At 69.6% G+C, this 56,625-nt stretch carries 49 protein-coding genes (2 of these 49 only partly in view); 20 read left to right on the forward strand and 29 right to left on the reverse strand.

Annotated features, from left to right (window positions below; all coding sequences use genetic code 11):
• The 7 genes from JYJ93_RS05035 to JYJ93_RS05065 form a co-directional block, all read right to left on the reverse strand.
• Positions 1-787 carry the 5' portion of a trypsin-like peptidase domain-containing protein gene (locus JYJ93_RS05035; protein ID WP_206786935.1) on the reverse strand. It extends 128 nt beyond the left edge of the window, so 787 of the gene's 915 nt are visible here — the first part of the coding sequence; its start codon is at positions 785-787; the stop codon falls past the left edge of the window.
• Positions 788-799: 12 nt separating this feature from the next.
• The gene (locus JYJ93_RS05040; protein ID WP_206786936.1) at positions 800-1,690 is read right to left on the reverse strand and encodes a trypsin-like peptidase domain-containing protein; all 891 of its coding nucleotides are present in this window, start codon (positions 1,688-1,690) and stop codon (positions 800-802) included.
• A gap of 523 nt (positions 1,691-2,213) precedes the next feature.
• Positions 2,214-3,077 (reverse strand): ROK family protein, encoded by an 864-nt coding sequence (locus tag JYJ93_RS05045; RefSeq protein WP_206786937.1) that lies wholly within the window; start codon positions 3,075-3,077, stop codon positions 2,214-2,216.
• Positions 3,074-4,267: a nucleotide disphospho-sugar-binding domain-containing protein gene (locus JYJ93_RS05050; protein WP_206786938.1), complete on the reverse strand. Its 1,194-nt coding sequence runs from the start codon at positions 4,265-4,267 to the stop codon at positions 3,074-3,076. Before JYJ93_RS05050 ends, JYJ93_RS05045 begins: the two co-directional genes overlap by 4 nt.
• The gene (locus tag JYJ93_RS05055) at positions 4,268-5,683 is read right to left on the reverse strand and encodes an asparagine synthase C-terminal domain-containing protein (RefSeq protein ID WP_206786939.1); all 1,416 of its coding nucleotides are present in this window, start codon (positions 5,681-5,683) and stop codon (positions 4,268-4,270) included.
• A 121-nt stretch (positions 5,684-5,804) separates the two neighbouring features.
• Positions 5,805-6,380, reverse strand: coding sequence for a hypothetical protein (locus JYJ93_RS05060; protein WP_206786940.1), 576 nt, complete (start codon positions 6,378-6,380; stop codon positions 5,805-5,807).
• A gap of 42 nt (positions 6,381-6,422) precedes the next feature.
• A complete protein-coding gene (locus tag JYJ93_RS05065) occupies positions 6,423-7,025 on the reverse strand; it encodes a hypothetical protein (protein WP_206786942.1) in 603 nt (200 codons plus the stop codon).
• Positions 7,026-7,130: 105 nt separating this feature from the next.
• Between JYJ93_RS05065 and JYJ93_RS05070 the strand changes: the two genes are divergently transcribed.
• A complete protein-coding gene (locus tag JYJ93_RS05070) occupies positions 7,131-9,044 on the forward strand; it encodes an ATP-dependent DNA helicase RecQ (RefSeq protein ID WP_330166761.1) in 1,914 nt (637 codons plus the stop codon).
• Here JYJ93_RS05070 and JYJ93_RS05075 read toward each other — a convergent pair.
• The 3 genes from JYJ93_RS05075 to JYJ93_RS05085 form a co-directional block, all read right to left on the reverse strand.
• A complete protein-coding gene (locus JYJ93_RS05075) occupies positions 9,041-10,633 on the reverse strand; it encodes a S8 family serine peptidase (protein WP_206786945.1) in 1,593 nt (530 codons plus the stop codon). The genes JYJ93_RS05070 and JYJ93_RS05075 overlap by 4 nt on opposite strands.
• Positions 10,634-10,739: 106 nt before the next feature.
• Complete coding sequence (locus JYJ93_RS05080) at positions 10,740-11,555, reverse strand: hypothetical protein (protein WP_206786946.1); 816 nt, start codon at positions 11,553-11,555, stop codon at positions 10,740-10,742.
• Positions 11,552-12,919 carry an AAA family ATPase gene (locus tag JYJ93_RS05085; RefSeq protein WP_206786947.1) on the reverse strand — a complete coding sequence of 456 codons (1,368 nt, stop codon included), beginning with the start codon at positions 12,917-12,919 and terminating at the stop codon, positions 11,552-11,554. Before JYJ93_RS05085 ends, JYJ93_RS05080 begins: the two co-directional genes overlap by 4 nt.
• A 109-nt stretch (positions 12,920-13,028) precedes the next feature.
• Here JYJ93_RS05085 and JYJ93_RS05090 point away from each other — a divergent pair, with 109 nt between their 5' ends.
• Positions 13,029-14,816 (forward strand): 3'-5' exonuclease, encoded by a 1,788-nt coding sequence (locus JYJ93_RS05090; protein WP_206786948.1) that lies wholly within the window; start codon positions 13,029-13,031, stop codon positions 14,814-14,816.
• A gap of 52 nt (positions 14,817-14,868) precedes the next feature.
• Positions 14,869-15,663, forward strand: a complete 795-nt coding sequence (locus JYJ93_RS05095; RefSeq protein WP_206786949.1) for a radical SAM protein — start codon at positions 14,869-14,871, stop codon at positions 15,661-15,663.
• Here JYJ93_RS05095 and JYJ93_RS05100 read toward each other — a convergent pair whose 3' ends face one another.
• The 7 genes from JYJ93_RS05100 to JYJ93_RS05130 all read right to left on the reverse strand — a co-directional run bounded on the left by JYJ93_RS05100 (position 15,664) and on the right by JYJ93_RS05130 (position 24,885).
• Positions 15,664-17,817: an ATP-binding protein gene (locus JYJ93_RS05100; protein WP_206786950.1), complete on the reverse strand. Its 2,154-nt coding sequence runs from the start codon at positions 17,815-17,817 to the stop codon at positions 15,664-15,666.
• 34 nt (positions 17,818-17,851) lie between these two features.
• On the reverse strand, positions 17,852-18,862 hold the full coding sequence (locus tag JYJ93_RS05105; protein ID WP_206786951.1) for an aldo/keto reductase: 1,011 nt from the start codon (positions 18,860-18,862) through the stop codon (positions 17,852-17,854).
• 87 nt (positions 18,863-18,949) lie between these two features.
• Positions 18,950-20,248 carry an AMP-binding protein gene (locus JYJ93_RS05110; protein ID WP_206786953.1) on the reverse strand — a complete coding sequence of 433 codons (1,299 nt, stop codon included), beginning with the start codon at positions 20,246-20,248 and terminating at the stop codon, positions 18,950-18,952.
• Entirely contained in the window at positions 20,245-20,808 is a 564-nt protein-coding gene (locus JYJ93_RS05115; protein WP_206786954.1) for a hypothetical protein, read from the reverse strand. Before JYJ93_RS05115 ends, JYJ93_RS05110 begins: the two co-directional genes overlap by 4 nt.
• Positions 20,808-22,520 (reverse strand): M48 family metalloprotease, encoded by a 1,713-nt coding sequence (locus JYJ93_RS05120; RefSeq protein WP_206786956.1) that lies wholly within the window; start codon positions 22,518-22,520, stop codon positions 20,808-20,810. Before JYJ93_RS05120 ends, JYJ93_RS05115 begins: the two co-directional genes overlap by 1 nt.
• Positions 22,517-23,344, reverse strand: coding sequence for a hypothetical protein (locus tag JYJ93_RS05125; protein WP_206786958.1), 828 nt, complete (start codon positions 23,342-23,344; stop codon positions 22,517-22,519). Before JYJ93_RS05125 ends, JYJ93_RS05120 begins: the two co-directional genes overlap by 4 nt.
• A complete protein-coding gene (locus JYJ93_RS05130; protein ID WP_206786959.1) occupies positions 23,341-24,885 on the reverse strand; it encodes an AAA family ATPase in 1,545 nt (514 codons plus the stop codon). Before JYJ93_RS05130 ends, JYJ93_RS05125 begins: the two co-directional genes overlap by 4 nt.
• 118 nt (positions 24,886-25,003) lie before the next feature.
• Between JYJ93_RS05130 and JYJ93_RS05135 the strand changes: the two genes are divergently transcribed.
• From JYJ93_RS05135 to JYJ93_RS05165, 7 genes are all read left to right on the forward strand, one after another.
• Positions 25,004-26,296: an ATP-binding protein gene (locus JYJ93_RS05135; protein WP_206786960.1), complete on the forward strand. Its 1,293-nt coding sequence runs from the start codon at positions 25,004-25,006 to the stop codon at positions 26,294-26,296.
• A gap of 16 nt (positions 26,297-26,312) precedes the next feature.
• Positions 26,313-26,924, forward strand: coding sequence for a hypothetical protein (locus JYJ93_RS05140; protein ID WP_206786961.1), 612 nt, complete (start codon positions 26,313-26,315; stop codon positions 26,922-26,924).
• Positions 26,925-27,061: 137 nt separating this feature from the next.
• Positions 27,062-27,364, forward strand: coding sequence for a hypothetical protein (locus JYJ93_RS05145; protein WP_206786962.1), 303 nt, complete (start codon positions 27,062-27,064; stop codon positions 27,362-27,364).
• On the forward strand, positions 27,361-27,795 hold the full coding sequence (locus tag JYJ93_RS05150; protein WP_206786963.1) for a Fic family protein: 435 nt from the start codon (positions 27,361-27,363) through the stop codon (positions 27,793-27,795). The genes JYJ93_RS05145 and JYJ93_RS05150 overlap by 4 nt, the downstream gene beginning before the upstream one ends.
• Before the next feature lie 9 nt (positions 27,796-27,804).
• Positions 27,805-29,094, forward strand: coding sequence for a hypothetical protein (locus JYJ93_RS05155; RefSeq protein WP_206786964.1), 1,290 nt, complete (start codon positions 27,805-27,807; stop codon positions 29,092-29,094).
• A gap of 11 nt (positions 29,095-29,105) precedes the next feature.
• On the forward strand, positions 29,106-30,371 hold the full coding sequence (locus JYJ93_RS05160) for a hypothetical protein (protein ID WP_206786965.1): 1,266 nt from the start codon (positions 29,106-29,108) through the stop codon (positions 30,369-30,371).
• Between the two features lie 60 nt (positions 30,372-30,431).
• Complete coding sequence (locus JYJ93_RS05165) at positions 30,432-31,718, forward strand: hypothetical protein (RefSeq protein ID WP_206786966.1); 1,287 nt, start codon at positions 30,432-30,434, stop codon at positions 31,716-31,718.
• A 4-nt stretch (positions 31,719-31,722) separates the two neighbouring features.
• Here JYJ93_RS05165 and JYJ93_RS05170 read toward each other — a convergent pair whose 3' ends face one another.
• Both JYJ93_RS05170 and JYJ93_RS05175 read right to left on the reverse strand, forming a co-directional pair.
• On the reverse strand, positions 31,723-32,352 hold the full coding sequence (locus JYJ93_RS05170) for a response regulator transcription factor (protein ID WP_206786967.1): 630 nt from the start codon (positions 32,350-32,352) through the stop codon (positions 31,723-31,725).
• A gap of 128 nt (positions 32,353-32,480) precedes the next feature.
• Positions 32,481-33,551, reverse strand: coding sequence for a dipeptide epimerase (locus JYJ93_RS05175; RefSeq protein ID WP_206786969.1), 1,071 nt, complete (start codon positions 33,549-33,551; stop codon positions 32,481-32,483).
• Positions 33,552-33,747: 196 nt separating this feature from the next.
• Between JYJ93_RS05175 and JYJ93_RS05180 the strand changes: the two genes are divergently transcribed.
• Complete coding sequence (locus JYJ93_RS05180) at positions 33,748-35,733, forward strand: PAS domain-containing protein (protein ID WP_206786971.1); 1,986 nt, start codon at positions 33,748-33,750, stop codon at positions 35,731-35,733.
• Positions 35,734-35,756: 23 nt separating this feature from the next.
• On the opposite strand, the gene JYJ93_RS05185 is transcribed toward JYJ93_RS05180, so the two are convergent.
• The 3 genes from JYJ93_RS05185 to JYJ93_RS05195 all read right to left on the reverse strand — a co-directional run bounded on the left by JYJ93_RS05185 (position 35,757) and on the right by JYJ93_RS05195 (position 38,229).
• Positions 35,757-36,452 (reverse strand): suppressor of fused domain protein, encoded by a 696-nt coding sequence (locus tag JYJ93_RS05185; protein WP_206786973.1) that lies wholly within the window; start codon positions 36,450-36,452, stop codon positions 35,757-35,759.
• A gap of 95 nt (positions 36,453-36,547) precedes the next feature.
• Positions 36,548-37,735, reverse strand: a complete 1,188-nt coding sequence (locus tag JYJ93_RS05190) for a GNAT family N-acetyltransferase (RefSeq protein ID WP_206786975.1) — start codon at positions 37,733-37,735, stop codon at positions 36,548-36,550.
• 83 nt (positions 37,736-37,818) lie between these two features.
• On the reverse strand, positions 37,819-38,229 hold the full coding sequence (locus JYJ93_RS05195) for a helix-turn-helix domain-containing protein (protein WP_206786976.1): 411 nt from the start codon (positions 38,227-38,229) through the stop codon (positions 37,819-37,821).
• 107 nt (positions 38,230-38,336) lie between these two features.
• Here JYJ93_RS05195 and JYJ93_RS05200 point away from each other — a divergent pair, with 107 nt between their 5' ends.
• Positions 38,337-39,194: an SDR family oxidoreductase gene (locus JYJ93_RS05200; protein ID WP_206786979.1), complete on the forward strand. Its 858-nt coding sequence runs from the start codon at positions 38,337-38,339 to the stop codon at positions 39,192-39,194.
• A gap of 28 nt (positions 39,195-39,222) precedes the next feature.
• On the opposite strand, the gene JYJ93_RS05205 is transcribed toward JYJ93_RS05200, so the two are convergent.
• A complete protein-coding gene (locus JYJ93_RS05205; protein WP_206786981.1) occupies positions 39,223-39,678 on the reverse strand; it encodes an SMI1/KNR4 family protein in 456 nt (151 codons plus the stop codon).
• Positions 39,679-39,793: 115 nt separating this feature from the next.
• Between JYJ93_RS05205 and JYJ93_RS05210 the strand changes: the two genes are divergently transcribed.
• The 4 genes from JYJ93_RS05210 to JYJ93_RS05225 all read left to right on the forward strand — a co-directional run bounded on the left by JYJ93_RS05210 (position 39,794) and on the right by JYJ93_RS05225 (position 42,740).
• Positions 39,794-40,687: a DUF2381 family protein gene (locus JYJ93_RS05210; protein ID WP_242543675.1), complete on the forward strand. Its 894-nt coding sequence runs from the start codon at positions 39,794-39,796 to the stop codon at positions 40,685-40,687.
• Between the two features lie 10 nt (positions 40,688-40,697).
• Positions 40,698-41,198 (forward strand): serine/threonine protein kinase, encoded by a 501-nt coding sequence (locus tag JYJ93_RS05215; RefSeq protein ID WP_206786985.1) that lies wholly within the window; start codon positions 40,698-40,700, stop codon positions 41,196-41,198.
• Positions 41,199-41,208: 10 nt separating this feature from the next.
• Entirely contained in the window at positions 41,209-41,709 is a 501-nt protein-coding gene (locus tag JYJ93_RS05220) for a serine/threonine protein kinase (protein ID WP_206786986.1), read from the forward strand.
• A gap of 185 nt (positions 41,710-41,894) precedes the next feature.
• Positions 41,895-42,740 (forward strand): SDR family oxidoreductase, encoded by an 846-nt coding sequence (locus tag JYJ93_RS05225; RefSeq protein ID WP_206786987.1) that lies wholly within the window; start codon positions 41,895-41,897, stop codon positions 42,738-42,740.
• Positions 42,741-42,807: 67 nt separating this feature from the next.
• Here JYJ93_RS05225 and JYJ93_RS05230 read toward each other — a convergent pair whose 3' ends face one another.
• Entirely contained in the window at positions 42,808-43,605 is a 798-nt protein-coding gene (locus JYJ93_RS05230; protein ID WP_206786988.1) for an acyl-CoA desaturase, read from the reverse strand.
• 290 nt (positions 43,606-43,895) lie between these two features.
• On the opposite strand from JYJ93_RS05230, the gene bioA reads away from it, so the two are divergent.
• Together bioA and JYJ93_RS05240 are read left to right on the forward strand one after the other, a co-directional pair.
• On the forward strand, positions 43,896-45,227 hold the full coding sequence (bioA, locus tag JYJ93_RS05235) for an adenosylmethionine--8-amino-7-oxononanoate transaminase (RefSeq protein WP_206786989.1): 1,332 nt from the start codon (positions 43,896-43,898) through the stop codon (positions 45,225-45,227).
• A gap of 127 nt (positions 45,228-45,354) precedes the next feature.
• Positions 45,355-46,803, forward strand: a complete 1,449-nt coding sequence (locus tag JYJ93_RS05240) for an FAD-binding oxidoreductase (protein WP_206786990.1) — start codon at positions 45,355-45,357, stop codon at positions 46,801-46,803.
• Positions 46,804-46,814: 11 nt separating this feature from the next.
• Here the strand turns inward: JYJ93_RS05240 and JYJ93_RS05245 are convergent, their stop codons facing one another.
• From JYJ93_RS05245 to JYJ93_RS05255, 3 genes are all read right to left on the reverse strand, one after another.
• Positions 46,815-50,243, reverse strand: coding sequence for an ATP-binding protein (locus JYJ93_RS05245; RefSeq protein WP_206786991.1), 3,429 nt, complete (start codon positions 50,241-50,243; stop codon positions 46,815-46,817).
• A 137-nt stretch (positions 50,244-50,380) separates the two neighbouring features.
• A complete protein-coding gene (locus JYJ93_RS05250; RefSeq protein ID WP_206786992.1) occupies positions 50,381-50,995 on the reverse strand; it encodes a DedA family protein in 615 nt (204 codons plus the stop codon).
• A complete protein-coding gene (locus JYJ93_RS05255) occupies positions 50,992-52,077 on the reverse strand; it encodes an AI-2E family transporter (protein WP_206786994.1) in 1,086 nt (361 codons plus the stop codon). The genes JYJ93_RS05250 and JYJ93_RS05255 overlap by 4 nt, the downstream gene beginning before the upstream one ends.
• Before the next feature lie 416 nt (positions 52,078-52,493).
• On the opposite strand from JYJ93_RS05255, the gene JYJ93_RS05260 reads away from it, so the two are divergent.
• Both JYJ93_RS05260 and JYJ93_RS05265 read left to right on the forward strand, forming a co-directional pair.
• Positions 52,494-53,015: a hypothetical protein gene (locus JYJ93_RS05260; RefSeq protein ID WP_206786995.1), complete on the forward strand. Its 522-nt coding sequence runs from the start codon at positions 52,494-52,496 to the stop codon at positions 53,013-53,015.
• Between the two features lie 50 nt (positions 53,016-53,065).
• On the forward strand, positions 53,066-55,132 hold the full coding sequence (locus tag JYJ93_RS05265) for a S9 family peptidase (RefSeq protein WP_206786996.1): 2,067 nt from the start codon (positions 53,066-53,068) through the stop codon (positions 55,130-55,132).
• Between the two features lie 3 nt (positions 55,133-55,135).
• Here the strand turns inward: JYJ93_RS05265 and JYJ93_RS05270 are convergent, their stop codons facing one another.
• On the reverse strand, positions 55,136-55,903 hold the full coding sequence (locus JYJ93_RS05270) for a hypothetical protein (RefSeq protein WP_206786997.1): 768 nt from the start codon (positions 55,901-55,903) through the stop codon (positions 55,136-55,138).
• A protein-coding gene (locus tag JYJ93_RS05275; protein WP_206786998.1) for a hypothetical protein crosses the window boundary here: on the reverse strand, positions 55,903-56,625 show its 3' portion. 399 nt of this gene lie beyond the right edge of the window; 723 of the gene's 1,122 nt are visible here — the last part of the coding sequence; the start codon falls outside the window, past its right edge; its stop codon occupies positions 55,903-55,905. Before JYJ93_RS05275 ends, JYJ93_RS05270 begins: the two co-directional genes overlap by 1 nt.

The raw sequence follows: 56,625 nt of genomic DNA on the forward strand, positions 1-56,625 counted from the left end.
CGCTGTTGACCGGCCGGCTGTTGATGCCGAGCAGCAGGTCGTCTGGCTGGAGACCCGCGTCGTCCGCGGGCGTGCCCTCCTGCACCTTCAACACGCGCACGGCTCGCGGCTGGCCGGTGTCCTTCGCGAGCGCGGGCTCCAGGTTCACCGCCGTGGCGGCGATGCCCAGGAACTTCCGCTCCACCCGGCCTCGCTGGATGAGCAGGCTCGCGACCCAGGCCGCCGTGGTGGCGCTCACCGCGAAACCAATCCCCTGCGCGAACGGCAGCACCAACGTGTTCAGCCCCACCACGCGCCCTCGCGTGTCGAGCAACGGCCCGCCGGAGTTGCCCGGGTTGATGGCCGCGTCCGTCTGGAGCATCCCCTCCAGGATGACGCCGTCGGGCAGCGTGATGCTGCGGTTGATGGCGCTCACCACGCCCAGCGACACCGACTGCTCCAGGCGGAAGGGATTGCCAATGGCCATCACCAATTGCCCCACCCGCACCGTCTCCGGATCCGCGAGCGGCAGCGTGGGGAAGTCATCGCCCTCCGCGCGCACCACCGCGAGGTCCGTGGGGGCATCCGCGCCCACCAGCGTGGCCCGCCGCTCCTCGCCGTTGTGGAGCTGCACGGTGAGGCGCTTGGGCGTGCGCATCACCACGTGCCGGTTGGTGAGCACGTAGCCGTCCGGCGTGAGGAACAGGCCGGTGCCGTGGCCGCGCGCGTGCTCCACGCCCACCACGGCAGGAGCCGCGCCGGCCACCAGCCCTTCCAGGTCATCCGAGAGTTGCTGCAACAGTTTCATCGCCGGCTCCTTTCAAGAACGCTTGCCCACGGTGATGGGCACCTCGCGCAGTTCGCCCGCGCGCAACACCTTCGCCTGGATGGACGCGCCCACCTTCTCGTCGCCCAGGTAGCCCAGCAGGTCCTCCACGCCGTGCAGCGACTGGCCGCCCAGGCTCACCAGCACGTCGCCCAGCAGCAGCCCGGCCTTCTGCGCCGGACCCTCCGGATCCACGGAGAGCAGGATGAGGCCCGCCTTCGTGCCTTCGATTTCACGCGGCAGGCGCACCGGGTAGGCGCCCACGCCCAGGTAGCCGCGGCGGATGCCGCCGTGTTCACGCAGTGCGTTCACCACGCGGGTCAGCGTGCCGCCGGGAATCACGACCGCGGCGGTGCGGGAGAAGGCCGCGGTGGGGATGCCCAGGAAGCGGCCCTGCGCGTCCACCAGCGCGCCGCCGGAGAAGCCCGGAGGCAGGTCCGCGTCGGTCTCCAGGTAGCGGTCCACCTGGCCGCCCGCGTGCGTGCGCCAGTCGCCGCCGAACGCGCTGACGATGCCCAGCGTGGCCCGCGCCGTGCGCCCCGGCCGGCCAATGGCCAGCACGATGTGGCCCACCTTCACGTCATCGAGCGGCGCGGGCGCGAGCGCGGTCAATCCACTCGCATCGGCCTTGAGGAGCGCGAGGTCGGTGCTCGGGTCTCGGCCGACGAGCTCGGCGGACACCGAGCGGCCGTCCGCGAGGCCCACCTGGATGGAGCCCTCGTGTTCCACGGCGTGGCTGGTGGTGAGGATGTGACCGTCGGCGTCCCAGACGACGCCGCTGGCGCCCCGGCGACGGCGGGCCTCGACGCGGACGAGGGAGGGAGCGATGCGCTCGACGACGGTGGAGATGGACTGCGAGAGGGACTGGAGGGCGTCGGTGGACATGGCGTGTTCCTTTCGAGCCTGAAACTAAAGGGCTCGAAATCGCGCCACATCGGCGGACCGGGCAGGACGGCGACCTACCCATTCAGGCAGGACGCCCCTCCTTCCGGAGAGGGACCCGCCCGTTCATCCAGGCACTGCGACGAACAGGCTCCAACCGGAGCGGGGCTGCTCCGGCATTCAGCGCGTGAATGCCACCGGCATGACTCGGAGGTCTGAACGCATCTCCATCAGTCGACGCCTGGAGCGGTGCAAAAAGGTCCCGGCCCATCGGTAAAAGCTTCCCCGCCGCACTGCTCTCCGCTTGGGCAGTCCGAAGTCTCTTCGCACGCCCGCTGACAGGTACCTGAACCGGGTGTCAGCGACCAGAACATGCAATCCAGTTCCTCCCTACACTCGGCGCTGCTCTTGCAGTTCCCTCCCTCTTGAACATGAACCGGGGCCATCTTGGGACCACGGCTCACAGCACAGGAAGAGAGGAGAATCAGCAGCCCCAGCAAAGGCCATTCGGGTTTCATGTTCTGACCTATCGTCGACCCCTGTCGAGCAGGGCCCCACCCGGCCCGAAGCCCAGGGACAGGCACAGCACGCGGCGTCCCTTCACCTGCGGGGCTCGCCGCGCGGATTCGGCCGCCAGCTCCGCGTCGTTGAGCACGAGCACCGGGCCTCCCGTGTCCGGCAGGCCCGCTTGGGCGAGGATGTCCGGGACCAGGGAGGCCGTGCCCTCGAAGCCGTAGGTGCAGCCTCCGGGCATCAGGGCCTCATCCAGTGGACACGGCAATGCCAGACACAGCGCATCCGGCGGCTCGCGGCTGTCCTCCGCGAGGAACGTCCGCAGCGCTCCCGCGATGAACGCCACCGTGTCCCGGATGTGATGGCCGTCCGCTGGACGCGGCTGACCGATGAACAGCGGGGGCAGGGTGGAGAGGTTCCGTTCAACGACACGCGTGGCTCCGGCCCGCGCGAGCTTGATGCTCGTCTGGCCCACGTCCACGCAGAGCGGACTCCGCGCGCCCTGGGCTTCCAGCATGCGCAGCCCCGCGCGCACGGGGGCGAAGCGCGGTGACAACGCGATGTGCACCGGGCGGCGCAGCGATGCCGTGGCGTCCCTCAGCGCGGCGGGAAAGCCGTCCAGCTCCGCCAGGCCTCCACTCAGGTATGCCGCGTCCGGAGCGTGCTGCTTCACCAACAGCGCGAGCGCCTCCGCCAGCGGAAGCATCACGCGAGCCGCGAGCGTGGCTCCAGGCACTCCCGCGCGCCGGTCGTCCTCCACCCACGGGGAGCCCAGCAGCTCCCACAGCTCGCGGCCGAACACGGGCAGGTTCCACACCTCCAGCGGTGTGATGCCCTCCGGGTGATGCCGGCGAGGACTCCACCTGGAGCCGCTCATTCCACGAGCCCGGCGATGCGCTCCGCGGCGGTCCTCGCGCCGTCATGCGCACGATAGGAGCGGGAGATCTCCGCCACGCGGTCGCGCATCGGTGACTCCGGTGCGAGCAATCGCGCGATGGCCTCCCGGCACGACTCCACGGTGAGGGTCCTCGGGTCTCGCGCGAGCCCTGCTCCGGACTTCTCCAGGAAGTGTGCCTGCACGGGCTGGTCGTTGCACACCGGCAGCAGCAGCATCGGCACTCCCGCCGTCATCGCCTCCATCACGGAGTTGGCTCCGCCGTGGGAGATGAACGCCGCCGCGCGCTCCAGCACCTGTCGCTGCGGCGTGTAGCGCACCGCCACCACGTCACCGGGCAGCGTGCTCGGGAAGTCCGTGTCCGCCAGCTCGCCCGCGCACAACACCAGCGTCACGCCGAAGGGCTTCGCGGCCTCCGCGATGAGGCGGAACAGCTCCGGCTGATACGAAATCTGACTGCCGAAGGACACGTACAGCACCGGCTTCTCGCCCAGCCGCTCCCAGGGGAAGGGCACCTCGTCACCCCGGGGCTCCGGCGGAATGGAGGGTCCCGCGAGCAGCGTGTCCGCGGGCACTCCCGCGTCCGGGCCCAGGAAGGCCTCGGTGGCGAAGATGACGTTGAGCCGGGGCGACAGGCACTCGCAGGTGCGGAAGCGCGCGTCGAAGCCGTGACGGCGGAACAGCGCCTGACGGTCGTCCTTCAGCGCGCGCACGTTGCGCAGCAGGGGAATCTCCGGCCTCGGCTCCAGCAGCGTGAGCGCGGAGGACACGCCCGCCCACGGGATTCCCTCCGTGTGCGCCGCGAGCACCGCCGCGTACTGCATCCCGTCCAGCGCCATCACGTCCGGACGGAAGGCGCGCACCACCTCGCGCACGGGCTCCAGCGTCGCGGGGACCGAATCCAGCAACAGGCCCCGGATCCACTTCCCCAGCGCCACGTCGTCGAGCACCAGCTTCGCCAGCGCTTCGCCTCCCGTCTCGATGCCCGGCGGCGCGGCTTCGACGTGTGGCAATCGCAGCACCTCCACGCCCAGGGATTCGAGCTGCGGCGCCGGTTCGGGGATGCACAGCCATCCGACGGTGTGCCCCAGGCGGCGCAGCCATTGGGCCACGCCGACCATCGGGTTGAGGTGGCCCTTCTCAGGGGAGGTGGCGATGAGGACTCGGGACATTCAGGGGGGCGCCTTGGTGTGGGCCTGAAGCATGGCCAGGGACATGAGGCGCATCAACAGCCGATCCATCGGTCCGGCCCTCGGGTCGTCGGCCGGCAGTCGGACGTAGCGCTCCAGCAGTCCCAGCACCGCCTTCGAGTCGATGACCTGGAGGGGCTCCAACCGCGCGGGAGACAGCCAGGCGCGATACAGCTCCAGCCAGCGGGACCGCACCGGACTGGAGAGGGCGGTGTGGCCGTACCGGGGCGTCTTGCGCGCGAGGCGGACCTCGTTGGGCACCAGGGCCCGCACCGCGTGCCGGAACAGCCACTTGCCGAACCCGTCCCGCAGCAGCACGGACTCCGGCAGGGCCAGCGCCACCCTCGCGAAGCCTTCATCCAGGTACGGCGTGCGGACCGTGAGTCCATGGGCCCGGGCGCCCCGCAGCTCGGGCGGGAGGATGAGCTCGGCCAGCACCCACTGTGCGTACCGCAGCTCCTCGGTCGGAAGCGCATCCTCCTGGGGCAGCTCCCACGGCGCGGGGAGCCCGGTCCCCAGGTTGTCCACAGGGGGGGCGCGGAGGGCGTGATCGTCGTTTCCGCTCTCGGAAACAGTCCTCAAGTTGTCCACAGGGGTGGAGTCCGCACGAGGACCCACGGCTTGATCGGCGCCGTGATTCCCAGAGGGGATGGATGGCTTTGATTCCTGATCGCCTTCCAGCGCTTCGGACCGCGCCCCTCCCGAGTTGTCCACAGCCCCCCGTGCCGCTCCATGATCGTGCGAGCCGGCTCGGGACGGCGCCCACGAGTTGTCCACAGGCGCCAGGACCCGCGCGGCCAGGGCCCGGTCCTCATCCACGCGCGCCTTCGCCGAGGCGAGCACGCCCGGCGTGCCCTTGAGCACTTCATCCGCTCCCGCGCCGCTCAGGAGGACGGGGCCCGCGCCCTGCCGCCGGGCCTCCAGGTAGAACACGGAGCTGGCCACGGCGCGGGCGTTGAGGATGGCCGTCTGGTTGGCGAGGACCGCGTGCTCGAACAGGTCCGGGAGCACGGCGTCCGGGATGATCACGTCCACCAGCTCCGCGCCCGTCACCTTCGCCATCCGTTGCGCGTTGCTCCGCTCCACCGCGTCCGCGAAGTGCACGTCCATGGTCCACGCGCGCACCTGCCCGGGGGCGTGCCGCGCGGCCATCGCGCACAGGGCCGCGCTGTCCACGCCGCCGCTCAGGCTCACCTCGCGCGTGCCCGCTTCCACATGCGCCCTCACGGTGTCGGACCAGACGGACAGCAGCCGCGCCGCGAGCGCTTCCTCGTCGTGTCCCTCCGCTTCACGAATGACGCGAGGGAGCGCCACGTCGAGGATCGCGCCCGCGTTGGACGCGCGGGCATGCAACAGCAGGTCGCTCACCGCCCGGAGCGACAGGCCGCGCGCGGGCATTCTTTCCGGGGCGGGAGCCTTGGGAACGCGGGAGGGCATGCGGCCCGCATCATAGGGGCCTTGCCCTGCCGTGGCCTCCGCTGTCCCTGCCCATGTCAGAGGGCAGGGACCGGAGGCCCGCTCACTGGGGGAGCGTCAGGGTGAGCGTCGCCAGACCACTGGTCTGCGTCAGCCCTTGTTCAGAGAGGCAGCCCTGCGTCACATCCTCGTTGACGTAGGTCAGGGTCCGGACGGCGACCGCGCCCTTGTACTTCCCTTCGGTCACCGAGCCCACGCCGACCAGGACCGTGGACGCTCCCTGCGCTTCGACCCGCGTCTGGCTCAGGACCACCTTCGAGGTGCCCCCATTTCCCCAGGAGAAGGTGGCCTCCGTCTTCGCGAAGGGTTTGAGGAGATCCGTGCAGGTCAGCCCCGGGAAGAGCTGGGTCTTCGTGGGCGCCGCCGCGGTCGTGCGCTGGAGCGAGGGGAGGAGCACGCAGTTGGGGAGGTCGACGTTGGCGGTGTGGGTGATGTCCTGGGGTTCGTTCTTCAACCCAGGGGAGAAGGTGAAGGTGCTGGTGCCGACGCACGACACGTTGAGCGTGGGCAGTGGGAGGACGGACGCTGACGGAGTGGGGGCGCTCTGAGCGGATGCGTGCGCCGTCAGCGCCGCCAGACACGCGACAAGAAGGAAACGGAAGGGGGTGCGTGGTTGCATGTGAGACCTCCGAGGGACGGGTTGCGGACGTGACAGGCTGTTTCAGGGCGTGCTGGCAGGCGGCGCGACCGGTGTGCTCGGCAGCGCCAGGACGAGCGTCGCCATGCCAGTGGTTTGTTTGAGCCCTTCCGCGGAGAGGCACCCCTGGGCGATGTCCACGTTCGCGTAGGTGAGCGTCCGCGTCGCGAGCGCATTCAGGTACCGGCCCGCCGTCACCGTGCCCGTGCCGATGAGGAGCGTCGTCGCGCCCTCGACCTCGACACGGGTCTGGGTGAGGGACACGGTCGAGAAGCCTCCATCGTTCCAGAAGAAGGTGGCCTCCGTCGCGAAGAAGGGCCGGATGAGCTCCAGGCAGGAGAGGCCCTGACGCAACACATTGCCCGTGTCCGCGTACGCGGAGGTGAACAGGCCCAAGCGCCCTGGCAGGCAGAGGGGGAGGTTGGTGGTGGAGCGATAGGTGATGTCTCGAGGCGTGTTCGTCAGGCCCGGATTGTAGGTGGTGGTGCTTGACCCCAGCAGACAGCTGACGAGCGGTGTCTGGAGGCTGGCGGACTCGGGAGCGTCTGGCGTGGAGGCCGTGGCCACCGAAGCCATCAGGCAGGAGGCGGGAACGAGGCCCTTCAGGAAGAGGGTTCGCAGGGGCATGGGCAGTCTCCGGGAAAGAGAACCTCACGGTCAGGATGGAAGCGTTGGGAGGCCACCGGCCTCACGGGGAGGGTGCGATATCCTCCTGGGATGAGGACGGATGCGGTGGATGTGGTGTTGCGGGAGCGCTTCGGGCTGGAGTCCTTCCGGCCCGGACAGCGCGAGGTGCTCACGAAGCTGCTCGAGCCCCACGGCTCCGCGCTCGCGGTGTTCCCCACGGGCGGCGGCAAGTCGCTGTGCTACCAGCTCCCCGCGCTGCTCTTCGAAGGGCTCACGGTGGTGGTGTCACCGCTCATCGCGTTGATGAAGGATCAAATCGACGCGCTGGAGCGGCGGGGCATCCGCGCCGCGCGGTTGGACTCGTCCCTGTCGCTGGAGGAGTCACGCGAGGTGACGGAGTCCCTGCGAGACGGGACGCTGAAGCTCCTCTATGTGGCCCCCGAGCGCTTCAACAACGAGCGCTTCATGGGGCTCTTGAGCGAGCTCCCCATCTCCCTCTTCGCGGTGGACGAAGCGCACTGCGTCTCCGAGTGGGGCCACAACTTCCGGCCGGACTACCTCAAGCTCGCGCAGGCGGCCCGCACGCTCCAGGCCGAGCGCATCCTGGCGCTCACCGCCACGGCCACGCCGCAGGTGGTGCACGACATCTGCGAGGGCTTCGGCATCCCGGAGTCACACGCGGTCGTCACCGGCTTCTACCGGAACAACCTCACGCTGGAGACCACGCCCACGGGGCCGGAGGCGCGAGATGCCCTGCTGGTGGAGCGGCTCAAGTCGCGCCCGCCCGGCACCACCATCGTCTACGTCACGCTTCAGAAGACGGCGGAGCGCGTGGCGGCGCTCCTGAGCGCGGAGGGCCTGCCCGCCAGCGCCTACCACGCGGGCCTGGAATCCGAGGACCGCGAGCGGGTGCAGGAGGCGTGGACCCACTCCGACAAGGGCATCGTCGTGGCGACCATCGCGTTCGGGATGGGCATCGACAAGGCGAACGTGCGCGCCGTGTATCACTACAACCTGCCCAAGGGCCTGGAGAGCTACAGCCAGGAGATCGGCCGCGCGGGCCGTGACGGCAAGCCCTCCGTGGTGGAGTTGCTCGCGTGCCCGGATGACGTGCCCACGCTGGAGAACTTCGCGCTCGGGGACACGCCGCTGCCGGAGGCGCTGACGGCGCTGGTGAAGGAGCTGCTGTCCTCGGGGCCGGAGCTGCAGCTGGACATGTACGCGCTGGGCAACCGCCATGACCTGCGGCCCCTGGTGCTGCGCACGGCGCTGACGTACCTGGAGTTGGAGGGCGTGCTGCGCCAGGGCACGCCGTTCTACGCGGGCTACAAGGTGCAGCCAGCGGGCTCGGTGGAGGCGCTCATCGGGAAGTTCCAGGGGGAGCGCGCGCGCTTCGTGAAGGACCTGTTCGCGCACGCGAAGAAGGGACGCACCTGGTACACGTTCGACCCCGCCGAAGTCGCGAAGGCGCTGGACCAGCCGAGAGACCGGGTGGTGAAGGCGCTCGATTACTTCCAGGAGCAGGGCTACGCGGAGGTGCAGGTGGCCGAACCGCGTCAGCGCTACACGCGGCTGCGCGAGCACGAGGACGCGAAGGCGCTCGTGGCCCTGTTGCAGGAGCGCTTCCTGAAGCGAGAGGTCCAGGAGGTGTCACGCGTGCGCGACGTACTCCGGCTCGTCACGCACGACGGCTGTCAGAGCAACGCGCTGGTGGCCCACTTCGGAGAGCAGCGCGAAGCTCCGTGCGGCCACTGCACGTACTGCCGCACGGGCGTGGCGCGCGTGCTGCCGCCGCCGCATCCGCGGCCGGACCTGCGCGAACAGCTGGACGTGGCCACGTTCCATTCGCTCGTGGCGAAGCACCCGGAGGCGCTGGGGTATCCCAGGCAGGCGGCGCGCTTCCTCTGCGGGCTGAGCAGCCCCGCGCTCTCCAAGGCGAAGCTCGGCGGACACAAGCTCTTCGGCGTCCTGACCGAACATCCATTCGCCCAGGTGCTGGCGTTCTGTGAAGCGCGCTAACCGATCGCGGCCCGCAGGCTCGGAGAGAAGGGGGGCAGGGCGGCTTGAGCACGCGCCTTGAGCGCCTGACGCTCTCCGCCTGCCCCTTCCTGGAGGGCCCGGCGGAAGGGGGCATCGGTGAGCGCCCAGAAGCGCAGCTCGCGCCCGAACTCCGAATCGAGCCGCACCGCCTTCTGTTCATCGACCCCGAGCGTGGTCGCGAGGCCTCTCAGGACGTCGGCTTGCTGGAGGCCGCTGAAGGTCGAGGCCACGGTGTCCGAGGACTCGCGGAGAAGCGCCCTCGTGGTGAACGACTCCAGCTCCGTCACGTCCGGGAGCGGGGCTTCGAGGCACGCCTTCGCGTTGACGAGGCCCGCGCCCCACGCGAGCTGACTCTGGGGCCAGCTGTCACAGGTGGCGCGGAGCACATGGCGGAAGACCTGCGCGAGCGTCGGCCCTCCCCGGTACTTCGCGAGCAGTTCGTCCCGGCCATGGTGCGCCAGCCAGAGCGCGGCGATCCCCGCGACGGTCGCGGTCGCATAGGACGTGCCGCTGCTCTGCCCGACCTTGTCGTCGGGCTGCGCCACCCAGACGTTCTCGCCCGGGCCGGTGGCGTCGACGGCCTTGCCAAAGGCGGAGAAGGCCCAGGGCTGCGCGCTCGCGTTGCACGCGGCCATCGCGACGACTTCGTCATACGCGCCCGGCCAGACGACGATGGGCCCCGTGTAGTTGCCCGCGGCGGCGATGACGATGATGTTCTCCCGCACGGCCTGCTGGATGATCCGGTGCAGGCCGGCATTGGGCAGCCACCCGAGGCTGATGCTGATGACGTGGACCCGCCGCTGGATGGCGAACCCGATGGCGTCGCGCAGCCGGTCGACGCCCACGTTGAACAGCACCGGCGAGGGAACGAAGAGCGTGGGCTTCGAGACGCGCAGCGGGACGACCTCGGCCTTCGGCGCGACGCCATCCACGAACAGCTTCGGGCCGTCCACGCTCGGGTCGTTGTAGGGGCTCGACATGACGCTCGCGGTGCCCAGCCCGTGGCCTCCGCCCGGGTTCTCCGTCGTGGGGTCATCGTCGATGAAGTCCCAGCCCAATCTTGGCGTGAAGTTCGGTCCCAGCTCGGGGTGGGGCAGGTAGCCGCTGTCCGGATGGCCGATGAGGATGCCCTCGCCCTGGCTCGCGCCGCCGGCCAGGGTCCACGCCTCATCCGCCCTCACGAAGCGTGGGCTCCAATCGCAATCGTGCTCGTTGAACGCCCCCGGCCTGGCCTCCACCCGCTGCGCCTTGAGAAGCGTGGGCGCCGTGTCGGTGGCCTCGGTCTGCTCCGCATAGACTGCCTCGAAGGCAGGATCCGCGTCCTCCACGCTCGGGTCTGCCCGGAGGCGGCGCGCCAGCTCCCACGCCTCTGCCGGCTCGATGATGCCTGGAGGCAGGAGGTCGAACGAGCGGCCGGTGGGCTCGAACGGCACCGGGCGGATGATCCACTGCGCCGCGCCGATGAGCGCCGCCGCGGTCTTTTCCAGGGAGGCCCGGTCGAAACCCTCACGCAGGAGGACATCGAGGGTGCGGAGCTTCGAGGACTCGAATTGCTCGGGCGGCGCCATGGGAGCGCACCTGTATCCCTGGGACTCGTGGCGGGATACGGGCCCCCGGGGCGGTGGGTGCGTGAACAGTTGGACGTAGGCGACCTGCAAGCCACCAAGCGAGCGACTACGTTGATGTCACTGGCGCGGTGTACGTCTGCTGGAGCGCTTCACACAGCTCTTCGTCCTGTCGGAAATCGTCCACGACCGACGCGAACGAGCAGCCAGCGGCATACACATCGCGCGTAGGGAATGCCTCGGATGCAAGCGTGTGGTTGTGCTTCGCGCCCAGGCAAACTCGTTCCTTGGGCTTGCTTACTTCATCGAGTGCGTGCCGCTCTTGCTCCCAGCGCTGGAACTGGTCGGCATCACGCCCGCCGTAATGTCGTTCGCAAAGCCGGATGGCTTCGCGGGTGTTTTGAAAGAGCCAGGCTTCAATGCTGTAGAACGGGACGATCCGCTTGAGGCGCTTCATCCGCTGGCGCGCTTGGGCTTCGACCTCCCGCTGCGCGACGGGCGTGGCGGCGCGTCCTGCGAGGGCCGAAAGCTGCTCGACGATGAGCCTGTAGACCTTCGCCTCGATGAGTTGGCTGAACTTCGCCATGTTTTCACTCGATGCGCGTTCAGACCAGGGCCGATCTCCATCGAAATGAAAGAATGCCCAGCCGTGCTCTCGCATGAGCTGAGTTGCCAGGGTCCTGACCAGTTCTACCTGGTTGCGACGGTCGCGAGCCTTGTCACTCTTCCACACATTCGCATGAAGGGCTCTGAGCGCTTCCTCCTGGCGAACAGGTTCAAAGGAAAGACGGGCAGGCTGTGTCCGAGTGTACGCATCGACTTGCTTCAAGATCTCCTTCGCAAGCCGCTCAAGGGTGTCGAAGGCGTCGCTCCCAGAGTCCTCGCTCAAGAGCAGGACAGATAAGGCGGGCTGCGAGGGGCTCACCACAACCCTCGGGTTCGCAGGATCTCGCTGACGTGCTGGATGCCCACCTGGTACGCATCGAAGAAGCCCTGGGCCTCTTCTGCGGACATGTTTTCCCAGGTCAATTGAGTTCGCTCATCCTGTGTCACATTACGGCAGAGGACAAAGGAGGATTGGACCTCTTTAGCTGTTTCAAATGACAGATAGTCAAGTAGCAATGGGTTCTGGCTTGTCAGGAAGGCCTGTCGGCTACTCAGGTCTTCCAGGCACGCCTCAATCCATTCATGATGCATGCCGTTCACGAGTTCATCGGCAACAACGACTGGTGAGGTGAACGCCAGTTGGTAGTAAAAGGCGAGGAGCCGCTTCTGTCCGTAACTTAGATGGGAGTAGGACAGGATTGATCTGTCTCGCCTGGAGAACTCAAACCGAAGATTCCCGAAGTCGACTTCCTCGGTATATCCGATGGGGCGGCGTGCCGTTCGCGCGAGCTTGGCATTTGCAACATCCAACCCCACAAGGCGAATAAACTTGCTTAAGAACTCAGCGGTGTCGTCTTTGGTGCTGAGGCGGATTTCATCCGCATCATTGTGCTGGGTGAGTTGAACGTTGGCCTGTCCAAGGATGGACACGGGGCAGTCACCAAAGAAGAGGAGTCCTCCCCTTAGCTGTCCTGGCTGAGGAATGTTACGTGCAGAAAAGAGGCGTGAATTGGAAATGGCTTGCGTCAAAAGCTCAAGCGACTCGTCCAGGCGCTTGACGGAGTAATTGACCCCGAACACGGTCATCAGCCGTGCTGCAGCGGGGCCGTAGGACTCGCCAGAATCCGCCAACTGGATGCTCGATACGATATCTGGAAGATTCGCGATGTCGGACGGGCCAACGAAAAAGTCCGTGAGTTCCTTGAGGACTTTCTCGGGTGTGCGAATGACGACTCGCTCCCCTTCGAAACTGACGGTGATCGGAGGAGTGAAGTTAGGGCCGGAGAGGGTGATTTCGCCAATCACAGAAGGCCGTGCGCCTGAGTTGGCTCGGGTAAGCACCGAGTCACCCCAGCCTGTGCCTTGCCCGCTCAAGGAAGCCCAGCCCCAGACAGTGCCCTGTCCACTTGGTGGAGGGAAGCCCACCGAGGAGAACCGAAGGGTATTGCGCAGGCGGACCTCAATCCGGTCCTGGTCTGCTTCCAGTTCGTATTCGAGTTGGAAGGGCTCCTCCAGGATCTCAGTGAAGTCCCCGCGCAACGCCATGACGATGAGGTTCAACAGCGTCGTCTTGCCGCTGCCGTTCTTGCCCAGGAGGAGATTGAGGGAATCGCGGAAGTGAAGCTCCGTGCCTGCGGCGACGTGCCGGAATTCTTCAATTTTGAGTCTTCTCAGTTTCGTCATGGGCCGGGCCACCCTAGCAGGAGCCCAGTACGCGGTGGATGGGAACCCTGAGTCCAGGTGCTTCAAGGTGGAGTTGTCCACCTTGGCTCCCAGGAGGCAGACTTTCCGTATGGCGACGCTGATCCCCTCCCTGAACCAGTGCCTCTCGCGGATGCAGGCCGGGGAGAAGCGGTTTGCTCGCCGATTGGAGGAGAAGCTCGAGGACGACTACCTGCTCTGGTACGACGTCCCCATCGGTGGCACGGGTCACCATCCGGACTTCATCGTCCTGCATCCGCGCCGGGGGCTGCTGGTCCTCGAAGTGAAGGATTGGAAGCGCGACACCCTCCAGACCATCGACAAGGCACGAGCGGTCCTGGTGACGCAAACCGGCCTCAAGGAGGTGGCCAACCCCTTTGAGCAGTCCCGTATCTACGTCCAGGAGATCGCGACGCTGCTTCAGCGCGATCCCATGCTCGTGAACCCCGAGGGTCCGCACCGGGGCCGGCTCGTCCTGCCCTGGAGCCATGGGGTCGTCCTCTCCAACATCACCCGGAAGCAGTTCGACGAGGGCGACCTGGGAAAGGTGCTGCCTCCCTCGCGCGTCATCTGCCGGGATGAAATGGGGGAAGACGTCGACCCCGAGCGGTTCCAGAAGCGGCTCTGGGACATGTTCCCCTGGTCCCCCTCGCAGCCCATCTCACTGCCGCAACTGGACCGGATCCGCTGGCACATCTTCCCCGAGCTTCGGATTGGCAGCGGCCCGCTTGCCCGTTCCGCGCCGGTGCAGGCCGAGCTGGAGCTTTCGGTTCCGGACCTCATCCGCATCATGGACCTCCAGCAGGAGCAGCTGGCTCGCAGCCTGGGGGAAGGGCACCGGGTCATCCACGGAGTCGCTGGCTCCGGCAAGACGATGATCCTGGGCTATCGCTGCTTGCAGTTGGCCCGAGCGCTCCATCGCCCCATCCTCGTCCTCTGCTTTGGGAAGCCGCTCTATGGCTGGCTGGAGCAGTTGCTGCGCGCCCAGGGGCTCTCAGGGCAAGTGGTCATCCAGACCTTTCATGCCTGGTGCTACGCCCAGCTCCGCCACTTCCACGTGGGACTTCCACCCCAGGGGCTGCCGTCCGGTGAGTTCGTCGAGCAGCTCGTCCAGCGGGTCATCGCCGCCGTGGATCGGGGTCTCATTCCCCGGGCGCAGTACGGAGCCGTGCTCATCGACGAAGGGCACGACTTCCAACCGGAGTGGTTCAAGCTCATCTCCCAGATGGTGGACCCGAGCACGAACTCGCTCCTGCTGCTCTACGACGACGCCCAAGCCATCTATCCGCACAAGCGGTTCAGCTTCCGGAGCGTGGGCATCCAGGCCCAGGGCCGTACCACCATCCTGCGACTGAACTACCGCAACACCGCAGACATCCTTCAATTCGCCGCCGACTTCGCGCGGGAGGTGCTGACTCCCAACGACGCGGATGAAGATGGCGTTCCGCTCGTCCAACCCCAATCCGCGGGACGCCGCGGGCCTGTGCCGAAGGTCGTCACGCTGCCCAACCTGCATGAAGAGCTGCGATACATCGGGGGACGCTTCCAGCAGCTTCATGACGAAGGCCACGCCTGGAATGAGATGGCCTTGCTCTATCGCAGTGCGGACATCGGTCAGCGTGCCGTTCAGCGCCTGAGCCACATGGGCATTCCCCTGCAGTGGGTGGGCAAGGGCTCTGGCCAATCCGCCTTCAAGTCCTCCGAGGCCAGCGTCAAGGTCCTGACGTTCCACTCCAGCAAGGGGCTGGAGTTTCCTGTCGTCGCCATTCCCCGCCTCAAGCGCCCGGCACCCGAGCGGCCGGATGCCAAGGAGGAAGCCCGGCTGCTCTATGTGGCAATGACCCGTGCCATGGATCAGCTCGTCTTGACCGAGAGCTGACGGCCGACCGCTCCGGCACTTCTTCCTGATTCAGGGAGTAGACTCCCGCGCCGTGCGCTACGAGCTTCACGACAGCCGCGTCCTCACCTGGTCCCTGGAGACGCACGTCACCACGCATTGCAACCTGCGCTGCGCGCAGTGCTGCCCGCTGTCGCCGCACCTGCCCGCGTGGGCCGTGTCCCCCCAGGCTCTGGCCGAGGACCTGCGCCGCCTCTCGCGCGTGCTCAAGCCCAACGTCTTCAAGCTCACCGGCGGCGAGCCCTTCCTCCATCCGGACCTGCCCGCCGTGCTGGACGCGGTGCGCGCCTCCGGGCTCACCGACCAGGTGTCCGTCACCACCAACGGCTTCCTGGCGCAGAGCGCTCCCGACGCCGTGTACGAGCGGCTCGACCGGATGACGCTGTCGTTCTACACGTCCGCGCCCCTGCCCGAGCGCTCCATCGCCCGCATCACCGAGCGCTGCGACCGGCACGGCGTCCACCTCACGGTGAAGGCCATCGACCGCTTCCAGCGCATCACCCCGGACGCGCCGCTCACGTCCGACGCGCAGGTGCGCGAAGTCTTCGACACGTGCTGGCTCAAGCAGCGCTGCCACCTGGTCCACCAGGGCCGCTTCTACACCTGCACCCGTCCGCCCCACGTCGCCACCGTCTTCGCCGCGGAGCATCCGCACCTGCCCGCGCTCGTCGAACACGACGGCGTGCCGCTCGATGACCCGGACCTGCTCACGCGGCTGTTGGGCTACCTGGAGCGGGACACGCCGCTCGCCACCTGCCGCCATTGCCTGGGCTCCAGCGGCCCCTGGGAACCCCACGCGCAGTTGCCGCGCGCTCGCGCCGCGTCCTGATCAGGGCGCCGGAGCTCCCACGTCCGCCGTCAGCGCGGGCAGCGGCAGCTCCACCGTGAAGACGGAGCCCTGGCCCAGGCGGCTCTCCACCCGCACCGTGCCGCCCATGGTCTCCACCAGCGTGCGGGTGATGTAGAGGCCCAGTCCCAGGCCTCCGTAGTGGCGGTCACTCACGGCGCGCTCGAAGCGGCCGAAGAGGCGCGGCAGGAACTCCTCCGAGATGCCGATACCCTGGTCCCGCACCGTCAGCGCCGCCATGCCGTCGCGCGTCTCCAGCCGGACCTGGATGGGCCGCCCCTGGCCGTACTTGATGGCGTTGTCCACCAGGTTCACCACCACCTGCTCCAGGCGCGGCCGGTCCCACACGCCCATCATCGTGGCGTCCGTGCACTCCAACTGGAGCACGGAGCCGGAGCGCGCGGCGGGGCCCTCGTAGGCGGTTGCCACGTCGCGCACCAGCTCCGCCAGGTCCATGGGCACGCACTCCAGCGACAGCCGTCCCGCCGCGATGCGCGACACGTCCAGCAGGTCGTTCACCAGCTCCGCCAGCTTCTTCAGCTGCCGCGAGCCCACGTCCAGGTAGCGCTCCACCACCTCGCGCGGCACCGGGCCCGGGTGGCGGTCCAGCTCGCGCCGCAGCGACTGGAGCTTGAGGTTGAGCGGCGTGAGCGGCGTCTTCAGCTCGTGGCTCGCGATGGACAGGAACTCGTCGCGCAGTCGCACCGCTTCCCGCGCCTCGCGGTACAGCCTGGCGTTCTCCATGGAGAGCGCGGCGCGGTTGGCCAGCTCCTGGAGGAAGGGCAGGTCCGCGGACGTGTAGCGCCTCCCGGAGCGGTGCGTGGTGACGAAGCTGAGCAACCCCAGCGAACGCTCCCCGGCCACCAGCGGCACCACCACCAGCGAGCGGACGCGCAGCTCCTTCAGCAGCGCGATGCGCTCCGGGTCGTCCGTCAACATCGGGAGGACGTCGTCGGTGAAGTTCTCGATGAAGAAGGGCTGCCCTTGATGACGCGGCCCGGTGCCGGCCAGCGTGGGGAGGCCCGACACGTACGTCGTGCGGGACCGCAGCGGCTCCGCGAGCGACTCCGGCTCCGTGGTCGCGTGCTCCACCTCCATGCGCTGGAAGGTGCCGTCCTCCCGCGCGCTGTCGATGAGGCACCAGTCCGCCAGCGTGGGGACCGCCAGCCGCACCACGTTGCGCAGCGTGGCCTTGTCGTCCAGCGACGTGGCCAGGAAGGAGCTGGCCCCCGCCAGCAGCCGCAGGTGCTCCTCGTTGTGCGACAGTTCGCGCGCCAACCGCTCCGCCCGGGAGCGGGCGCGCACCACGTCCGTCACGTCGAAGCCGAAGCCCGCGATGCCGTCCACCTGCCCGTGCGCGTCGTGCGTGGGCGTGTACGTGACGTCGAAGATGAACTCCCGGAGGGAGCCATCGGGCTGTGGCAGCTTGAGGGACACCTCCCGGCCCTCGAAGGGTTCGCCCGTCGCGTAGACGTGGTCGAGGATGCGTGCCACGCGTTCGGCCTCCTCCTTCGGTCCCACCTCGCGCGCGGGCAGGCCCAGCAGATGAGGCGGGTTGCCCAGCATCGCGGAGTTGAGGGGGTTGGACAGCTCGAAGACGTGCTGGGGCCCGCGGAAGATGACCAGGTGCGCGGGCGCGTGCATGAACAGCTCATGCAGGCGCGCGCGTTCGTACTCGGCGGCGGCGCGGGAGGCGCGCTCGCGCTCCAGCAGGTCCGCGCGCTCCGCGTTGGCCCGGCGCAGGCGCACGTTGAGCAACGTCACGAACATCGACAGCGCGAGGAAGAAGCTCAGCGCGATGAGGTTGCCGGGGTGGATCATCCAGTTCCCCAGCGGGGACAGGAAGAAGTAGTCCACCGTCACCAGCGACAGCGCCGTCGCCACCAGCCCCGGTCCCCAGCCTCCCCGCCAGCCCGCGAACGCGACGGCGGCGAAGAAGGCCAGGAACGGGGCGCTGGACATGTAGGGCCACAGCAGCCGCTGGGCGAGGAACGCCACCAGGACGCCCGCCGTCGCCAGCCCATAGCTCAGCAGCGCGGAGCCCTCTTCCTTCTGGAACGGCCCCGGCGCGCGCGGAGACGGGGAGGAGGGGGGCGCCGGCGGATGCGGCGGGCGGGACGGAGCGGGCGCGGTCATAAATGCGCGGGGCGGACGGGCCAGGGGCCGGCCGTCAGCGTGTCTCCTTCCGGGTGTCGGTCTGGAGGAAGCCCTGCATGGTGGTGGGGTAGCGCTCGCCCGCGGCCACGCCCGGCGGCGCGATGGACTCGATGGCCGCCAGGTCCTCCTGCGTCAGCTTCACGTCCAGGGCCCCCAGGTTGTCGTCCAGGTACTTGCGGCGCTTGGTGCCGGGGATGGGGACCACGTCCTGCCCACGCGACAGCACCCAGGCGAGCGCCAGCTGCGCGGGCGTGCACCGCTTCTGGCCGGCGAGCCGGTCGATGTGCTCCACCAGCTTGAGGTTGCGCTGGAAGTTCTCCCCCTGGAAGCGGGGCGAGTGGCGGCGGTAGTCGTCCTCCGGCAGGTCCTCGAAGCGCTTGAACTGGCCGGTGAGGAAGCCGCGGCCCAGCGGGCTGTAGGGGACGAAGCCCACGCCCAGCTCGCGGCACGTCTGGAGGACGCCGTCCTCCGGGTCCCGGCTCCACAGCGAGTACTCCGACTGGAGCGCGGTGATGGGATGCACGGCGCACGCGCGGCGCAGCGTCTCCGAGTTCACCTCCGACAGCCCCAGGAAGCGCACCTTGCCGGCCTTCACCAGCTCCGCCATCGCGCCCACGGTGTCCTCGATGGGCGTCTTCGGATCCACGCGGTGCAGGTAGTAGAGGTCGATGACGTCCATTCCCAGGCGTTTCAGGCTCGCGTCGCACGCCTGCTTCACGTACTCCGGCCGGCCGTTGACGCCGCGCGACTGGGGATTCGCGGGGTCACGCACCAGGCCGAACTTCGTGGCCAGGACGATGCGCTGGCGGTGGGGGCCCAGCACGCGGCCCACCAGCTCCTCGTTGCGGCCGGGGCCGTAGGCGTCCGCCGTGTCGAAGAAGGTGATGCCCCGCTCCAGCGCATGGAGCAGCGTGGCCTCTGACTCCGCGTCGTCACGGCCCGCGTAGAAGTCCGACATGCCCATGCAGCCCAGGCCCAGCGCCGAAACGGTGAGGCCCTGCCTGCCCAGCTTCCGAGTCTCCATGTGTCCTCCGTGCGGGTGCACCCTCCCTGGGAGAATCTTCACGCGAGGCGCGGGAATCCAGGGCAAACGGCCAGGCGAAGGCCCGGCTCATCCAGGAAGCGCCAGCTCGCAACGGAAGGGGAGCGGCTTGGCGGCCGGCGCCAGCCCCTCCTCCCCACGCACGTCCACCACCGGCGCCGTCCAGCCCAGGTTGCGCAGCGCCGCGGTGAGCCGCTCGCGCAGCGCCGCCACGCTGTCCGCGGGCGCGCCCGAGAGCTCCAGCGTGAAGCGCTCCAACCCCACCTGTGTCAGCCGGAACGCGCGCAGCGGGTGGTGCTTGAACACCCACGCCAGCGACCACGCGTCCACCGCGCGGCCCGAAGGCGTGTGGAACGCGCAGGCCCCGCGTCCGCCGAAGCCCGTCAGCGTCCAGCCGTGGAAGCCGCAGGCGCACGCGTCGCGCCGCACGGTGCCGGTGTCCCCGGGCCGGTAGCGCAAGAGCGGCAGCACGCTGGGGCGCAGCCGCGTCACCACCACCTCGTCCCCGTCCGGCTCCAGCCAGACGTCCGGCGTGAGCACGTGGAAGCGGCCCCGGTTCGCGTCCTCCATGCACTCCCACGCGAGCGGCCCCGTCTCCGTGGCGGCGTAGTAGTTGAGGACCGGCACGCCGCGCTCCTGCCTCCACGCGTCGCGCAGCGCGTGCGGCAGGTGCTGCGCGGAGGTGAGCACCAGCCGGGGGGACGGCACCTCCGGATGCGCGAGCAGCCAGCGCAGCCCCTCCGGGTCGGAGAAGACGATGGAGGCCTTCACCCGTTGAAGGCGAGCCACCGCGTCGTCGCGCAGCACGGAGACGCGGTGCAGGGCGCCGTCGTGGAACAGCGGCAGGCGCACCGAGTACTCCAGCCCGCCCGGCAGCGCGTCCAGCAGCACCACGCGCGGACGCGGCGGAGGCACGGTGTTCGTGCGCCCGGTGAAGAAGCGAAGCACGGCCCACATGAGCAGGCAGTCGCGCCGGTCTCGGAGCACGTTCACCGGGTCGCCGGTGGTGCCGGAGCTCCTCACCACCACGCACTCGTCGGACGCGGCGGGCAGCGTGGGCACGTCCTCCCAGTGGCGCGCGAGCGTGGCGCGGTCCAGCGCGGGGAAGTGCCGCAGGTCCTCCAGCCGGCGCAGGTCGCCCGGGTGCAGGCCCGACTCGCGCAGCACGCGCACGTAGTAGGGCGAGCCCCGGAGCGCGTCACGCAAGGCGGGCAGGCGCGCCTCCAGCTCCGCGCGGGCGGTGGCTTCGTCCACCGTGGCCGCTCCTCGCGCCAGCCCCGCCGCCACGTCCAGCGCCCACGGCAGGTGCGGGCGCTGCGTTTGGCTGTCGCGGCGGATGCGGGCCCTGGGCGCGACCCCGAGCGTCACTCGCGCCAGCCCCGGGCCTCGGCTTCCTTGCGCTGGGCCTCCTGGAGCATCTCCTGGCGCCGGTCCGCCTCCTTCTTGCGCGCCTCCTCCACCTTGCGCAGGTCCGTCACGGCCTGCCGGTAGTCCAGGTCCTTGAGGCGGCGCTTCGACTCGGCCTCCGTCTCGCCCTCGACGTCCGCGCCCACCGCCGCCAGCCACTTGCGCAGGAACTCCTCCTGGCGGAAGACGTTGGAGCGGATCATCTCCGCGGTGAGGGGATGGATCTCCTCGAAGAACTGCTGGAGCCGCGCCTGCGGGGTGCGGTCCGCGGTGAGGTAGAGCACCGTCTTCTTGCGCAGGTCGGACACCAGCAGCACGTGCGCGAGCATGCCCACCTGCTCCTGGAACAGCGGGTTCTTCAGGCGCTGCTCCAGCTTCGCCCACTCGGCTTGTGACGGGGGGCGCTGGCTGGCCATGCGGAAGGTGTCGCAGACGACGGCCACGGCCAGGTCGCGCGGATACGGCGACACGAGGGGCATGGCCGCCAGCTGCTCACGGATGTGGGGAATCGAGACCGCCATCATTTCTCCAACAGGGCATCGGCCAGTGCCGCGGCGGCACGGCCAAAGTCAGACATCCATTGCACGGTCGCCAGCCGGAAGCGCGGGCTGCCCAGCACCGGCGCCAGCACCTGCCGCGCGGGCGCGTCGTCTGGCAGCGCGAGGAAGGCCACCACCCGGCGCGACCGGTTCATCCCTCGGACAAACCGCGGCAGCGCGCCCTCCTGCCGCATGTTGTGGAGGAAGTCGCTGTCGGAGATGACGACGCGCAGCGCGTCCGGCCGCTCCTCGGACAGTTGCTCCATCACCTCCACCGGGAACCACGTCCCCCCGCCGATGTAGTGCAGGAAGAAGTCGCGCGCCGTCTCCTCGTCGTACATCCACGGGGACACGATGGGGTTGTCCGCGGAGTAGATGATGCCGCGCACCGTGGCGCCCTTGCGCAGCGCGGAGGCGGACAGCACCTGCGCGGCCAGCGTCATCGCGTTGAGGTCCTGCTGCGGGTTGGGCATGGAGCCGCTGGTGTCCAGGTAGATTTCCAGCGCGGGCACGCCCAGGTCCGACGGCGGCGGCAGGTCCGCCTCCAACTCGCGGCGAAGGGGGGTCACGGCGGCCAGGTGGCCCTGCGCGACCACCGTGAGCGTCCAGTCGATGGTGGTCGGGTCGTCGCCGTACTCCCACGCCTCCGGAATCGTGCGCAGGTAGGGCTCCGGCTTCGAGGGCGAAGCGGGCAGCTTGAGGATGTACGGGTCCACGAGCCGCCGGTAGTACCGGCCCACCAGCGCCCGCCGCAGCCTGCCGCCATCGTCGCCGGGACGGTGCGCGGTCGCGCGGCGGATGGTCTCCAGCGGATCCGACTCCTTCGTGTCGTGCGAGTCGTCCAGCCAGCCGTTCGCGCGGGCCTCGTCCAGCGCGTCCTGCCACCGGCCGCCCGCCTGTACCGCCGCGTCCAGGTCGCCTTCGTCCGGAGCGCCCAGGTCGCCCGCGAGCGGGATGCGGAAGCCCACTTCCGAAGGCAGGTCGATGAAGCGGATGAACGCGGCGCAGAAGTAGAGGAATTGCAGGCGCGGGTCGGGCAGCGCGTAGAACGTCTGCACGAACAGGCGCGCCTGCGCGCGGAAGCCCGGGTAGGCCTCCTCCAGCTTCGGCAGCAGGGCCTCGGGCACCAGGTGTCCGGGCTCGCGGCGCCAGAGCTCCTCGTAGATGGCCAGGTAGAAGCAGAACAGCGGGGACGGCCCGCTCGTGCCCGTGTCGCCGTCCTGCTTCTTCTGGGACTTGTTCTTCTTGCGTCCGTCGGGCGTGCGCAGAAAGCCCCGGTACACCTGGCACAGCGCCTCCGCGTGGGTGCGCCCCACGAACTCGTTCACCTGGAGGTCGAAGAACAGGTTGGTGAGCGACTGGCCCAGGCCCGGGATGAGGCGCTGCTCCAGCACGCGCAACTCCGCGTCCCACCCCAGCGTGTGCGGGAAGCGGACGTGGTGGCCGACTTCATGGGCCAGCACGGCGGTGAGGCTGTCGCGCGCGCCCATGCGGACGAGCAGGTCGAAGTGGACGAACACCTGCCGGCGCGCCAGGTCGATGTACGCGAGCGGTTCGTCCGGCGCGGCCTCGCCGGGCCGGAAGGGCTGGTGCGGTTCGGGCGGGCTCAACTGCACGTGCACGTCCCACAGCGCCAGCGCGTCGCGCCAGCACCGCTCCACCTCCTCCGGGGTGAAGGCCGCGCCCGCGCTCATGCCGGCAGGATGACCGCCAGCCACTGGGACGTGTGCATCGTGGCCACCGCGCGCCACTCGTTATGCTGGGTGCTGTACCAGTCCCCCGCGCGAGGGTCGCGCTGCGCCAGCGAGGTGAGCGCCTTGGAGGGCTTGCCCGTCGAGGGCTCCAGCCGCGCGTTGCACCCCATGGGCCCCAGCAGGATGGGCTTCTTCACCAGCCACACGCCCTGCGTGGCCGCGTCGCGTCCGCCCGCGGCGGTGGCGCGGTGCCGGTCGTGCACGCAGACGACGGCGGGCGCCAGGAAGTGCATCTCCCCGGGCATGAAGCGCGCGTCCTCCTGGGACAGGTCCACCCACTGCGCGGTGGACGTGTCGCCCAGCGCCTGGGTGGGCGGCTCCATCGCCTCGTTGGCGATGGCGTGCAGGTGGCCCTCCAGGTCCTCCAGCGAGGACAGGTTCGAGCCCAGGCGGCAGAACAGCCGCTGCACCCAGGGCGGCGCGGACTCCAGGTTCTCGCCGAGGTTCCACATGCGCGCGAGCGCCGCGGCCCGCTCCTCCTGACGCAGGTCCGGGAGCAGGCGCGGCAGCAGGTCCGTCCACGCGAGCGTGAAGAAGTTCTCCCTGCCGGCGGACCGCGGATACAGGTAGCCCAGCCCGATGCCCTCGGCGCCCAGGCGCAGGTAGGTGCGCAGGGTCTCCTCTCCCGCCGCGGCGTCACCGCTCGACAGCGCCCGGCCCATGCGGACCCCCGGGCCTTTGAGGAACTCGTCCCACAGCGTGCGATCCCAGCGCACGAACCGGCCGCGGGCCTGCTTCTCCAACTCGTCGACGAACTCGCTCATGGCTGCTTCCCCTGACCGCCCGGGTTCTCCTTCAACCACGTCGCGTAGTTGCGGTAGCGGCTGTAGAGGGACTTCAAGTGGATGAGGTCCTCGTACACCGGACCGGACAGCTCCTGGCGGGTCATCAGGTCGTTCATCAGCACGGTGACGGCGGACAGGCGCTTCTCCGTGGTGCGCAGGTCCACGCCGGACAGGCCCAGGTCCAGCTCCGCGCGCAGGGCGGCGACCTTCTGGCGCACGGGCGCGTGCGTGCCGTAGCGGGCCATGGCCATGTCGAACATGTTGCGGATCCACGCCACGCGGTCCTGGAGCAGCAGCTTGTTGCCCTTCACCTCGAAGAAGGGGCTGCGCGCGTTGGGGGTGAGCTTCTCGTGCAGCACCCAGGGGATGATCTGCCGGAAGTCCTCCAGCTCCGTCACGCGGTGGCCGCGGAAGAACGCGAGCGCCTTCGCGAAGTGGAGGATGGTCTGGTACGCGCGCACGCTGGTGCCGTTCTCCGTCTGCGTGCAGAGGTGCACCTTCTTGTCCAACGGGCACTGCTCGTTGCACACGGCGGACACGGTCTGGCCCGCGAGCTTCAGCGTGTCCTTGTGCTTGAACTCGAAGCGCGGGGACGCCATGCGGCAGAAGTCCAATTGGCCCAGGAAGAAGGCCACGCGCTCCAGCACGCCCTTGGGCACCTCCACGGCGAGGATGGCGTTGTAGGCGTTCTCCAGCTCGCCGGGGGTGAAGACGATGTCCCTGGGGAGCAGCTCCTCCGGGGACTTGTCGGACTCGATGCGCTGGAGCAGCGTGTCCACGAAGCCAGAGTTGAAGGGCACGGCGCGCACGACGACGTCCAGGCGGTCCTTGAGCGCTTCGATGACCTGGAACGTGCCGCCGCCCTGGTCGTCGTTGGCGGTGAGGAACCAGGACGAGCGGCCGGTGTAGACGTACTGGTCCATCATCTCCGCGTAGCCCTCGCCCAGGAGCGACAGCAGGGCGGACTGGGTCTTCGTGGGGATGCGGTTGTACTCGTCGATGATCTTCACGCGCTGGCCAATCCATTTGCGCCAGCTGACCTTCACGGCGGACAGGTCCTCCGCCTTGAGCATGTCGGAGGGCAGGGGCGCGCCGAGCAGGTCCGCGATGGACAGCTGCGGGTGGCCGCGCTGGATGCCCCGGTGCACGTCCTCGCGGCCCATGCCGGAGAGCAGGGCCATGAGGATGGCGGAGGTCGTCTTTCCGCGGCCCGGACCGCCCACGAGCAGGGCGCGGCGGCAGGTGAAGAGGGTGAGCAGCGGGATGAGGACGAAGGAGCTGTAGCTCATGTCCTCGGGGAGGTGGACCTCGTCCCCGGCGGTGTTCTTGAGCGCGGCGGTGCCGCCGAACTCGATGTCGTAGTAGGGGCAGATGACGGCGTTGTTGGTGATCCACCAATACGCCTGCCGCATCTTGTCGTGGAGGCTGCCGCCGTCGCGCTCGGAGAGGTGGACGCTGAGGCCCTTGTCCGCCGACGCACGCCCGGTGAGCAGGCGCGAGACCCAATCCTGGTTGGCCATGGAGGCGTGGGAGTGTAGCAGTCGGAGGGTGGGGCGGGTGTGCGCTGGATGGGTGTTCCCTCTCCATCCAGGCTTCCAGAAGTGGGCGGTGCGGACGGGATGCGCTAAGTGTCGGCGCATGCTCCGAGAGCTTCACCTTCAGGGGGTTGGCCCCGCGCCTCGCCTGGACGTCGAGTTCGCACCCCGGCTGAACGTCCTGACGGGCGACAACGGGTTGGGCAAGAGCTTTTTGCTCGATGTGGCGTGGTGGAGCCTGACGGGGACATGGCCCGGGTTGCCGGCGTGGCCTCATCGAGGGGCGAAGCGGCGTCGGATTGATTGGGCGCTGACGGGCAAGACCCAGCGTGCGTCAAACAAGACGAGCCACTTCGACCCGGAACGGCAGCTGTGGCCCTGGCCCGAAGGGCGCCCGAGCATGCCGGGCCTCACTGTCTATGCCCGCGTCGACGGAAGCTTCTCGGTGTGGGATCCCGCGCGGAACTACTGGCACAAGACGTCCCGTTCGGACCCGGACCTGCCTCGCAGACCGGACGCCTTCCACTTCTCTCCCCAGGACCTGTGGGAGGGACTGAAATACGAGGGGAAGACGGTCTGTAACGGGCTCGTCCGAGACTGGTTGACCTGGCAGCTTCAGGACGACGGCTCCGCGCACTCACCGTTCCAGATGTTGAAGCGCGCGCTGGAGCAGCTCTCACCCAAGGACGAGCCGATCCGTCCTGGAAGGCCCACGCGGCTGGCCGTGGAAGACGTCCAGGACTACCCGACCATCGACATGCCGTACGGCACCATCCCGGTGGTGCACGCCTCCGCGGGCATGCGGCGCATCCTCGGGTTGGCCTACCTCATCGTCTGGGCGTGGCACGAGCACACCCAGGCCTCGGCGTTTCTCGGGAAGCCACGAGACCCCCGGTTCATCCTGTTGGTGGATGAGGTGGAGACCCACCTTCATCCGCTGTGGCAGCGCCGCATCGTGGGGTCGCTCATCCAGGTCATCGACGGCCTCGCGCGCGAGACCTCCGTCCAGACCTTCCTGACAACCCACTCCCCCCTGGTCCTGGCCTCGCTGGAGCCGTTCTTCGATGAGGAGCAGGATGCCTTGTTCCTGTTCCAGCTCGAGAGGGGACAGGTGAACCTGCGGCATCTCCCCTGGGCGAAGCAGGGGGATGCGAACGACTGGCTCACGTCTCCTGTCATGGGGCTGGCCCAAGCGCGCGCCCTGGAGACAGAGCGCGCGGTGGAGGCCGCCGAGGCCTACATGCGAGGGGCGCGCGAGGGCGTGGGAACCCTGAAGGAGATCGACGCCGAACTACGGCGTCTGCTCCCGGAGCAGGATCCGTTCTGGCCGCGGTGGGTCGTCGCTCGTGATGGGGGAGGCGGCCGTGATCCGGTGCGATCCAAGAAGAGAGCCTGAGGACTTCGATTCACGGGTGAGAGCGCCCGGGCGCCGGTGGCTGCAAGGCAACCCGAAGTCCCTCCGCCGTCCGCCCGCATACTGGCGGCGTTGCAATGATCAACTCGCGGAAGCCTTCTTCGAACGGTGTGCCTACACCGCGATGTATCTGGGCGCGCCAGGCACCGTCGACCACTTCATCTCCCTCGATGAAGACCGGCGGCTTGCCTATGAGTGGACCAATTTCCGGTACTCGGCTGGATGGCTCAACAGCCGGAAGCAGGCGCTGGTCTCGGCTCGCCTGTTGGACCCGTTTGAAGTCGAGGACGGGTGGTTCGCGCTCCTGCTTCCATCGCTTCAGCTCCAGGTCACGGAGCGCTGTCCGCCGCGATTACGAGAGCGAGCCGCCGAGACGCTTCGTCTGTTGGGACTGGACCATGATGAGCGCGTGGTCCGGTATCGAAGGCAGTGGCTGGAGGAGTACGAGCAGCGGCGCGTGACGCTGGACTATCTGGAGGACAAGGCTCCGCTCGTGGCCCGCGCGGTGCGTGATTGGGAGTCGCGCGAAGGCCGGCAGTGGTCCGCGGGCAGCAACCAGGTGAAGTTGACGCGAAAGTCCCGGTCTGGGACTCGGAGGAAGAAGGCGTAGGCTGGGCGCATGGTCGTTCTTGGGCCTGACGGGGTGCAGGCGGCTCTGGATGAAGAATGGAAGCACCTGCGCGCCCTTGTCGTGCCATGAGAGGATGTCATGGCGTTCGAGCAGCGGATGCTTGCGGGGGACTCGGGATGCTGCCTCACCTGGAAGTGATTCACGGCACTGTCGAAGGAATCGATCCTGGCGTGTCGAACACGCCGACGATCCAGCTTGCACCGCGAGAGGGCGGGATTCTCACGCTGGCTGCCACGGCGGAACTGGTGGCGCAGGCCGCTCACCTGCGCGAAGTCTCCGCCATGGTCGTCAGAGGACCCAACCCCCGGCTCATCTGGATCCGCGAGCAGGGTGTGGACGTGCCGGTCCCTCCCGCCGAGGTCCGTGACGCGCACGCCCTGCGCAAGTGGAGTGAGCTGCTGCGGAGGCTGGCGCAATGAGTGACACGCAGCCGTATGACCGGTTCTGCGGCCTGGCCCGGCTCCAGGAGTTGCAGGCCAAGGGCATCGCCGCGCATGGCGGCAGGATGGGCGTCCGCGATGCGCTGGGCCCTGGCGCGACCCTGGGGGCTGCCTGGACCGCGGAGGAGTACGGCGCTCCGCCGGAGGCCGTGCCCGGGCTGCTGTTCGCCGTCTACCTGCTCTTCTACATCGCGACGAAGCAGGTTTTCGTGGACGGGAACAAGCGCATCTCCTGGCTCGCCATGTGCGAGGCCCTGGCGTGCATGGGCCTGGAGGTGGACGCCACGATTGATGAGGCGGAAGCGCTGGTGATGGCCATCTCCAACAACCAGTTCAAGGACGTCGAACCGGTATACCTCTGGGTGGTCGAACACCTGCGCGAGCTCCGCGTCGGCGATGGACGGGCGTAGGCTGTGGGCATGGCATCCCTTCGTCGCTGTTGCTCCCTGCTGACCCTGGGCCTGCTGCTCACCAGTGTGGCCTGCCAGCGTTCCTCGGGGGAACAGGAGGCGGTCCGGAAGCGAATCGACGCGCGGGTCCATGTGGCCGCGAACCAGCTCTGGGAGGGGCAGCTGGCCCAGGCCCAGACGGAGCTCGCCGCCATCCTGAAGGAGGCGCCCCAGCATCCCGGAGCGCTGATGGTCCAGACATGTCTGCAGTTGGAGCAGGGCGCCGAGGATGAAGCGGCCCGGACCGCGATCCTCCTCCGAGAGATGGCCCCTGACAAACCGGACGCCATCATGCTCATGGCGCTCGTCGAGCAGCGGCGCCGGACGCCCAAGCCCGGGTGGACCGAGTCGGTGACCGAAGCGTGGAAGAGCGCGGGCCGTCCCTCCCTCCGCGACAACAGCCGGTATCCGGAGGTCGCCATCGACGTGAAGAATGTCGTCTCCGACGTGTGGGCGCGGACCGAGTCCGTGGAGTCGCGCCTCGTCGCTGTCCTGGCGGACCACAAGGCTTCGGAGCCCCAGCAGCGGTGGCTCGTGGAGCACCTCTCCGAAATGGAGGACCTGCCCCTGTTGCTCTCCGCCCACGAGTATTTCAGCTACGCCGACGGCCTGCACGCGGACCTGCGGCGGCAAGCGCGCGAGACCGTGCGGCTCAAGCTCGAGGCGCACGGCCCTGAGACGAACGAGTCCCGCATCCCGCTGCTCCTGTTGATGGCGGATGCCTCGGAAGAGACGCCGCTCACCCACGAAGACATCGTGGCGCTGGATCGGATCGCCAGCTTGAAGCACTACCGCAACGTCTCGCTGTCCCAGTTGTATGTGGATGCGGAGCGGCGCCTGGAGGCCGCGGGCGCTTCCTCGCGATTCGACAAGGCCTTCATGGTGGCGATCTCGAACCTGGTCCTGGAACCCGCCTCGGTGCTTACGAAACGGGCAGCGGCGACGAAGGACCAGCTCACCCTGGCTGAACAGGACCGGCTGGGGAAGGCGTTGCTCACGTTGGGAGCGCGCATCCGGGCGGAGAACACGTTGGTGGAGCGCAGCGTGGGATTGCGCATGATGGAGCAGGGCGCGGTCCTGGTGGGGAACGAGGAGATGCGCGCCCAGGTGGCCGAGGGCTATGAGCCGCTTCGTCAGGTCATTCAATCCTCGCGGCAGGTGCAGATTGAAAACTGGCCCCTGCCTTCGCTCCAGCGCGAATGGGCGACGGTCCTGGTCCAGGACGAGTGGGCCTTCTTGAGCAACCTCCTCGCCCCCTGAGCGCTGAGCGCATGCTCCAGCGTGCCTATCGGTTCCTGTTGTCCTTGTGGCGGCGCGCGGCCTCGAATCCCGAGGCGCTCCAGAGACGCATCGACGCACAGATCTCGCGGGCCGTGACCAATGTCGGGTCGGGGAACCTGGCACGGGCCCGCCTGGAGCTTTCCAAGGCGCTGGAGGAGGCTCCTCGGCATCCGGGCGCGCTGAAGGTCCAGACCTGTGTGCTGCTGGAGTTGGGCGCTCTGGAGGAAGCCTCACAGGCCGTGGCCCGGCTTCAATCCCTGACGCCCGGACAGCCGGAGGTCGCGGTGCTCGCGGCGCTCGTCGAACAGCGCAGCCAGACGCCCGCGCCAGACTGGCGAGGGGCCCTGATCCAGGCATGGAACCGCGTGGGCCGACCTGACCTCGTGGAGGCGGAGCCGTTCCCGTCGCCGCTCCCTGACACGACTGCCTTCGTCGAACGGGTGTGGGAACGAACGCAGTCCCCGGAGGTCCGCTTCACCGCGATGTTGGCGGATGGTGCTTCGGACGCGCAGCGGCAGTGGCTCGCGGCTCACGTTGCCGGGTTGGAGGACGCTGCTCTGCTGCTCGCCGCCTATGAGTATTTCCTTCCCCGTTCCGGCGAGGACGCGCTCGCCGACGTGCGGCGTCAGGCTCGGGAGACGCTGCGGCGCAAGATTGAGCCGCTCATCCCCCGGATGCACGAGTCCGAGGGGCCGCTGCTCCTGCTGCTGGGGGAGTCCGCGAAGGAGGCTTCCCTTACGCAGGAGAACATCCATGCGCTGGAGCGGATCGCGGGCCTCCCGCGCTATCGACGCACCTCGCTGGCCCAGGCGTACGCGGATGCGAAACAGCGTCTGGAACTCACGGCGGTCACCGCACCTCCTCTCCGAGTCCTCCAGGCGGCGGTGGCTTCGATGGTCACGGATGCCGTGGTGATCCTGTGGACGCGGGTCGAGGCGACGAAGGAGCACCTCTCCGCGGAAGACCGGGTCCGGCTGGGACGGACCGTGTTCACGCTGGGGGCACGCATCGCCGAGGGAGCAACCCTGTCGGATCGCATGTTGGGACTGCGCCACATGGAGCTGGGGGCGGAGTGGATGGCAGACGTGGAGAAGCTCGCCCAGGTGAAGAGGGAGCTCGAACATGGCCGGGCCGTGGCCGAGGCCTCCTCCGCGCTCCAGGTGGACTCGTGGCCGTTGCCGTCACTTCACCGCGCCTGGCTTCAGGCCTCCCTGGACGATGAGTGGAACAGCCTGAGCATCCTTGTCGCGCCTTGATCGCCTATCACCGGGCAAGCATCCGCCGGAACCTGCCTGGAGACCCGCTAGGATGATGGGATGAAGAGGACTCCCTGGCGATTCCTGGCATCGCTGTTCCTGGGCGGGTGGCTCTGTGCCTGCGCCTCCGTGCCGAAGTCCTCCGCCACCCCGCGCGAACCCACCGACGTGCGGCTCCAGCGGGTGGTGAACCACGCCTGGGACAAGAAGCCGGATCAGGCGCATGCGGAGCTCGACGGAGTCCTGGAGGAGGCGCCGCTGTACCGGTCGGCGTGGATCGTCCGGGCGTGCCTGTTCCTGGAGGCGGGAAAGCTGGATGCGGCGGCCCGGGTGGTGGAGCGCTTGGGTGAGCTGGCGCCCGGGGATCCAGAGCCGCGCGTGCTCGCGGCCCTCATTGACCAGCGCCGGCTTCAGCCGAAGGGCAGCTGGCTGGATGCCATGCGCCAGGCGTGGTTCGACGCGGGACGCCCCAGCCTCCATCACGAACGCAGGATGGAGCTCCTCCACCCAATGCAGGACACCGTCGCCATCGTCTGGGCGCGGACCGAGGACGTCGAGGACCGGTTCATCGCCGCGCTGGCGGGAGATCCCTCCGCGGAGCAGGAGCAGTGGTTGATGGACCATGTCTCCGGACTGAGGGATCCGGTCCTGAGGCTCGCCGCGTTCGAGTTCTTCCACCGGACCTCCGGTCCGCATGCGGTGGTGGCGGCACGCAAGCGGGGGCGGGACCTGCTGCGGACGGAGATGACGTCGCTGGCCGCGGAGTCGACGCATTCCGACCTGCCGTTGCTGCTGCTGGTGGGCGGGACCTCCGGCGATGCGCCGTTCACGCGGGAGGAACTGCCGGAGCTGGAGCGGCTCGCGGAGCTCCCCCGCTACCGGGAGACCCGCATGGCCCAACTGGGCGATGAGGCACAGTGGCGGCTGGAGTCCCAGGGCGTCCGCTATCCGGATTGGAGCTTCTACTGGGCGGCCATGGGGACACGGCTGCTGGGCGCTCCCCTGGAGTTGCTGCGGCGGCTGGAGGTGACGAAGGAGGGACTGACGCCCGAGGAGCGGCTCCGGCTGGGCGTCGCGGTGTGGAAGCTGGGCGGGCGCATCGCCGAAGGGAACACCATCTTCGAGGGCCTGATGGGCTACAAGTTGATGGAGCAGGGCGCCCTGCTGAAGGGGGACGAGGCCGGGCGCGCGTTGGCGGCGACAGCGGCCCAACGAAGCCTGAATGCGGACGCGGCGTCCTTCAACTTCCGGTTCGAGCTGTGGCCTCTGCCCACCTTCCACCGCGAGTGGCTGGAGGCGAGCCTGGACGACGAAGGGCGCCTCCTGGAAACATTCGTCGCGCGCTGAGCACTCAGAGCGTCACCAGCCCCATCCGCGCCGCGCGGACCACGGCCTCCGTGCGGCGCTGCACGCCCAGCTTGGCCAGGACCGCGTTCACGTGGAACTTGGCGGTGTGCTCGCTGATGTCCAGCCGGTCCGCGATGGCCTTGTTCGACAGGCCCTCCGCCAGGAGCCCCAGCACCTCGCGCTCGCGCGGCGTCAACGTGTCCGGCCCGGGTGCTCCCGACGGCGCCGTGCTCCGGGGCGCGGCGCGCACGTGGGACAGGCCCGGCTCGAACACGGCGAGGCCTCGGGCGACCGCGTGCAGCGCGGCCCCCAGCATCCCCGGCGCCACGTCGCGGAAGAGCAGGCCCCGCGCGCCCGCGCCCAGCGCCAGCTCCCCCGCCGCCTCGTCCGCCACCAGCGCCAGCACCGGCGCGCCCAGGTCCGGCGCCGCGCCTTCCTCCAGCCGCAGGCCCGTGTCCCAGAGCACCACGTCGGGCGGCTCGCCCCGCGCCGCCTCCAGCTCCTCCTGCGTGCCCGCCGCCACCACCGTCCAGGCCTCCGCCTGGTCGCTCAGCGCCCGTGCGAGCGCACCCCGGGCCAGGGGGTCCTCCGACACGAGCGCGAGCCTGGGCGATGACGAGGGCGCATCCAACATGGGCCCCTCATCCCTAACCGCGCCCGCCCCGTTCGCCACACCGCGCGGCGCCAGGACGCCTGTCCTTCCCTCTGGGCCGCGCCCCTGTGAAGAATCGTGAAGTCCTCTCGTGAAGGGCTGAAGGCCTCTTAGCGCAGCGTGACGCCGTGCCCCGGCGCGTCCGGGTCCAGCGTCAGCCGCCCGCCCGCGTACTGACCGCCGCCCTGGAACGGGTGGTTCGCGATGAACAGCGGCGTGTCCAGGTCCGCGTAGGTGAAGCCGCCCAGCCCCGCCGCCAGGTGCGCGGACGCGGTCATCGCGAGCACGCTCTCCACCATCCCGCCCACCATCAGCTCCAGCCCCGCCGCGCGGGCCAGGCTCCACATCGTCACCGCGTCCACCATCCCGCACTTCATCGTCTTGATGTTGATGCCGTGGCACGCGTTCTCACGGATGAGCCGCAGCACGTCCTTCACCGAGCGCGCCGACTCGTCCGCGCACACGGAGACCCGCGAGCGGTGCGTCACCTCCGCGAGCCCCGCGACGTCGGCCACCGGCTGCTCGAACAGCGACAGCGGCACCCCCGCGCGCTCCAGCTCCTTGAGGAACGCCAGCGCCTCCGCCACGTCATAGCCCCCGTTCGCGTCCGCGATGAGCCGCGCCTTCGGGGCCTCCTGGTGGATGGCCACGAGCCGCGCCGCGTCCGCGTCCGGGTCCAACGCGCCGACCTTCACCTTCACCGTGTGGATGCCCCGCGCCAGGATGGCCCGCGTGGACGCCACCGCGTGCTCCACGCCTCCGGCGGTGACCGTCATGTCGATGTCCAGCTCCGTCCCCGCCCCGCCGAAGAAGGCGTACATGGGGATGCGGTGGTGCCGCGTGAGCGCGTCCAGCAGGGCGATCTCCACGCCACACCGCGCGGCCGGCGCCAGCGCCAGCGCGTCCCCCAGCGCCTCCGATGCCGGCCGCCACGCCTGGGCGTCGCGGCCCACGAGCAGCTCGCGCACCGGCTCCAACGAAGCGAGCGTGCTGGCTTGCGTCTCCCCGCTCACCGCCGTGAAGGGTGCCGCCTCGCCCAACCCCACGGTGCCGTCCGCGAGCGTCACGCGCACGAGCGCGTTCTCCGCCGCCAACTGCGCGCCGGTGGCGATGGCGAACGGCTCCGTCAGGGACAGGTGCAACGCTTCGAACGAGACGTGCGTGATGAGGGTAGGGCGCATGGGCAGGCATGAGTCTGGCCGACGTTCCCCTCCGGAGGGGAATCTTTCCCTTCCTTCCGGCTTTCACTCTCACGCGTCTGCAATTCGAGAAGGTTAAGAAAGATACGAAGACCGGGGCTGGCTTGAGCCGCCGTGCGATTCGTGGCGACATGCGGGCTCCCCGGGGGTGGGCGGTGCCTGGGCCGCGAGGAGCCGGATGTCCGCGACCGACATGACCGTGGCCCTCCCGCTCCCGGACGCGTTCCTGGCCGCGTTGGAGGAGGCCGAGCGCGAGCACCCCGAGGCATGCATGGTGCTGCGCGCGGTGCGCTCCCCGGGCGGGGCCATCCTGGACTTCGAGTGGCTGTGGGCGAACCCCGCCGCGGTGCGCGCGCTGGGCCGGGGGCCGGAGTCCCTGCGCGGGCGGCGCCTGGGCGAGGTGTCCTCCAGGGGCGGCATCGCCGGCCGCATGGACCTGTTGCGCCAGGTGGTGGAGTCCGGCCGGCCGCACGCGGACCACTTCACCGAAGGGGAGGTGCTGCTGCAGGGCACGGCGGTGCCGCTGCGGGACGGGGTGCTGTTGCGGCTTCGTGACATCACCAGCGCCCAGCGGGTGGAGGAGGGGCTGCGCGAGACGCTGGACTGGGTGCGCGACGTGCTGGAGAGCATGCCGGACGCCTTCTTCACCGTGGACACGGACTGGCGCCTCACCTACGTGAACCGCAACGCCGCCGCGCTCACCGGCCGCCCTCAAGAAGAGCTCTTCCGCCGCGTGCTGTGGGACGCGTGCCCGGAGCTGTGCGGCACCCCGTTCGAGCGCACCATGCGCGAGGTGGCCGCCGAGGAGAGCTACCGCCTCTTCGAGCTGCGCACCGGCCGCGACCGCTGGCACGAGGTGCACGCCTGGTCCAGCGGCCGCAACGTCTCCACCTACGCGCGCGACATCACCGACAAGAAGCGCGTGCAGGCGGAGCGCGACGCGCTGCTCGCCCGCGAGCACTCCGGCCGCCTGGAGGCGGAGGCCCTGGCCCAGCGCCGCACGCACGAGCTGATGGCCGCGCGCGAGCGGCTGGTCCAGTCGGAGAAGCTGGCCATGGCGGGCCAGCTGGCCGCGGGCGTGGGCCACGAAATCAACAACCCGCTGTCCTACGTGGCCGGCAACCTCCAGTTCGCGGTGGAGCAGCTCACGGCGCTCGCCCGCAATCCCAGCATCCAGGGCGCGGTGGGCGAAGCGCTGGACGCGCTGCGCGAGGCGAAGGAGGGCGCGGAGCGGATCCGCGTCATCGTGCGCGACCTGCAGACCTTCGCCCGCGCGGACGAGCTGCGCCTGGGGCCCGTGGACGTGCACGCGGCGCTGGAGTTCGGCGTCTCCATGGCGATGACGCACCTGCGCAGCCGCGCCCAACTGGAGCGCCACTACGGCCACGTGCCGCCCGCGCTGGCGCACGAGGCGCGCCTGGGGCAGGTGTTCCTGCACCTGCTCATCAACGCCGCGCACGCCATCCCCTCCGGCGCCTTCGACCGGCACCGCGTGACGCTCACCACCCGCCGCGAGGGCGCGTGGGTGCTGGCGGAGGTGTCCGACACCGGCCTGGGCATGACGCCGGAGGTGCTCCAGCGCGCCTTCGAGCCGTTCTTCACCACGCGCCCCGTGGGCGAGGGCAGCGGCCTGGGGCTGTCCATCTGCCTGGGGCTCGTGCGCAGCATGCACGGCGAATTGACGGCCACCAGCATCCCCGGCCTGGGCAGCACCTTCCAGGTGCGGCTGCCCGTCTCGGAGCCCATCGTGCACCCGGGCGTCCCCGCGGTGCGCGCGGACGACGGGCGCTCCCGCAAGCGCGTGCTGGTGGTGGATGACGAGCCCCAGCTCACCTCGGTGCTGCGGCGCATCCTCGGCCGGCAGCACGACGTGGTGGTAGCGCACAGCGGCCGGGAGGCGCTGGCGCTGCTGGAGCAGGACGACGCCTTCGACCGCGTCTTCTGCGACCTGATGATGGCGGACCTCACCGGCATGGACGTGCACGCGGAGCTGTCACGGCGCCGGCCGGAGCTCCTGTCGCGCTTCGTGTTCATGACGGGCGGCAGCTTCACGGAGCGCGCCCGCGCCTTCCTCCAGGCCGTGCCGCTGCCGCGCATCGAGAAGCCCTTCGAGCCGGGCCTCTTGCACTCGCTGGTGGAGTCCTCGCCGCCGCGCGCCGGTTAGCGCGGGCGGCGAGAGCGTGGGAACTACAGCTTCACCTCGTCGCGCTCCGGCCGCGTGATGTACGCGGTGGTGGGGTTCGCGGGGTCGGCCAGCCGCTTCATCAGGCTGTCCATGCCGTTGGAGCGCGCGAAGGCCATCTCGTTCTTCGTCACGCCCACCAGCGTGAGCAGCTCCACCTGGCCACTGGGCAGGGTGAAGTGGCTGGGGCGGTTGGCGTCCTTCACGAACACGAAGCCCGCGAGCTTCGTCTCACCGCCGGTGAGCGTGCCGTCCACCGGGTAGCGGTGCCCCATGGCGAACAGCCGCGCGCACACGAGGTTGTAGGCCATCATGTCCAGCAGGCGCAGGATGGGCCAGCGCTCCTCCTCGGGCGTGTGGATGACCATCTCGTAGCCCAGCCCACTGCGGGCGTCGTCCGGCAGGTCCTCGCCGGGGGTCACGGTGAAGGGGTTGGACAGGCCGCTCGTCACGTAGGTCCAGTACGGGTGCTCCGGGCTGGGAGGCGCCACGCGCACGCCCATGGGCAGCCAGTTCGGATCCATCTCCGTGCCCTGGGCCAGCTCGCTCTCCAGCCACCCCTCCAGCACGCCGGTGCCCTCGAGGAGGTCCACCTCCTCACGGATGGCGCCGAACAGCTTGGGGTACTCCACCTCGTCGCGGTCCGCCCAGCAGTCTTCGTACCACTGGATGAAGTCTTCCTCTGTCTCCGGGACTTTCATGGGGGCGGACTCTAGAGGTTCACCCCGATTTAACAACTTGAACCGAGCCCGGATGCCCACTGGCCGGTGGGCTGGCGGACAGACGTTCAGGTTTTTCAGGTGCCGGTGGACCCGGGGGCAGGGGTTCCCCAGGGCTTGAGGCCGCAGATGCGCTCCGCCTCCTCCACGGCGGGGGCCAGCCGTGCGTGCTCCATGCGCAGGAAGCTCCGCACGGCCTTGTCCAGGCGCTTGTCGAAAATCAGGTGGGCGCTGTGCACGGCGGTGGGCTCGAAGCCGCGGGACACCTTGTGCTCGCCGCCCGCGCCGGGCTCGAACACCTTGCGCCCCGCGCGGATGCAGTCGTCCACGGAGTGATACAGGCAGACGTTGAAGTGCAGGAAGGGGTGCTCCTCCGTGCAGCCCCAGTAGCGGCCGTAGAGCCGCTCCGGCGTGGCCAGGTTGAAGGCCCCGGCGATGACCCTCCCGTCCTTCACCGCCTCCACCATCTCCACCATGTCGGGCAGGTCGCGGAAGACGCGCTCGAAGAAGCCCGGGGTGAGCTGCACCTGGCCCCAGGCGTGGCGCTCGCAGGTGGACGTGTAGAAGGTGTACGCGCGCTGGGCGTGCTCCGGGGTCAGGTCCGCGCCGCGCACGGTGCGCAGCTGGATGCCCTGCGTGGCCGCGGCGGCGCGCTCGCGCTTGAGCTGGTTGCGGCGCTTGGAGTCGAAGCGGGCCAGGTAGTCGTCGTAGCTGCTGTAGCCCGGGTTCTTCCAATGGAACTGGAGGGTGATCCGGCGCGCGAGCCCGGCCTCCTCCAGGAAGTCTGCCTCCTCGTCCGTGGGGTAGAGCACGTGCACGCCGGAGCAGTCCTGCTCCTGGGCGCTGTCCACGGCGGCCTGGAGGAGCGCGAGGCGCAAGGCCTTCGCGTCCTCTCCGGGGGCGGTGAGGAAGCGCGGCACGGTGGCGGGGGACAGGGGGCCGCCCACGAGCAGCTTCGGGTAGTACTCCACGCCCAACTGGGCGGCGGCGTTGGCCCAGCCGAAGTCGTAGATGTACTCGCCCATGCTGTGGAACTTGAGGTACGCGGGCGCGGCGGCGACCAGCTTCTTGCCCCGCCACAGCGTCAGGTGATGGGGGGCCCAGCCGGTGTCCTCGGTGGCGCTGCCGCTCTCCTCCATGGCGGACAGCCACGCGTGGCGCACGAAGGGGGGCGCGCCGTCGGCGACCAGGGCATCCCACTGGACGGCCGGGACATCGCGGATGGCATCGAGAATGCGGACCTTGAGCGGGGTGTCGGCGGGCACGGGAGCAGTCTTAACGCGGGCCTGTCTCCTTCGCTCCCGTTCGTCCCGCTGGAGGGCACCCGGGCAGGCAGGCCCGGGGCCTCTCAGGAGGCCTTCTTGCGGGGCTGCGCCTGGGTCCGGGCGGTCATCACCCGGGGGAGGTTGTCCTCGATCCAGGAGGTCAGCGCCTCCACGTGGACGGCGACCTCTTCGCCCAGGGGCGTGAGGCTGTAGTCGACGTGAGGGGGAATCACGGGGTGGGCCTCGCGGTGCACGAAGCCGTCCTGCTCCAGGGCCTGGAGCGTCTGGGCGAGCATCTTCTCGCTGACCCCGCCCACCTTGCGGCGCAGCTCGCTGAAGCGGTGGGTGCCCTCCTCCTTGAGCGCGACGAGCACCAGCACGCCCCACTGGCTGGTGACGTGCTCCAGCACGCCGCGCGAGGGACACATCGGCGCGTACAGGTCCCCGCGCTGCTTCACCTTCTCCAGCAATGCACTGCCCTTGCTTGCCTTCATGACGGGACACTTACCATGAGGTGCGTACTTACGGAAAGTGAGTACCCCCGTTACGGTAAGCCCAGTTCGATGTCGCGCCTGGAGCGCGGGAAGGAAAGGGCGGAGCCATGTTCGTGGTCACGGGAGCCTCGGGGAAGCTGGGCCAGTTCGTCGTGGAGGGGTTGCTGAAGAAGGTGCCGGCGGGCCAGGTGGCGGTGGCGGTGCGCAATCCGGACAAGGCGAAGGCCTGGGCCGAGCGCGGCGTGCAGGTGCGGCAGGTGGACTACGACCGGCCGGAGACGCTGAACGGGGCGTTTTCGAAGGGGGACACGGTGCTGCTCATCTCCGCGAACGAGGTGGGCAAGCGCTTCCCGCAGCACTCGGCGGTGATTGAGGCGGCGAAGAAGGCGGGCGTGAGGCTGCTGGCCTACACGAGCATCCTGTTCGCGGACAGGAGCAGCCTGTCGCTGGCGGGGGAGCACAAGGCGACGGAGGAGGCCATCCGCGCGTCGGGCATCCCGTATGTGTTCCTGCGCAACGGCTGGTACGTGGAGAACTACACGGAGCACATCGCTCCGGCGCTCCAGTACGGCGTGGTGCAGGGCAGCGCGAAGGAGGGCCGGGTGGCGACGGCGACGCGCCAGGAGTACGCGGACGCGGCGGTGGCGGTGCTGACGGGCACGGGCCACGAGAACCAGGTGTACGAGCTGGCGGGGGACTCCAGCTTCAGCCTGCCGGAGTACGTGGCGGAGCTGTCGCGCCAGTCGGGCAAGCCGGTGAAGTACGTGGACCTGCCGGTGGCGGAGTTCTCCGCGGCGCTCCAGGCGGTGGGAGTGCCCAAGCCCTTCGCGGACACTCTGGCGGACGCGGACGCGGGCCTGGCTCGTGGGGAGCTGAATGACACGAGCCGCACGCTGAGCCGGTTGATTGGCAGGCCCACGGCGCCGTTCGGGAACGCGATTGGCGCGGCGCTGAAACAGGGCTGAGGTTCGGGGGCGGGCCCTGGTGGGGCGCTCACCCCTTCAGCCAGAAATAGCTGTCGGCACTGGTGAGCGCCTTCTCCAGGAAGTCGCTGAAGGACACTGCGATGGGGCGTACTCCCTCGGGAAAAGTCTCGTGGTACGCGTCGAGGAGTGGGTACCGGCCATTCACTGGATGGGCGACGTCCAGGATGACGTAGTCGGAGTCCTGGAGATCCACCAGCGTGTACCAGGACGCGGAGCCGAACCGGTCATCGTCGCCTGGGCGCATGGCCACGCGGGCCCTGCGGATCTGCTCTAGAGGCAGCAGGTGGTAGTTCGCGTCCGGGAAGGGCCGGAAGAGGGCCGCGCCATCGCAGTGCAGGTAGAAGGCGCGCAGTTCCTCATCGAGCCTCCATCCAACGCACGCCTCGAAGGCAGCGATCTGGGAGGGCGTGGCGGGTGGATTGGGGAAGTGGTGGGCGGAGATTTCGGCCAGCAGCCGCTGCATGTTCGTGGACGCCACTTGGTGCATAAGAGGCCGGTCCGGAAGATTGGCGTTAAACGGGCGGCTTGGGTAGGGTCCAGGTTCGATGCCGAACGCCCTACCTGGCTGGTTCGTTGCCTTGTTCTTCCTCGTTGCAACGCCCGCCCTGGCGGGGCCGCGAGAGAAAGCGCAGGTCCGGACCCTGGTGCTGTCGGAGCACCCGGACGACGCGGCCCATCGCATCTACGTGGCGGGGCAGATCGTGACGGTGCTCCGGTTCGAGCAACCCTGCGATCCGCTGAAGACGAAGCTGCTCGGATGGGAGGGGCGTTTCGAGCCGCTGCTGGTCGAGGGAAAGCGGGTGGTGATCGAGCCCCTTCGAGCCCTGGGGCCGGATGAGAGCGTTCCCCTGCTCGTGACGCTCGCGGATGGGACCTCGATGTCGTTCCTGCTGCGGCCGCCTTTCACTGAGGAGGGTGGCTGGACGGATCAGCAGGTGGACGTCTTCAAGGATCGGGAGAACTATCAGTCCCTGGTCTCCGTCCTGTCGCGCACGCTCAAGGCGAAGAACGAGTTGGAAGAGGAGAACGCGCGGCTGCGTGAAGAGGAGACCTCCGCGGACCACGCGCTGGCCGCGCTACTGGTGTCGGGGGCGGCAGCGCAAACGCCGTTCAAGCGGCAGCATACGTGGCGTGGATATGACGTGGATGCCCAACTCTCGATGACGGTCTATTCGGGCAGGGGCAAAGCGGCGGTCATGCTCAGCGTGACGAATCAGAGCGAGCGCCGGACCTGGCGCCTGTCCCAGACGAAGCTCTTCGCGTCAGCCAGTCGCGCGCCGAAGACCGTGGCCATTCGGGCCGAACGCGAGTCGATCGCCGTGGGCCAGACAGGTGCCATCGCGTTCGTGGTGGACCGCAGCGCGTTCCTCAACCGAGAGGGGAAGTTCGAGGAGCTGGCGCTGGAGGTCTACCAGCACGATGGGCGTCTTCTGGCCGCTGTGCTGTTGGACCCCCAGTTGGTGCGTGAGTAAGAGCCGGGCAATGGTCTCCAGGAAGTTCGAACGTGTGTGCTGTCTTGCCTTGTCGGTGCTGGCCTCGGGATGCGCAGGCTCGACGATGGGCCGGGTGTCGCTTCGATCCGACGGGACACCAGGACCCGAGCGGTGCTCGGAAGAAGCGCTCGAGGCGATGCGCTATCTGCGGCTGCCAGTGGGGGCCGGCGCGATCGTTGAGTTCGATGTGAACCAGGGCGACGTCGAACCCGTCACGCTGTACGAGGGCCGGGTCGAAAGCATGCTGTTGAGTGATCTGGGCCCGCTGGACTCGCCCACTCGGCTCTACGGCTACGTATGGACAAGTGGGCCCCAGGTGGTCATCCGCTACTACGAGGCGCGTCCCCCGGATTCGGCGGCGCGGGTTCCCATCTGTGCGGTGGTTCGCATGGCCAAGGGACAGATGCTGAAGTTGTCCGGCTCTCTCCCGGGAACCGCCGTCCTCAAGTACTCACGAGGCGGTGTCTTCATCGTGGACAAGTTCCTCTAAGGTCCACGGGATGGCTTCCAGGACGTTTGAGTTCGCGCGCGGTCTTTTCTGCATGGCCCTGATCACGGGTTGCGCTGGTACCGCGACAGGGAAAGTGAGTCTGCGGTCCGACGGAACTCCCGGGCCCGAGAAATGCCCGGAAGAGGCGCTCAAAGCCATGCGCTATCTGCGATTGGGCGTGGGGGACGGCGCGAGCGTCGAATTCGATGTGAACCAGATGCATGGCCGGTCCGTCACCCTGCACGAAGGGCGTGTCGAGAGTGTGTTGATCGACGACCTGGGGACGCTGGAGGCACCGGCACGTCTCTATGGATACGTCTGGACGAGCGGACCTCAGGCCGTCATCCGCTATTTCGAGGCACTTCCACCGGGTGCATCACAGCGAGTGCCCATCTGCGCGGTGGCGCGGACGGCCAAGGGACAGATGCGGAAGCTCCCTGGCTCAGCCCCCGGAACCGCTGTCCTTGAGTTCTCCGGCGGCGGCGTCTTCATCGTGGACGAGTTCCTCTAGATCGTCGGGCAGGAATCCGGTTCTCGGGGATGAGAAAGCGAGAGCCCTGCTGGGCCTCTCGGTGACGCTTCGCACGAGCCTGTCCGACATTCGGACAGGTTTGGGACCGAGCCGGGCGGGAGGTGTAGATCAGGGATGTCCGGGGGCTTGGGATGCTCCCTGTTACGCGCAACACGGAGGCAGCCATGTTCGTCATCACGGGAGCCACGGGCCGGTTGGGCCGTTTCGTCGTTGAAGGCGTGTTGAAGCAGGTCCCCGCGCACCAGGTCGCGGTCGCGGTGCGCCATCCGGACAAGGCCGCGGAGTGGGCCGCGCGCGGCGTGCAGGTTCGCAATGCGGACTACAGCCGCCCGGAGACGTGGGACGGCGTGTTCTCCAGCGGGGACACGGTGCTGCTCATCTCCTCCAGCGAGGTGGGCCAGCGGCGCAAGCAACACCAAACCGTGGTGGACGCGGCGAAGAAGGCCGGCGTGAAGCTGCTGGCCTACACGAGCATCCTGCACGCGGACACGTCGCGGATGATTCTGGCCGGCGAGCACCTGTACACCGAGGAAGCGATCCGTGCGTCAGGGCTACCGTTCGTGTTCCTGCGCCACGGCTGGTACCTGGAGAACTACACGGAGGCCGCGAAGCGGACGCTGGAGCAGGGCGTGCTCCGGGGCTGCGCGAAGGATGGCCGTGTCGCTCCGGCCACCCGCCAGGACTACGCGGCCGCCGCCGTCGCGGTGCTGACCGGCACAGGCCATGAGAACCAGGTGTACGAGCTCGCGGGAGACACCGGCTTCACGCTGGCGGAGTACGCGGCGGAGCTGTCACGCCAGTCCGGCAGGACGGTGACGTACCAGGATCTGCCACCGGCCGACTTCGCCGCCGCGCTCCAGCAGGCGGGCCTGCCCAAGGGCTACGCCGACGTGCTGGCGAACTCCGACGAGGGCATTGCTCGCGGTGACCTGAATGACACGAGCCGCACGCTGAGCCGCCTCATCGGCCACCCCACCACGGCCCTGGCCGAAGCGCTCAAACAGGGCTGAGAAACACCACGGGGGAGCAGTCCCTGACGGACGGCTCCCCCGCGTGGCTTCCAGTCTGGACCGGAACTCAGGCCACCTGCGCTCCAGCGCCGCTCTGGCGGGCCACTTCGCGCGGCTCCGGGTAGACGGCGCGCTGGGGCGTGGTGATGCGGATGACGCCCAGCTTGGACAGCACGCGCATCACCTGCCACGTGGGGTCGATTTCGAAGGCGCGCGCCGCGAAGTTCGGGCTGCTGCCGTACTTGTGGTGGTTGTTCTGGAACAGCTCACCCATGCACAGCACGTCCACCGGCAGCGTGTTGCGCGACTTGTCCGCGCCCTTGAAGTTCCGGTAGCCGTACTTGTGTCCGCACCAGTTCACGATGGCGCCGTGCACCGGTCCCATCACGAAGTGCACCGGCAACAGCAGGAACATCCAGGCCGACGTCGCGAACGTCGCGTAGAACGCCGTGTACAGCGCCACCCAGCCCAGCACCGCCCACCAGGACTGGCCCAGCGTCTCGTCCACGAGCTTCCACTCCGGGTAGCCACCCTCGAAGCGCGGCTCCGGTTGGATCTTGCGCGTCAGGATGCCCGTGTAGCGCTCCTTCGTGTGCCACATCATCCGCAGCACGTCCTTGAAGTAGTGCGGCGAGTGCGGGTCGTTCTCCGTGTCGGAGAACGCGTGGTGCTCGCGGTGCAGGATGGCGTACGCCCGCGGCGACAGGTACGACGAGCCCTGCACCAGGTAGGTGAGCAGGTGCATCACCTTCTCCGTGCGCGGCCCCATGCTGTACATGCGGTGCGCCGCGTAACGGTGCTGGAAGAAGCTCTGGAAGAAGACGCAGAGCAGCCAGTGACTGATGAAGAAGATGATGATGGCCATGACTCTCCCGTGATGACAGACCCAGGGCTAACACCCCCCCTGTCACGGCAATGTCAGCGCTCCCCATGTCACCGGCACCGGATGCGCCCCACCGTCCCGCTCCGGACGCACGCCACTGAGCGTCCCACTCGCACGCCTGTCCGCTGGTGGATAAGGCCCGGTGCGGCCACCCATTCGCCCCCGTCCCGTGTGTCGCACCGCGACGTTGCGGGCCGCCCCCGGGGAGGGCAGAAGGGCACGCGGCGCGTCACCCCGGGCTTCACTCCCCTTCGCGCCCAGGAGCCTCCACCGTGGATCGGGCAACCCTCGTCGGACTGGACAAGCAGCACGTCTGGCACCCCTACACCGCCATGGAGCAGTACATCGCGAAGACGGACCCCCTGGTCGTCGTCCGCGCGGAGGGCGTCTGGCTCCATGACGCGGACGGACGGCGCTACCTGGACGCCAACGGCTCCTGGTGGGTGTCCACCCTGGGACACCGCCACCCGCGCCTCGTGCACGCACTCACCGAGCAACTGGGCAGCCTGGCCCACGTCTCGCTCGCGGGCATCACCCACGGCCCCGCCGCCCGGCTGGGCGCGGAGCTGACCGCGCTGGCTCCGGGCGCGGACCGGGCGGACGTGCCCTCGGGGGAGAAGCTGTCGCGCGTCTTCTATTCGGACAACGGCAGCACCGCGGTGGAGGTGGCCATCAAGATGGCCGCGCAGTACTGGGCGCAGAACGGCCGCCCCCGCCGCACCCGCTTCATCACCCTGACCGGGGCCTTCCACGGTGAGACGATGGGCTCCACCAGCGTGGGCGGCGTGCACGAGTTCCGCGACGTGTTCGGCCCGCTGCTCTTCGACGTGGTGCACGTGCCGTCCCCCGCGGAAGCCCACGGCCACGCGCGCGCCCTGGCGGAGGTGAAGGCCGCGCTCGCGGCGGATCCGGATGGCATCGCCGGCGTCATCCTGGAGCCCGTCATCCAGGGCGCGGCGGGCATGTGGATGTCGTCGCCGGACTTCGTGCGCGAGGTGCGCGAGGCCACCCGCGCGGTGGACACCTTCCTCATCGCCGACGAGGTCTTCACCGGCATGGGCCGCACCGGCGCGCGCTTCGCGGTGGACCTGGCCGGCGTGGTGCCGGACCTGCTGTGCCTGGCCAAGGCGCTCAGCGGGGGCCTGCTGCCCTTCGCCGCCACGCTCGCGTCGGAGCGCATCTTCCAGGGCTTCCTGGGGGCGAAGGACCGGGCGCTGTATTACGGGCACTCCTACTGCGGCAACCCGCTGGGCGCGGCCGTGGCGCGCGAGGTGCTGGCCGTGTACCGCGACGAGGACGTGCTGGGGCAGGTCCAGCGCAAGGCGCCGCGCGTGAAGGCCGCCTTCGAGCGCATGGCCGCCACCCTCCCCGGGCTCGTGCGTCCGCGCGCGGTGGGCATGGTGGGCGCGGTGGACCTGGGCGGCGGAGGCTACTTCGCGGACAGCGGCTGGCGCGTCTACGAGGCCGCCCGCCGCCGCGGCCTGTACCTGCGCCCCATGGGCAACACCGTCTACATCGCGCCCGCGCTCAACATCCCGGACGCGGACCTGGACCTGCTGCTCCAGGGCGTGGAGGACAGCCTGCGCGAGGTGGCGGCGGGCTGAGCCGCTCCACGCCGCCAGCGCGTGCCAGGAGGCCCCCTCCTGCCTCCCGGTGCGTCCCGGCCCTCCTCCGTGCGCATCCGTTGAGTCAGGCGCCGTGCCGGTGCCGGCTCTTGAGGAGGGAACCGCCGTGACACTCGAAACCCACCGCCCGCAGACAGGCCCCGGCCTGCCCGCCGGGCTGACGCCGGACAGCGTGGAGCTGTTCCGGGCGCAGCTGCGTGGCGCGCTCATCCAGCCGGGCGACGCGGACTACGCGGAGGCGTGCCAGCTGTACAACGCGATGATCCACAAGCGCCCGGCCATGGTGGCCCGGTGCGCGGACGTGGCGGACGTCATCGCCGCGGTGTCCCTGGCCCGCGAGCGCAAGCTCCCCCTGGCCGTGCGCGGCGGCGGCCACAACGGCGGAGGCCTGGGGCTGGTGGATGACGGACTGGTCATCGACCTGTCGCGCATGCGCGGCGTGCGCGTGGACCCGGACGCCCGCACGGTGCGCGTCTCCGGCGGCGCCGTCTGGGGGGACGTGGACCACGCCACGCACGCGTTCGGGCTCGCGGTGCCCTCCGGCATCATCTCCACCACGGGCGTGGCCGGGCTCACGCTGGGCGGCGGCCTGGGGTACCTCACGCGCCGCTTCGGGCTCACCATCGACAACCTGCTCGCCGTGGACATGGTGCTCGCGGACGGCCGCTTCGTCACCGCGAACGAGCAGAAGCACCCGGACCTGTTCTGGGCCGTGCGCGGCGGAGGCGGCAACTTCGGCGTGGTGACGTCGTTCCTCTTCCGCGCCAACCCCGTGGACACCGTCATCGGTGGGCCCACGCTCTGGCCCCTGGACCGCGCGGCGGAGGTGCTGGCCTGGTACCGCGAGTTCCTCCCGGCCGCGCCGGAGGACCTCAGCGGCTTCTTCGCCTTCCTCACCGTGCCGCCCGCGCCGCCCTTCCCGGAGGCGCTCCACCTCCAGAAGATGTGCGGCGTGGTGTGGTGCTACACGGGCGACCCCGCGCGCGCGGACGAACTGTTCGCGCCCGTGCTGGCGCTCCAGCCCGCGCTGCACGGCGTGATGCCCATGCCCTTCCCGATGCTGCAGAGCGCCTTCGACGCGCTCTATCCGCCGGGCCACCAGTGGTACTGGCGCGCGGACTTCGTGCGCGAGATTCCGGACGCGGCCATCGAGCGCCACGTGTCCTTCGCGCAGCGCCTGCCGTCCATGCATTCCACCATGCACCTGTACCCCATCGACGGGGCGGCGCACCGGGTGGGCCCGCATGACACGGCCTTCCGCTTCCGCGACGCGCGCTGGTCGGAGGTCATCGTCGGGGTCGACCCGTCACCGGAGCGGGCGGCGGACATCTCCGCCTGGGCGAAGGAGTACTGGGACGCGCTGCACCCGTACTCGGCGGGCGGCGCCTACGTGAACTTCATGATGGAGGAGGGCCAGGAGCGCGTGCAGGCCACCTACGGTGACAACTACCCGCGGCTGGTGGAGGTGAAGCGGACCTACGACCCGCACAACCTCTTCCACGTGAACCAGAACATCCAGCCCGGGCCGGTGAAGCCCCCGGGCGTCGCGCACTGAAGGCGCCTGGCTCAGGCCTGGGCCCGCGGCGGCAGCGGCAGGTCGATGATGAAGGCGGCGCCCTGGCCCGGAGTGCTCTTCAGGACCAGCTTGCCGCCATGGCCCTGGACGATCTGCTGGGCGATGAAGAGGCCCAGCCCCAGGCCGTGCACGGAGCGGGGCGGGCCGCCGCGCTCGAAGCGCTCGAAGACGCGGTCCTGGTGCTCCGGCGGGATGCCCGGGCCGCCGTCCGACACGTAGAGGATGAGCCGGTCGTCGTGCTTGCGCAGCCCGATGCCGAGCGCCGTGCCCGGCGCGTACTTGATGGCGTTGGACACCAGGTTCGTCAGCACCTGCTGCATGCGCGAGCGGTCCCACCACACGCGCAGGTCCAGCTCCGCCCGCAGCTGCAGGACGCACTGGGCCTGGTCCAACTGCTCGCGGAAGATGTCGAGGACCTCGTGCACCAGCTCCATCGGGTCGCTCTCCTCCATGTGGAGGTCGAGCTTGCCCGCGCGGATGCGGGAGACGTCCAGCAGCTCGTCCACCAGCCGCGACATCCGCTCCACCTGCCGCTGCGCGGACTCCATCGCCGACGCGATCTTCTCCAGGGAGGGCGGCTCGCCGCGCTTGGGAGACAGGCGACGGCGCGTCATCTCCAGGTGCAGGAGCAGCGCGGTGACGGGCGTCTTCAGCTCATGTGACGCCACGCCCAGGAAGCTGTCGCGCGAGGCCAGCGCGTGCTGGAGGTCGTGCGTGAGGGCCTCCAGTTGCTGGCGTGCGTGGGTGCGCTCGCTGACCTCCTGCACGGCGACGAGCAGGCCCTGGATGCGGCCCTCACCGTCGCGCTGGGCGTGGATGTCCACGTCCAGCAGCAGTTCCTTGAGGCCCCCCTGGCCGTCCGGCTGTCGCACCGGCACCTCGCGGCCCACGAAGGGCTCGCCGGTGCGGTAGACGCGCTCCAGGTGCTGGATCAGCACGCCGTGGCCCCCTTCCGGCTGCGCGTCGCGCGCGGGCCGGCCCAGCATGTCCCGGCCCATCAGGGCCGCGAACAGGGGGTTGATGACCGTGAAGACGAGGTCCGGGCCCGACATCACGCACATGGCCGCGGGGGCCTGCATGAAGAAGTCGGAGAGCTGCCGCCGGGCCCGGCCCAGCTGGAGCTGGCTGTCCACGCGCGCGATCAACTCGCGCGCGGAGAAGGGCTTCACCAGGTAGTCGTCCGCGCCGGCCTGGAGCCCCTCGATGCGGGCCTCCTCGCCCGCGCGCGCCGACAGCATGATGAAGGGGATGCCGCGCGTGCGCGCGTCGCCGCGCAGCTTCTGGAGCAGCCCGAAGCCGTCCAGCCGGGGCATCATCACGTCGCTGACGATGAGGTCCGGCTTCGCCTCGAGCGCCGCCTCGAAGGCCGCCTCGCCGTCCGCCACCGCTCGCACGCTCCAGTGCGCCGACAGCAGGCTGCTCACGTACGCGCGCATGTCCGCGTTGTCGTCCGCGACCAGCACGCTCCCGCGCCTCGTGGACAGCGCGAACCCCGCGCCCGTGTTCCCCAGCACGGTGGTCTCGACGGAGGCCTGCATCGGCTCCGGCTCCGGCTCGCTGCCCGGGGGCGGGGACTCCGGCGCATCCGGCAGCCAGCGCAGGGCCTCCTCGCTGAAGGCGGACCCCAGCTTGCCCGCGTGCGGGGTCCCCGCGTCCTCCTGGACCTGCTCCGCGGCCAGGTGCGCGCGGCCCAGCGGCAGCTCCACGGAGAAGGTGCTGCCCTCGCCCTCCACGCTCTGGACGCTCAACGTGCCGCCGTGCAGCTTCACCAGCTCCTGGATGAGCGCCAGGCCAATGCCGGTGCCTTCGTGCGTGCGCCCGTGCGAGGACTCCACGCGATGGAAGCGCTCGAACACGCGCGGCAGCTCCGCCTCCGGGATGCCGGTGCCGGTGTCCCGCACGGTGAGCCGCGCCCGCGCCCCCTCGCGCTGGAGCCTCACGGTGACGCCGCCGTGCAGCGTGAACTTGAACGCGTTGGAGAGCAGGTTGAGGACAACCTTCTCCCACATGTCCCGGTCCACGTAGACGGGCTCGCCCACGTCCCGCGCGTCCACGGAGTACTGGAGCCCCGCCTTCTCCATGGCGGATCGGAAGACGCTGGCCAGGTCCTCGGTGAGCTTCGCCAGGTCCGTGGGGTGGAAGCGGGCCTTCACCCGGCCCGCCTCGATGCGTGAGAAGTCCAGCAGCGAGTTGACCAGCTTCAACAGGCGCAGCGCGTTGCGGTGGGTGAGCTCCTGGCGCGCGCGCTGGGTGGGCGGCAGGGGCGCGGAGGCGTCCGCGAGCGACTCCTCCAGCGGGCCCAGGATGAGCGTGAGCGGCGTGCGGAACTCGTGCGACACGTTGGAGAAGAACGTCGTCTTCGCCCGGTCGATGGCCGCCAGCGCCTCCGCGCGCTGCGCCTCCGCCTCGTAGGCGCGCACGCTGGCGACGGCGTTGGTGACCGTGGCCTGGAACTGCTCGTAGAAGTTGCGGTAGGCGTCATCCATGGCGCGGCGGGGGCTCACGCCGGCCACCAGGTAGCCGAAGGGCTCCGCCATGCCGGCCGGGTGGATGGGCAGCACGCGCGCGTGCACGGGCGGCTCCTCGTACGGCCCCAGCGTCAGGCCCGCGTCCAGCGGCGCGCGCGGCACGTCCACCGACTCCACGCCCGCGGTGGTGAAGGGCCACGGAGCGTCCAACCCCGCCTCCGCCGGGCTCCACGCGGTGCCTGGAGGCAGGCCCATGCCGCCCACCCACTGGACGCGGGGGGCCGCCTCGTCGCGGCGGTAGAAGAGGAGGAAGGGCACGTCGAGCGCGGCGTCCGGCTGCAACTGCGACAGCGCGGCGCCAATGTCCTCCAGCGTCTTCACCTTGCCCAGGAGGGCGGACAGCTCGCGCAGCGTCTGCGTGCGCCGCGCGCTGAGCATCTTCTCCGTCACCTCCGTGATGGGGTGGAAGAGCCCGCCCACGCCTCCGGATTCGTCCCGGATGGGGCTGAAGGAGAAGGTCATGAAGGCCTCCTCCAGGTAGCCGTACCGGTCCAGGAACATGCGCTGGTTCTCGATGTAGGAACCGATGCCCGTGCCCGCCTTCTCGAACACGCCGCCCACCACCGGCAGCGCCGTGGCCCAGCAGTCGCGGAAGGGCTGGCCCATGGACTCCGGGTGCTTCGCGCCGCAGATGGGCCGGTAGCTGTCGTTGTAGATCTGCACGCGCTCCGGTCCCCACGCGATGAGGATGGGGAACGTGGAGGACAGGCACAGGCTGACCGTCGTGCGCAGGCTCTGCGGCCAGGTCTCCACCGGCCCGAGCGGCGTCTTCGACCAGTCCATGGAGCGGATCAACCGCCCCATCTCCCCGCCGCCGGACAGCCAGTCCATTCCCCCTTCCGTGGAGGACACCGCCATGGAGCTGGCCTGGGAGGGATTGGGGGAAGTCATGAAGCCTCGGATGTTCGTCCAGGGAAACCGTTGGGTTGATAGCGGATTCGCGCGGCGCGCGCCGGGACATCCAGGGCAAGTGTGAGCTTGCTTGCTTCAACCCCGGGTGAGGCGCCGGGGACCTCCGCTCCCGGGTTTCAGGGGGACGGGCGGGGCTGCCGCTTCTCGCGGGCATACCGCACGGCGAGTGTGATGAGCAGCACTGCCACGCCGGCCAGCGCGACGAAGTGCTCCACGCGGCCCACGCCCTTCGCCACGCGGTCCACGCTCGCGGAGCCCAGGTAGCCCAGCGTCACCACCAGGGGCGAGCTCACGCACAGCGCCAGCCCGTCCCAGAGCAGGAAGCGGCGCAGGGGCATGCCCTCCGCGGCGGCCATGGCGAACACCGGCACTCGCAGTACGGACATGAACCGGCCCACGAAGACGACGCGCGAGCCGTGCTTCGCGTACAGGCCCTGGATGCGCTCGCGGCGCTCGGGCGGGAACAGGCGGCGGGTGCGCCGGTGCGTGTAGAGCGCCTGCCCCAGCCGGCGCGCCGTGAGGAAGAGCACGGTGTCCCCGCACAGCACGCCCGCGAAGCACAGCGCGATGGCGGCCGGCAGCGGCATGGCGCCCCGGTGCGAGAGCACGCCCGCCGCCAGCTGCACCAGGTCCTCCGGGAACGGCAGCCCCAGGCCCCCCGCCACGAGCACGAGGAAAAGCAGCGGGCCCGAGCCGTGCGTCAGCAGGAGCTGGAGGGGCGAGCCGGTCATCGGGTTTCAGGCAGGACGGCCGCCGCGCGGCGCTCCTGGCGGAAGAGCAGGACCTCCCGGACGATGATCTGCACGGTGGCGGCCACGGGCACGGCCACCACCGCGCCCACGATGCCCGCCAGCTCCACGCAGAAGAGGACCGCGAGCAGGGTGAGGAGCGGGTTGACGTGCACGGTGCGCTTGAACACGAGCGGCGCCATCACGTTGCCCTCCAACTGGCCGTAGAGGAGGAAGTAGATGAACACCGCCAGCGCCTTCCACAGGCCGCCGGTGGCCAGCGTGAGCAGCGTGATGATGCCGCCCGCGATGATGGGCCCCGCGTAGGGCACCAGGCTGGAGAAGCCGCTGGCCACGCCCAGGGGCAGATAGAAGGGCATGCCCAGCACCGCCAGCATGGTGGTGGTGAGCGTGGCGTTGATGGCGCAGATGAGCGTGATGCCGGACAGGTAGCCGCCCGTCGCGGTGTACACGTTGCGCAGCACGCGCACGTAGCGCAGGCGGTGGTCGGGGCGGGCCAGGTCCAGCAGGCGCCTGAGCATGCCGCCGCCGAACACCAGCATGAACACCACCAGGAAGAAGACGGTGATGACGCCGCCCAGCAGGCCCACCACGCCGCCAATCGCGCTCATCAGGAGCTCGGGCAGGGGCCCCGCGAGCGCGGGCGTGGCCTCCTCCAGCCGTTCGTTCCAGCCCAGGCTGTGCAGCCGCTGGTTGAGCGCGCGCAGGATGCCGGTGCCGCGCACCTGCTTCCACAGATGCGGCCACTGGGTGACGAGCGCGTCCACCTGCTCCACCAGGTCCGGAATCACCAGCAGGCCCAGCGCGACGATGGCCACGAACAGCCCGAACAGCACCACGGCGATGGCCAGCCACCGCTTGAAGCCGCGCTTCTCCAGCCGCGACACGCCGTGCTCCAGCGACAGCGCGATGAGCGCCGCGATGCCGGTGAGCGTGAGCGCCACGCGCGTCTTGGCGATGAGCACCACCAGGGCCATCACGCCCAGCACCCCGAAGCACACGGTGAACACCGTGCGGATGGACACCTGGGACTTCGTCTGTAGCGGGGCGGCGGGCTCGGACACCGGTGGGGCTCCCCAGGGCGGGCCACCGGCTTCGGGCCCCATGTCTTGCGGATGCGTCATCCCGCGCCCGGCGGCAACCACTGTCCGCCTCCAAGTGTGCGCGCCGGGGCCGGGCCTCGCCCAAGCGTCCTGCGGGTGACACCCGGCATTCGCGAAGGGCATGGCCGGGCGCAATCACCGGCCGCGTGGTTCGTCACCCCGGCAGCCCCGAAATGGCCGGGCTGGCCGCCAGGCCGTCCGTCCCCCCGAGCACGGTTGCGCGTCCGCCACGCGACGGCGCCGCGCTCGGGCGTCCGGCACCTGACGCGCCGGGACGTCGTGGAAAAAGGGGACAGCACGGTTTGCCGGGCCCGAGCGTCAGACGGGGATGGGAACCTTCGTGGGAAGGGGCCTTTCGCGGGCCAGGAGAGGACACCATGAAAAAGACGGGTGAGCAGGAGCTGGAAGGGGTGCGGCGGGAGGCCCTGGAGACCGAGGCCCGGTGGCGCGGGCTGGCCGCGAAGCTGGCGGAGCTGGGCGGCGAGGAGATGGACGCGCAGCTGCTGGTGACGTTCCGGAGCGCGCGGGACGCGGGCGCGGTGCCGCCGGACGCGGGCTTCTTCCTGGTGGCGCACATCCTCACGGCGATGGCGGACGAGGCCATCGCGGAGGATCCGCGCGTGCGGATGCGGGCGCGCGAGCTGGACGCGATGGAGCGCGACTACGGCCTCACCGGCGAGGGCTGGCCGGAGGGCGAGCTCCCACCGGAGGACTGGGAGGCCCTGTGCGTGGAGTACGAGCGGGCCTGTGACGAGGCGCGCGCCGCGTTCTTCCGCGCGTACGGCGAGGAGGAGATGTCGCGGCTGTACCTGGACCAGCGCGTGACGTTCCACCACCGCTTCGAGAGCGGGCGGCGCTTCTTCCACGGGCTGCCCATGCTGCCCACGCAGCTGCACTGAGCGGGAGGTCCGCTACACTCCGCCCCCTTGTGCTTTTCGGGAGGCGGCGGATGCGAGCGGCAAGCCTGGCTGTGGCGGTGGGCTGTTGGGTGTGGGGCGCGCTGGCGTCCGGTGCGGCGCCAGCGCCCGCGCCCGTGCGGGCGGAGGCCAGCGCGACGTACGACGCGCTCCAGCGCCTGGTGCGCATCCGTGAAGTGACGCTGTCGCCGGACGGCACGCGGGTGGCCTGGGTGGAGTCGGTGCCGGGGACCGCGGAGGCCGCGAGGCTCCAGGTGCGGGAGCTGGCGCATCCGGAGCGCGCGCCGGTGCGCGTCACCGCGTCGAAGGATGGCGCGCCGTGCGCGGAGGGCTCGCTGTCGTGGAGCCCGGACGGTCGCCAGCTCGCGTTCCTCTCCACCGCGGGCGAGGGCCGGGCGAAGCAGCTCTACGTGGCGGACGCGTCGGGGGCGGGCGGGCCCGCGCGGCGGCTCACCACGGTGAAGGGCGTGCTGGCGGCGCCGAAGTGGTCGCCGGACGGGCAGTCCGTGGGGCTGCTCGTCATTGAAGGCGCGGAGGACGCGCTGGGGCCCCGGGGGCCCGCGGCGCGCGAGACCGGCGTAGTGCAGACGTCTCCGCCGGTGAAGCGCTTCGCGGTGGTGACGGTGGAGGACGCGAGGCTGCGGATGGTGTCGCCCGCGGCCCTGTTCATCCACGAGTACGCGTGGAGCCCGGACGGCGCCCGGGTGGCGGTGACGGCCTCGAAGCCCCCGGGCGACGCGAACTGGTGGAGCGCGCGGGTGTACGCGGTGGAGGCGGGGACGGGAGAGACGTCGCTCCTGCACACGCCCCGGTGGCAGGTGGCGGAGCCCGCGTGGAGTCCGGACGGTCGCCAGCTCGCGTTCATCGAAGGGCTGATGAGTGACGAGGGCAACACGGGCGGGGACGTGCTCGTGGTGTCGGTGCCGGAGCGGCTGGCGGCGAAGGTGCGGTTCGGGGAGAAGGCGGAGCTGCCCGCGAAGGTGCCGCCCGCGCGGAACGTGACGGAGGGGCTGAAGGCGACGGCGACGGACCTCTTCTGGCCCACGGTGGAGCGGCTGGTGTTCGTGGCGCAGGCGCAGGGCGAGGCCGCGCTGATGGCGGTGGCGCCGGACGGCGGGGACGTGAAGACGGTGTGGAAGGGCCCGGAGCGCGTGACGGTGTCGCTGGGGAGGGACGGGGTGACGAGCGCGGTGGTGCGCGACTCCCTCACCCAGGCGCCGGAGCTGTGGACGGGGCGGGTGGGGGCGTGGAGGCAGGTGACGCGCCTCAACGCGGACGTGCGCGTGACGGTGGGCGACGTTCGCAGCGTGACGTGGACGCGCGACGGGCAGCCGGTGCAGGGCTGGCTGGTGTTGCCGGTGCCGGACGCGTCCGGGCGCAAGGCGCCCATGGTGACGGTGGTGCACGGAGGTCCGGCGGCGGGAGTGTTGGCGGGGTTCAATCCGCAGGCGGCGTTGTTCGCGGCGAGGGGCTACGCGGTGTTCATGCCCAACCCGCGAGGCAGCTACGGCCAGGGTGAGGCGTTCGTGCAGGCGAACCGCCGCGACTTCGGCTTCGGGGACTTCGACGACGTGCTGGCGGGGCTGGACGCGGTGCTGGCGTCAGCGCCGGTGGACCCGGCGCGGCAGGGCATCACGGGGTGGAGCTACGGCGGCTTCCTGACGATGTGGGCGGTGACGCGGACGCAGCGCTTCCAGGCGGCGGTGGCGGGCGCGGGCATCGCGAACTGGCAGAGCTACTACGGCACGAACCACATCGACTCCTGGATGCTGCCTTACTTCGGAGCCTCGGTGTACGACGCGCCGGACGTGTACACGCGCTCCTCGCCCATCAACGGGGTGAAGCAGGTGAAGGCGCCTACGCTGGTGCTGCACGGAGAGCGGGACATGGAGGTGCCCGCGTCGCAGGGCTACGAGTTCCACAAGGCGCTGAAGACCCTGGGCGTGAAGACCCAGTTGGTCATCTACGCGGATGAGGGCCACAGCCTGCGCAAGCCCGAGCACCAGAAGGACCGGCTCCTGCGCACGCTGGACTGGTTCGACGCGAACCTGCCAGCGGCGACGGAGTCGAAGCCGAAGGTGCGGGCGCCGGCGCGGTGAGGTTCAGAGCTCCGAGAACAGGTCGACCGCGGCCTGGGCCAGCAGGGCCTGCTCGTCCATATCGAGGCTCGCTGCGTAGCGGATGACGTCGCGCGGGCCTGGCGCTTCCGTGTTCCAGAAGAGTGTGAGCAGCCTGTCCCGGAGCGCGCGCCCTGCTTTACCTGCTTGTCGCAGCGAGGCACGCACGGCCTGCGGGCCCACCAGCTTGACGTAGGCGAACATGTCGAAGCTGTCCTTGGTCTTGTCAGGCCGCAGCTCACGTTTGGCGCGTTCCTTCATCGTCAGGAACCCCGTGGCATCCGGCAGGAGGATCCGCAGCGGCTTTCCCGCGACCAGAACCACGGCGTGACCGCGGCGGAGCGCCAGCCGTGCATCCGGCAAGGGCGTCATTCCGGTGGGCAGTTCGTTGGGGTCGACGTCCTTGGGTGCGAAGAGGTCCACGTCCATCTGCCCACCGGGCAAGGTCTTCGACCAGCGGAAGTGCCGGGTCCTGGCATAGCCCCGATGGCGGAGGACCTCCGGAAGACGCTCGGCCATGAAGTCCGAGCCATCCACGTCGAACAACAGATCCGGCTCGTAGGAGAAGCCTCGCTCGACCACGATGCCGGTATCGGTCTCGATGGAGATGACCCCGGTTCCACCCCGCTGCCTGGACTCCAACGCGAGGACCTGCCCGCCAATGAGCATGATGCGGCTGGAAAGGTCTCCCAGGTCGAGCATCAGCTCGCCCAACTCACCGAGGATTTCGTCGAAGCGCTCTTCATCCGTCATCAAGTCTCATCCGAAAGGGGGAGGGCCCGTGCGAAGCGCCGCACCAACTCCTCCGCCTGTTCGGTTCCCCTGCCGCCGCTCTGGTGGAAGTCCACGGCCAGCTGGGGCAGCGCGACTGCTGGACCGTGCGGTAGCAGTCGCTGTGCATGGTAGATGCCGCCCGCGTCGGTTTCGGCGGCTGGCTCCGGGCGGAGCACGAAGAAGTTGTGCGGGGTCATCCGGCGCAGTCCGAACGCCGAGACGGCTGGCTCAAGGGATCCCGAAAGGTAGATGCCGTGGGGGAGTCCGGAGACGGCTCGTTCGTCGGGACGCAGGGCGCTCGCCAGCGTGAAGGTCGAGCGGATGCCCTGGGAGGTCAGCAGGCCATGGGCCTTGCCGAGCAGGTCCGGTGTCGTGGATGGCGCGTTGAATCCTTCCCGGGTGCTGGCTGTCGGCTTGTCGCTCGTCAGCCATGCTCTCAGCAGGGACACCGGATCCCGGAGCCGGAAGCCGGTGCCGCGGCCTCCTTCGACGAAGCCTTCCTTCAGGAGTCTCGTGGTGACTCCATGCGCATAGGAGTAGCTCGTCTGGGTCTGCTCGGAGAGCGCGCGAATGGTCCAGCGCTGCTCGGGGGACTGGAGCAGGACGCGCACGAGCCTGCATCCCTTGCCATGGAACAAGGGCTCGCGAGGCGTTCGCTCCAAAGGGCGATGTCCCTGCACCCGGATGAAGGTGCTGCCCGT

The sequence above is a fragment of the Corallococcus sp. NCSPR001 genome, from assembly GCF_017309135.1.
Classification (GTDB): Bacteria; Myxococcota; Myxococcia; order Myxococcales; family Myxococcaceae; genus Corallococcus.

Excerpts from the sequence above, each read along its gene's own strand:
- JYJ93_RS05270 (WP_206786997.1), bottom strand. The coding sequence starts at position 55,903 with ATGACGGATGAAGAGCGCTTCGACGAAATCCTCGGTGAGTTGGGCGAG.
- JYJ93_RS05165 (WP_206786966.1), top strand. The coding sequence starts at position 30,432 with ATGAAGAGGACTCCCTGGCGATTCCTGGCATCGCTGTTCCTGGGCGGG.
- JYJ93_RS05115 (WP_206786954.1), bottom strand. The coding sequence starts at position 20,808 with ATGGCGGTCTCGATTCCCCACATCCGTGAGCAGCTGGCGGCCATGCCC.
- JYJ93_RS05185 (WP_206786973.1), bottom strand. The coding sequence starts at position 36,452 with ATGAAAGTCCCGGAGACAGAGGAAGACTTCATCCAGTGGTACGAAGAC.
- JYJ93_RS05065 (WP_206786942.1), bottom strand. The coding sequence starts at position 7,025 with ATGCCCCTGCGAACCCTCTTCCTGAAGGGCCTCGTTCCCGCCTCCTGC.
- JYJ93_RS05150 (WP_206786963.1), top strand. The coding sequence starts at position 27,361 with ATGAGTGACACGCAGCCGTATGACCGGTTCTGCGGCCTGGCCCGGCTC.
- JYJ93_RS05135 (WP_206786960.1), top strand. The coding sequence starts at position 25,004 with ATGCTCCGAGAGCTTCACCTTCAGGGGGTTGGCCCCGCGCCTCGCCTG.
- JYJ93_RS05155 (WP_206786964.1), top strand. The coding sequence starts at position 27,805 with ATGGCATCCCTTCGTCGCTGTTGCTCCCTGCTGACCCTGGGCCTGCTG.
- JYJ93_RS05055 (WP_206786939.1), bottom strand. The coding sequence starts at position 5,683 with ATGCCCGCGCGCGGCCTGTCGCTCCGGGCGGTGAGCGACCTGCTGTTG.
- JYJ93_RS05105 (WP_206786951.1), bottom strand. The coding sequence starts at position 18,862 with ATGGAGACTCGGAAGCTGGGCAGGCAGGGCCTCACCGTTTCGGCGCTG.
- JYJ93_RS05100 (WP_206786950.1), bottom strand. The coding sequence starts at position 17,817 with ATGACCGCGCCCGCTCCGTCCCGCCCGCCGCATCCGCCGGCGCCCCCC.
- JYJ93_RS05060 (WP_206786940.1), bottom strand. The coding sequence starts at position 6,380 with ATGCAACCACGCACCCCCTTCCGTTTCCTTCTTGTCGCGTGTCTGGCG.
- JYJ93_RS05125 (WP_206786958.1), bottom strand. The coding sequence starts at position 23,344 with ATGAGCGAGTTCGTCGACGAGTTGGAGAAGCAGGCCCGCGGCCGGTTC.
- JYJ93_RS05195 (WP_206786976.1), bottom strand. The coding sequence starts at position 38,229 with ATGAAGGCAAGCAAGGGCAGTGCATTGCTGGAGAAGGTGAAGCAGCGC.
- JYJ93_RS05050 (WP_206786938.1), bottom strand. The coding sequence starts at position 4,267 with ATGTCCCGAGTCCTCATCGCCACCTCCCCTGAGAAGGGCCACCTCAAC.
- JYJ93_RS05265 (WP_206786996.1), top strand. The coding sequence starts at position 53,066 with ATGCGAGCGGCAAGCCTGGCTGTGGCGGTGGGCTGTTGGGTGTGGGGC.
- JYJ93_RS05215 (WP_206786985.1), top strand. The coding sequence starts at position 40,698 with ATGGTCTCCAGGAAGTTCGAACGTGTGTGCTGTCTTGCCTTGTCGGTG.
- JYJ93_RS05180 (WP_206786971.1), top strand. The coding sequence starts at position 33,748 with ATGTCCGCGACCGACATGACCGTGGCCCTCCCGCTCCCGGACGCGTTC.
- JYJ93_RS05145 (WP_206786962.1), top strand. The coding sequence starts at position 27,062 with ATGCTGCCTCACCTGGAAGTGATTCACGGCACTGTCGAAGGAATCGAT.
- JYJ93_RS05160 (WP_206786965.1), top strand. The coding sequence starts at position 29,106 with ATGCTCCAGCGTGCCTATCGGTTCCTGTTGTCCTTGTGGCGGCGCGCG.
- JYJ93_RS05200 (WP_206786979.1), top strand. The coding sequence starts at position 38,337 with ATGTTCGTGGTCACGGGAGCCTCGGGGAAGCTGGGCCAGTTCGTCGTG.
- JYJ93_RS05170 (WP_206786967.1), bottom strand. The coding sequence starts at position 32,352 with ATGTTGGATGCGCCCTCGTCATCGCCCAGGCTCGCGCTCGTGTCGGAG.
- JYJ93_RS05075 (WP_206786945.1), bottom strand. The coding sequence starts at position 10,633 with ATGGCGCCGCCCGAGCAATTCGAGTCCTCGAAGCTCCGCACCCTCGAT.
- JYJ93_RS05090 (WP_206786948.1), top strand. The coding sequence starts at position 13,029 with ATGGCGACGCTGATCCCCTCCCTGAACCAGTGCCTCTCGCGGATGCAG.
- JYJ93_RS05260 (WP_206786995.1), top strand. The coding sequence starts at position 52,494 with ATGAAAAAGACGGGTGAGCAGGAGCTGGAAGGGGTGCGGCGGGAGGCC.
- JYJ93_RS05250 (WP_206786992.1), bottom strand. The coding sequence starts at position 50,995 with ATGACCGGCTCGCCCCTCCAGCTCCTGCTGACGCACGGCTCGGGCCCG.
- JYJ93_RS05230 (WP_206786988.1), bottom strand. The coding sequence starts at position 43,605 with ATGGCCATCATCATCTTCTTCATCAGTCACTGGCTGCTCTGCGTCTTC.
- JYJ93_RS05120 (WP_206786956.1), bottom strand. The coding sequence starts at position 22,520 with ATGAGCGCGGGCGCGGCCTTCACCCCGGAGGAGGTGGAGCGGTGCTGG.
- JYJ93_RS05130 (WP_206786959.1), bottom strand. The coding sequence starts at position 24,885 with ATGGCCAACCAGGATTGGGTCTCGCGCCTGCTCACCGGGCGTGCGTCG.
- JYJ93_RS05040 (WP_206786936.1), bottom strand. The coding sequence starts at position 1,690 with ATGTCCACCGACGCCCTCCAGTCCCTCTCGCAGTCCATCTCCACCGTC.
- JYJ93_RS05045 (WP_206786937.1), bottom strand. The coding sequence starts at position 3,077 with ATGAGCGGCTCCAGGTGGAGTCCTCGCCGGCATCACCCGGAGGGCATC.
- JYJ93_RS05205 (WP_206786981.1), bottom strand. The coding sequence starts at position 39,678 with ATGCAGCGGCTGCTGGCCGAAATCTCCGCCCACCACTTCCCCAATCCA.
- JYJ93_RS05085 (WP_206786947.1), bottom strand. The coding sequence starts at position 12,919 with ATGACGAAACTGAGAAGACTCAAAATTGAAGAATTCCGGCACGTCGCC.
- JYJ93_RS05220 (WP_206786986.1), top strand. The coding sequence starts at position 41,209 with ATGGCTTCCAGGACGTTTGAGTTCGCGCGCGGTCTTTTCTGCATGGCC.
- JYJ93_RS05245 (WP_206786991.1), bottom strand. The coding sequence starts at position 50,243 with ATGACTTCCCCCAATCCCTCCCAGGCCAGCTCCATGGCGGTGTCCTCC.
- JYJ93_RS05225 (WP_206786987.1), top strand. The coding sequence starts at position 41,895 with ATGTTCGTCATCACGGGAGCCACGGGCCGGTTGGGCCGTTTCGTCGTT.
- JYJ93_RS05175 (WP_206786969.1), bottom strand. The coding sequence starts at position 33,551 with ATGCGCCCTACCCTCATCACGCACGTCTCGTTCGAAGCGTTGCACCTG.